Below are 55,722 nucleotides of genomic sequence, written 5' to 3'. Positions count from 1 at the left end.
GACGAGATCAAACGTCTGGAAGCCGTCGATCTCGCCGTCGCCGACGACCCCATGGCACGTCAGTGGGCGGTCGAGAAGGCGTCCGAAGACGCGGTGAAGTCGCGCGGACGTTCAACGGCGGGTAGGCCGGGGCAACGAGGTGGGAATGTGAAGCGGCGGAAGCGTTAAACTGTTAACAACGCAACTCAAAGTCGCAGCACTTGGCGTTGCTTGTTTCAACCGCCTTGCCTAACCGCAGTCTGTGGCTAGGTTCAAGGTATGCGAGCCATTCTGATATCACTGATCCTTAGCACGCCTGCCTATGCGTGGGATGCAACAGTTGGTCCAATTTGCACGCTTTCGCACGAGACCGGCGCGGCGAAAATATTTCTCACATACGATCCATCGAAACCACTTTATTCAATCACCGTGACCCAAACGAACTCTGTTTGGAAACAGGCCCCTTGGTTTGCAATGCGTTTTGAAGGCTCGTCCCCGATCGAGATTGCTACATCGCGCCATGTTCTATCCGACGGCGCAACTTCTTTGACCGTCACGAATACGGGTTTCGGAAACGTGCTTGATGGGTTGGAGTACAACCGCATAGCCTACGCATTCACGCAGGATCATGTGGCCACATTCTCGCTGGACGGCGCTGCTGACCCCGTGCGGGTTTTTCGTGAATGTGCTGGAGCGAACCTATCTTAAAGCATCCGGAACGCAACCATTCCTGACATAGTTCTCATTGCGTTTTCACAGCAATATGAATTAAGTGAGTAAGCCTCGAACGGTCTGAACCCGAGCGAGTGTTCCTCGCTCAGGTCAGTGTTCAGCCCTTATCCCAATGGGCAATCACATCATACCCAACCGGCGTCGGCGGGCCTTCCATGAATTCGGCGAAATGGCCCCACAGCTCTGCCACTTTCGGGGCATTCGCGTTCGAGGTCGCCTCGCTCTCGACCACGGAGATCACATAGCCCGAGCCGTCTTCATTCATCACATTCGTAAAGCTATGCATGCCGGGCATGCCCATGATTTCTGACTTCAACGCGTTCATTTTCGCCGTCGCGGCCTCGCGTGTGCCTGGCTTCATTTTGAATTGAGTAATACGTGCAAACATGACTTTCCTCCCTCGTCTGGCGAAATTGCCGTAGGGCGCGACCAAAACGATCCCGCCGCGCGCAAGGTAGCATGGCGGCGTCAAATCCCGTATTGATACTTGTAGATTCAGAGTGTTTTCAACCGCGCGCCGTACCCGAGTATGCAGCCTAACACTCCAAGGTTGCAGCCCAGCGCGTAGAGCCGACATGTTGCAGGACTGCCGCGCAGCTTAAACCCCCAACTCCGCCCGCGCCTTCTTAGTCAGTTTCGTCACCACAAGTTCATAAGACGTCACGATATGCTCGCACAGGGAGGCATCGCTCATCCCGCGTGCCTCGTAGACCTGAAGCCACTTCATCCCGCGCGAGGCCAAATAGGGCGCGGGACGGATGCCGGGTTGATCACTTAGCACCTCAAAGGCCAGATCGGTGGCTTTGAAAGTAAAGGCCTCGCGCCCCTCGTTCCAGCCACAGATCGCAAACACCTTGCCGCCCACTTTCCACACATCCGCATTGCCCCATTGCACAACATGGGTGGTCGCCGTGAGGCCCGCGCAAAAAGCGTTGAAGTCGTCTCGTGTCATATCAGAACCTTAGGGCCGAAGGAATTTTGCATTTCCAACCGCGCGACCAGCTGGTTCCGGTTGTGCTGTCTGCACGTCCTGGGGCGGTGCCGCCTGCAATTGCGGGTCACATGCAATTCCGTCGCCATCGGGGTCATTGCGCCGGTGATAGCCCGGCAACCCTTCAAAGAACGGTCCGGGTATGATGGCTTCAGCCGCTGGACAACCAGCCATAGCGATGAGGTGAAAAAGGGCTTCCTCCCGGCCGAATTCAGAGGTCCGTGTATAAACGGTTACCGCGATAGCCGCAGTCGTCACCGGCAGCATCAAAATCATGATCGCAATGCGCACGGGCGACAACGCGCGTCGTCGCACGGTATCGGCGCGCATGCGACGGGCCGGTGTATTCGGGTCTGTAAACAACTGTCGCGGGTGGGGGTCACGGGGCGGCATAGCTTATGATACATCGAATTTACGGCGAATCCGAGGCCCCCTCGCCGATACTTCAAATTAGGTGGATTCGTTCTGTGGCACGTCATACCAAGTTCCCGCGGCCATAGATGTCGCAAAACCTGACGCACCCTGCCAAAGGCGCAAGAATTGACATGTCGAACACCGATCCATTCCGCCCTGTTGACGAAACGGCCAGTCAGTTGGCCCGCGATCTTATTGCCAGTGCAACCTATGGCGCTCTGGCGGTTTTGCGGCCAGATATGCCGGCTCCGTCAGTGTCGCGTATCGCCATTGCCGCAGACGAAAATGGAACGCCGTTTACCCTGATCTCGACACTGGCAGATCATACCCGTGCGTTGCAGGCCAACCCCGTTTGCGCAGTTTTACTGGGTGCACCGGGACCAACCGGAGACCCTTTGACCCATCCGCGGCTTACGCTGCACGCAAATGCGGTATTTGTTGCGCGTGGTACGGATGAACATGATCGCCTGCGCGCGCATTACCTAAAGCTGCGGCCCAAGTCGAAGCTCTCTGTTGATTTTACCGATTTCGGCTTTGTGCGGTTTCGCATTTCAGACGGTCTGCTGAACGGCGGGTTCGGCAAGGCTTGGCGCCTTGCCCCATCGGACATATTGCCCGATCACCGCACCACGTGAACCGCGCAGGCCGCGTGGCGTACAACGTGGTTCGCCGTTGAACCAAGTAGCAAGTCCTGCATTCCTGGTCGGTGGGAGGCCATGATTATCAGATCGGGCTTATGCTCTTCGGCCCAGTCAAGAATGGTCCGCCCTGAATGCCCTTCGACCAATACACCATTGGCATTTGGCAGCTTCGCGGCCAGATCGTCCAATTCCGACTGCAGGGCCTTTCGTGCCTCGGCCAAATATTCGGGCGGCATGTATGAGATCGCATAACTGGGAATATGCTCGACCACATGCAGCAGGGTCACCTGCGCATCCGGCGTCGCCAGCACCTCGGCCAGTTTCAGGGGGCCGGATATATCCCGTTCTGCATCAAACGAAATCGGGACAAGAATATTGTGATACATGGTGCGCACCTCCGTTCAATTTACGATAAAGATGCGTCGCAACAGAACGTGCTGCTTTGATTTAAGTCACGATCCGCCAAATGTTTCGGCGACATCATACATAACCGGCTCAAAGCTTCTGCACAATTCGTTGATCTTCCGGTTGCGCTCCCGCATTTCCGGGGTGCGCAGCATGGCCAGAAAATCCTCGCGACGCGCCCATTGCGAGTAATTGGCGATTCTGGTCTGCGCGTCATTCACATGCAAACCCGCAGCAACAAAACCAGGTTGTTTCGAGATGAAATCCGCATAGGCGTCGGTCAAAGCCTCCAGCAGATCGTGACAGGTACCCGGGGTCATTTCAAAAGTGGTAATGACAGTCTGGACGCTTGCGTTCTTTGCAATCTTCGGCATCTGGATTCTCCCTTTTCCAATTGAACTTAACATAGGTTTCGGAAAGATCGCGGGTTTCCTTTGGCTTTTGCCCAAAGCTGCAATCATTGAAAATCAATACATCCTAACGATCCGTTAACTATGCTAACGGATGCTGCGCGAATGTGGCGGTTTGTTTACCTTCTTCTGCTTATGTTGTCGGCTTCCCCCGCGTTGCCCGGCCCGTGGCTTCGCAAGAGGGACAGTGCCTTTACCGCCGCATCTGTCACGACTTTCAAAGATGGGGACTATGGTTATGACTATAAGTCCGCGCTGTACGCTGAGTGGGGGTACAAAGATAACCTCACCCTTGGATTCGACTTTGAGGAAAACCGAGACCTTTACGGCCACGCAACCGTATTTGCGCGCCTGCCCTTGGCCACCTTGGGCGAAAAGGGAAGGTTCGCGGCGGAATTTGGCGTGGGCGTGCACCACCGCCATAAAGGAGCTTGGGCATTGTACAAGGCAACTTTGTCCTACGGCAAAGGCTTTCAGACCGGCTGGGGCAATGGGTGGGTCGCGGTCGATACCACGTTGGAATACCGAACCCACAATGCCCTGATCCGAAAACTAGATCTGACTGCAGGCCTTAAATCGCGACGCTGGGTTGACCCCTTGCTGCAGGTCGAAACCGCATATCGTTCCGGCGACGACCTATATTGGCGGGTGCGTCCGTCGGTCATGGTCCGCAATCCTGACAGTTCCACAACGTGGGTGCTGGGATTTGAACGCAATGATGCCCGTGATAACACAGGCATCAAGGTTGCGATCTGGGGAGAGTTCTGAGTGCACCGCGAACCACATGTGGAATTGCGGTTCAGTACTCCATGCGCACTATTGCCGACACTTGGCCTCGGACACCTTGCGCCCATCGCAGTTGGATTTGGTCCCCGTCAGAGCCCTGCTCCAAGTTGACATACGGTGTCGTGTAGACCGTCGACCCGAACGTGTTCTTCAGTTGCCCAATAATTGTAACGGCATCGCACCCGCGCGCCCGGCCACCAAAAGGCAGACGCCCTTGGGTTCCAATCGTCCAGACCTGCGAGGTCGAGCTTTTTGAGTATCGAAGCCGCAAAGGGTTTTCGACTTTTGCCGAAACGCCGTGGAACGTGTTGTCCTGAAACTTGACGTTAAGATGGGCATTTCGGTTCAGATCGGCAAAGGTCGTGTCCACTTGCTCCGCCCGGTTGATATTGCCGTTGGTCGAGCGGAACTTGTTGCCCGTCACCACGACACCGTTCAAAAAATGACCCGAACCATGGGGGCGAATAACGATTGGACTAAACCACGGGGCGACGTGTCTGGAATAAAAGATATTGTTCGTGATGGTCATGGCGCTGAAAGAGAACCCACCACTGTAGACCGGATTGGCGTCCCTTTCATTCGTCCATTGGACAAAGCAGTTGTCGACGTAATTCTCGGAAATTGTCGAGCTGTTATAAGTGCCGATCATCACGAGGCCAGCCGTGCGGACGCCCTGCGGAATACTGTCGCCCTGAAAGAAATGGTTTCCCAGAACAAGGTTGTTCGTACCCGCAAGAACTGCAAAGTGCAAAAAACGTACCGCCCGATTGTGGCGCAGCTTGATGTCGTTTGCTGTCGCGTTCAACGCGATGGATTTGCGGTCCGAAACATTGAAGGATTCCTCGGATGACAGGAATTGGCAATTGTCGATCAGCATGCCCTGACACCCGGTTCCGATAGACGTGATCCCACGGTCCTTTGGACGGCTGATAAAGCAATTGGTGATGGCGAATGTGCTGCCAGACGGCGCAAGGCGAATTGCACTGCAACGACCGTTGCACTGGAATTCAATCTCTTCCACTCCAAACTTGCGCAATGTGCTGAAGCCACTGAAATCGAGAAGGTACTTAAAGTCGACAAAGGTGAATGTCTGCGTGCCTGAGGCGTCATAAATCGGAGCGTTCAGCGTGATCTCGCCCGCGCCGACGTTTTTGGATCGCACGTAGATTTCGCGCCCGACACCGCTGCCCTGAACCAGCGCGCCCACCGGGATATTGGCCACATTGGCGACATTTCTCAGGCGTGTCGGATCCGATGGATTGTAGGTCGCCACTGACGTGAAAGTCTCGGTATCCCAGGCAGAGCTGTTTCTGACATCAAATTGGCCATTGCGGATCACCCGGCGCGTTGAAAACCCGGCTTGTTTGTTTGGAACTGCCGCCGCCATATCAATTGGCCCGGTGATCGCGACTTTTCTGCCGCCAAGATCAAGGGACTCATGGTCGGAATTGTTCAACAAGGCTTGAAACGCCTTTTTGAAAGCAAGCTCTTCATCACCAAACGCCGAGATGTAGGCGGGCAGATTGTAGTTCTTGGTCAAAAGCAACATCTTGTCGTCAGGCATGGTGACGGTGCCCTCGAATTCCACCTCTGACGACAGGGTCACGCTCTGCGCCAAAAAGTACGTACCTTCGGAGACAAAAACACGTCGCCCGTTGGCAGCCTGATCTGCCGCCTCGAATGCGTCAGTGTCGTCAGTAACACCATCACCTACGGCGCCAAAATCCCGCACATCGACTAGGCTGATCATGTCGCGCAGGAATACACCCGTGACATCCTCGATCTCGATATCGTCGACTCGGGTAACCGAACCGTTCGCGCCTTCGATATCCAGCCCGAAATGCCCGTAGATCGCCTGAATACCCCAAGGCATGTCCACACCGGCGCGCTGGCCAGTGCCCACAATGGCCGTAACCTCGTGCACCGTGCCGTAGCCCGAAAGCTGCGTTGCCGAACCTTGTTCGACCACTCTGGCGACATGGGCATCCCCAGCACCACCTGCCCAGGCTGCGATACGGACTTCGGGCAAAGGACCACTGATTGCTTTGACCCGCGCCTTGATCTGCAAGTAACAGCCCGGCAGCAGCGGTGTTTGCCCCATATATCGCAGCTTTTGCCTCGGGCTTACCTTCAGGATTTCAAGACAGCCGCCAAAATCTGCATCGGCGGGGACAAACGCGCCCGTGCCTGAACCGTCATATGTCGGCGATCCGGGCGTTCCGTCGCCGCTGGACCAAACATTGAGGCCATTTGCGAAAGCAGGCGGCATGAATACGATGCCGTCGGTGATTGCCTTGTTCATAGAAATCCCTTTCCCACTAGCGCTACGGCAGGTCACCGTGCGCATAAACCCAGTGCCCGAGAGCCATGCCCAAGCGCGAAATCCTGAGTATCGGAAAGGAATTAATCGCCCATCACGCCTCCGTAACGGAGGCGTTGCATCAGGCGGACGGGTCGGAATTTCCAAGCAATTGGACGCCGTTGATCTTCCACCCGCTTTCAAGCTGGATCATTTGATAATCAAGGATATGGGCACGCCCATCCCCATCGACGATCATCACCTTCTGCCACAAAGCTCCGGCCACTTCGCGCAGCTCCAAAAACCTTACTTCGGACGGTCGCCAGACCATCGGATAGCCATTTCGCACCATCGCCCCGAAATTCTCGGGCGTGCGAAATATGTTCTGAATATTCGGGCTGGCAAAGGTAAAGGCGGTGACGAAATCATCCGCTTTGAACGCCTGAATCTGGGCTGCGATATTGGCCTCGATCTCGGCATCCTGAGCGGCACCGCTCGTGACCAGCCCAACACTGAAGGCTACGGCAAGAATAATACGGCGCATGGGGCCACCTCCTGATCCAAGAGTAGCCCCATGCGGTATTAGGTCAAATCAGACCAGTTCTCCGGCCAGCGCCTTGTCGATCAAGGCAATCGTTTCCGGCACGCCATACAGCGCAATAAATCCACCAAAACGCGGCCCTTGAGAGGCCCCCAAGAGGACTTCGTACAGGGCGGTAAACCATCCCCGCAGAGGGTCGAACCGATCCCGCCCGATGGCATAGACCACGGATTGCAACGCCTCATCTTCGATCGGACCGTCATAGTCTGCAAGCGCGGCTTTAAGCGCTTCCAACGCCTCGCGCTCTTGATCTGTAGGTGCACGATGTTGGCGGGTTGGCTTGACGAAATCGTTGAAATAGCGAACCGCAAAACCTGCCGCCTGATCAAGGTCAGGATGCGTTTCGGCCGTGGCTTCTGGCGCGTAGCGACGGATAAAGCCCCACAACGCCTCTTTGTCCTCGGCGCCGGACACAGACGCAAGATTCAACAACATCGCAAACGATACCATCAGCGTTGATTCAGGAACGTCGCCGCCGTGGATATGCCAAACGGGGTTGTTCAACTGCGCCTTCAATTCTTGCCCCGGATAGGCCCGCAACTGCTGGTGATACTCATCCACCGCTTTGGGAATGACATCAAAGTACAGACGCTTGGCCGTCTTGGGCTTTTGGTACATGAAATACGACAGGCTTTCGGGCGCGGCGTAGGTCAGCCACTCCTCCATCGACAAGCCGTTGCCTTTCGATTTCGAGATCTTCTGCCCCTGCTCATCATTGAACAACTCATAGCTCAGCGACTCGGGCGGCTGTTTGCCCAGCGCCCGGCAGATTTTCGACGACTGCGTGACCGAGTCGATCAGGTCCTTGCCCGACATCTCATAGTCCACGCCCAACGCGGCCCACCGCATCGCCCAATCCGGCTTCCACTGCATCTTGACGTTGCCACCAGTGACCGGGATTTCGACCTTTTCACCGTCGGGTTCCTGATAGACGATCGTCCCCTTGGCCACGTTACGCTCTAGCGTGGGAACCTGCAGAACGTGGCCGGTTTTCGGGCTGATCGGCAGGAAGCAGGAATAGGTCTCGCGCCGCTCGACCCCAAGGGTCGGCAGCATGATTTCCTGAATCTTCTCGAACCGGTCCAAGGCCGTCAGAAGCATCTCATCAAACTTGCCGCTGGTATAGTAATCGGTGGCCGAAGCGAATTCATACTGGAACCCGAAGCTATCCAGAAAGTCACACAGCATCGCGTTGTTGTGTTGCGCGAACCCTTCATGCGTCCCAAACGGATCGCGCACTTTGGTCAGCGGCAAGTGCAGGTCTTCTTTCAACTCTTCCTGCATTGGTACGTTGGTCGGCACTTTGCGGAAACCATCCATATCGTCCGAGAAACAAATCAGCTTGGTGGGAATATCGCTGATCTGCTCAAACGCGTGACGCACCATCGAAGTCCGGGCAACCTCGCCAAATGTTCCGATATGCGGCAGGCCCGACGGTCCATACCCTGTCTGGAACAGTACATACCCCTTTTCCGGAGCGCCCTTCTGATAGCGTTTGAGCACCCGGCGCGCCTCTTCGAAAGGCCAGGCCTTGGACGACATCGCGGTTTCACGCAGTTCAGACATTATTCGACAAGCTCCATCGGGAAAAACAGTACCGGTCACCGCACGCAACCGACCGGCCCCTCCTATTGTGCCGGTGCAGCATGAGTCAATAAAGGCTGGGGTTTTTCCTGACGGGAAAGCCTGGAAACGCGGGATCACTCGGTCAGTTGATCCAGTTTAGCCGCCCAAATGAAATCATTCTCGCTGAGCCCGCCAATTTCGTGCGTCGTCAATTTGACATCTACATACCCCCAGCCAAACGCGATATCCGGATGGTGGCCCTGTTGATCCGCAAGCCACGCACAAAGATTGGCCAAATACGTTGCCTTGGCAAACCCCTTGAACGCATAGTGGCGGCTCAGCGTTTTTGCGTCTGCGCCCAGTTTCCAGTCAGAGGCAAGCTCAGCCATATGCGTATTGGCCTCATCAGCCGTCAAAGGTGGGATTCCTCCAGAACAGGGCACACAGGTCCGGCCTGATAGCCTGCACGTCTCTCAAGATAGGGTCATTTTCACTCACTCCGCTGCAGTTACTTTTTCCGGAAATTTGTTCGGCAGCAGCCCAAGGGTCTGCGCTTGCCGTACATCAGCCAACAGGTCTCGGTCGGCGGCCTCAAACAGGTTTTCGGGCGAGTTTAGCACGAAATAGCCCATTTGATGCATGTCGATCCGATAAGGGGTACGCAGGATCGTAAGAACGTCGAACGGATCCCGGTCAGGTATGTCGCTTTCCACGGCATAGACCAACTCTGTCGGCGACGAGGCAAGACCCGATCCAAGCGCCTTGATCTGGCCGTTTTGACGGCGCAAACCAAATTCGATCGAGAACCAGTAAAGGCGGATCAGCCACGAATAGTCCTTTGCACCGGCCTGAACACCGGCCTTGCCAATCGCATGGCTAAAGGCGGCGAAGCGCGGATCACTCAGCAAGGGAGTATGGCCAAAGATCTCATGAAAAATATCGGGCTCTTCGATGTAATCAAAATCCACGCGCGAGCGGATAAAGGATGCGGCTGGGAAAACGCGGTCGGCCAACATACCAAAAAAGGTTTTGAACCCGATCAGGGCAGGCACCGGCTGCACCCGCCAACCGGTAAGGTCCAAAAGCCGCTCTGAGATTGCGGCGCAAGAAGGTACGGACGTTTTCGGCATATCCAGACGAGCCAACCCGTCCAGGTAATCCTGAGCCATATAACGTTGAACATTTGCCTCTTGAGCTGCGTAGAGATCGGCCCAAACGGCGTCCTCTTCTGGCGTATAGGCAATATGTCCGCGCGCATCGGCGACTTTGGCGACGTATTTGGTCGACTTCGGCATCACGTTTCCTCCTCAAGAGAATTTTAGCTACGTCGACAGAGGGAATTGGTTTTGATTCATCCGAAAATTTCGATATTTTGGCAGATACATGTCGAAAAAATGAAAAATATGACACGAAATCTTCAAACCGCCGATATCGCCATTCTGCAAGAGCTTCAGGCCGATGGTCGCTTGTCCATGCAGGAGCTTTCTGATCGAACAGGATTATCCGCGTCACAATGCTGGCGGCGCGTGCGAGATCTAGAGGCCGTCGGTATTATCGCAGGCTATACGGCTCAGATACGCGCCAAGTCCGTTGGGCTGAACGCAATCGCCTATGTCCATGTAGCCCTGCGCGAACATCAGGAAGACAGCATCAACGCCTTCCTGCGCCTGATCGAAACCGAACCGCAAATTGTCGAGTGCGCCTCAATTACCGGGGATCACGACTTTATCCTCAAGGTCTATGCCAAAACCCCCGAAGAGCTTGAGCATTTCATCATGCAACGCCTTTTAAAATCCGGTTTGGTTCGCGACACGCGCAGCAATTTTGTGCTGCGCCAGACAAAAACACGCGGGCCTTTGCCCATTCTCTAACAGCGGCAAAGCAAAATCCGTTGAACCTGCCTGCCAGCCCTCCTATCGTGCGGATGCAGAAAGCCTAATCAGGACGACACCATGACCGATCAAGTACCTCATCCTATGTCCCCCCAAGATTGCCTTGTCGCGATCATGGTTGCGATCTCTGCCTCTGACGAAACCATACGCACTGCGGAACTGGTCAAAATCGAAGGCGCGGTGAACATGCTGCCGGTCTTTGCCGAATACGACATCGACCGGACACGGCGTGTTTCGCAAATCGTATTTGACCTGTTCGAACAAGAAGACGGGCTGGATGCGCTTTTCGGTCTGATCCGGGACAACTTGCCCGAACGCCTGCACGAAACGGCCTATGCTCTGGCTTGCGATGTTGCCGCGGCTGATGGATCTCTTGCGGAAACCGAGCTACGCCTGTTGGAAGAAATCCGGTACGAACTGAACATCGACAGGCTGCACGCCGCCGCAATCGAACGGGGCGCACGGGCGCGTCACACCACCTGATTTCAACTGCCGTTCAGGGTTCCCCAACGCTCGATCAAGGCGCGCTGTAATCTGCGAGAACGACTGTTCCAACTGCGCGCGCCCTGCGGACGCTCGCGCTGGGCCCGTGGGATCGTGGCCCGATGATCAACATCAGCCGTGAAGATGGCGAACGCCAGTTCGGACCCATCCGGCGTCGTAATGAATCCGCCCAACCCGGACACAAAATTCAACGTCCCGGTTTTGGCGTCCACCTTGATCGGGTGGTCCTTGACTGGGCGCCCCTGGCTGTCTGCCAAAGTGAACTTTTTTAACAAGGGCCGAAGGGCACCGGTTTTTTGGGCTTCGATCAGCGCCTTGACCAAATCTTCCGGAGCGACACGGGACGCATCACCAAGGCCCGAGTGATCGACCATGGCGATCCCGTTTACACCATATGTCTCGGCAGCCCAGCGGTTCATCTCTGCTGCTGAGTCCGGTAAGGTCTGAAGGTCTGCGCCCCGTGCTTTCGACGCTGTCATTCCAACCAATTCAGCGGTCAAGTTGGTCGAATACTTCAGCATCCCACGAAGAATACTGTCAAGCGGATCACTTAGATGAACAACCAGGTCCGTACCCTGAGGCATCTCGCGCGTGACCTGAACGCGGTCCAGTACGATCCCATTAGACCGGGCCAGTGTTCGGAAGACATCACCCGCGTAAAGGGCGGGCTTGCGAACAGGTAACCAACGCGCGCCCCCATTGCCCAATGCGGCCTTGGCGACAGTCCAACGATCCTGCCGCGCGCTTGGCTCATAGGTATAGATCGGAGTCTTGCGCCCCTCGACCCGCATAGTCGCCATATCGACCGCTGGATTATACCGCGCGCTTCGTGCGTCCATCGCAATGTCGTAGTCCGTCCCCTCGCGCTTCCATTCAAAATGTACCCGGTTGAAGTTAAGAGATATTCCACTGATGGCCGGGCTATAACCCAAGTGATCCGGCTGACCGGGGTCAATGCTGAACACGTAGGGCAAGGCTCCGTCATACACCTTGAACGCGCCGCGCACTTCGATGACACCCGCCTCACGCAGATTAGCCGCCATCGTCGCCAGCGCATCAGTGTCCAACAGCGGATCACCACCGCCAACAAGAACCAAATCGCCTTTCAGGACACCATTTTCAACCGGCCCGTCCGCAACCAGTTTTGTTTCGAACCGATAGTCAGGACCCAAAACATCCAATGCATAAAGGGCCGTCAAAGCTTTGCCCACGCTGGCCGGGGGCAAACCCAGATTACCGCCAACCGCTTCCAGCTTGGCCCCGGTTTCCACATCGGCAACGGCAAAGGCAACTTCACCTTTCAGACCGGCTGCTTTGATCAGGCGCTCCGCCCCGTTGGGCTGCGCTCCGCGAAGCTGCGGTCTCAGCGATACTTCGGGCGGATAACCGAAGGCCGCAACGGGGACAAAGGCGGCGCCAAGCCCTCCTAAAAACTTACGACGTGAAAAACGATCAGCCATGGGTCAATTAAAATCCCAGAGATCACAGGCGCACAACCGGTCACAGATCATTATGCGCCCTCTGGGGCTATTCGGGCAACACCTCATTCGCCCAAGCGCCCCGAGACCGCAGATCGGTTGAACTGACATGGACCATCGGCACGTTCACGAAACACCACGCCGGGGCCTCAGCCCGCCCAAGCAAATGCCGCGCCTGCCCGTCGATCCGATGCTTGGAATAAATCCGCGCCGCAGGCGACATTCGGGCAGATATCCGGTCACCCGGGCGCGCGACAACGCCAACGGGCACACTGTCCATGATCAACCGCCAATCTTTCCACCGATGGAACTGAGCCAGATTATCAGCCCCCATCAACCATACGAACCGGACCCCAGGATAAAGCTTCTGCAATTCCATCAGGGTATCTGATGTCGCCCGCGTACCAGTAAGGGTCTCGATACCCGTAACCGCAACGCGAGGGTGCTGCATAACTTCACCCGCAGCCGCAAGCCGGCGCTCCAACGGTGCGGGCCCTTGATCTTTCAACGGGTTTCCCGGCGTCACCAGCCACCAGACCTGATCCAAACCAAAGGCTTTCATCGCTTCAAGCGTCACATGCACGTGTCCCTGATGTGGTGGATCAAATGACCCGCCAAACAGCCCAACGACCTGCCCCGGCCGCGCAAATGGAATATCGTGTCGAAACATCCCTTGCTGTTGTTCAGAACTGTGGCAGCTTGTCAATCAACAGGTTTCACTGCATCCCCCAGCTTGACCCGCCCGGGCCGGACCGCTTCTGCACACCAACCGCCGTGTCCACGCACGGCAGAGTATCCGCCCTTGCCCAGCGCCTCTTCCATCCGGCTGCACGGCGCACAGATCACGGTAAAGCGCAAGATGGCCTCGCCCACCTGCACCTCACGCCCCTTGAGCGCGACCAGATTGATCCCCGAAACCACCAGATTGCGCCGCAGGATTTTCGGCGTAACCGGCCCGCGCCCCAAATACGAGCCAATCGCGGCCAGATGTTCCTGCTGAATTAGCGTGACCGCCCGCTTGCCCGCGCGACTGCGATCACCTGAAAGCCCTTCGTCAGAAATAAAGACTTCATTTTTCTGAATCATTTCTGAACGGCGATCCGGGCGCAATCCGATCCATTCGATCCGGCCGGGAATTGCCCAACCCGCAATTAATTCCGCCAATTCGCTCAATACACAGCCCTCGGTCGCTCCTGTTCGTTTACCCCGCGATATTTCCAAATGAAATTCACAAAGTCACCAGCTTGCCCCGCCCGCCTTGCTTGGATATCTAGCGGTTTAACCTGATTTCCCCGACCCAGAGGACGCGACATGGCCGCCTATCAATATGTCTACCACATGCAGGGTGTCTCCAAGACCTATCCCGGTGGCAAGAAGTGCTTTGAAAACATCCACCTCAGCTTTCTGCCCGGCGTAAAAATCGGTGTCGTCGGCGTCAACGGCGCGGGTAAATCGACGCTGATGAAAATCATGGCCGGCCTCGATACGGACTTTACTGGCGAGGCTTGGGCCGCCGAGGGTGCAAAGGTCGGTTACCTGCCGCAGGAGCCACAGCTCGATGAATCGCTGTCCGTGCGTGAAAACGTCATGCTGGGTGTAGCCGCGAAAAAGGCCAAGGTTGACCGGTTTAACGAAATCGCCATGGAGATCGCCGAGAATTACTCGGACGAGCTGATGGAGGAAATGACCACCCTGCAGGACGCGATCGACGCGGAAAACCTCTGGGACCTCGACAGCCAGATCGACGTCTCGATGGAGGCGCTGCGCTGCCCGCCGGACGATGCCAATATTACCAACCTCTCGGGCGGTGAGAAGCGCCGCGTGGCGCTCTGCAAACTGCTGCTGGAAGCACCCGACATGCTGCTGCTGGACGAACCGACCAACCACCTGGACGCCGAGACCATCGCCTGGCTGCAACAGCACCTGATCGACTACAAAGGCACCATCCTGATCGTCACCCACGACCGCTATTTTCTGGATGACATCACCGGCTGGATTCTGGAGCTCGACCGTGGCCGCGGCATTCCCTACGAGGGCAACTACTCCGCTTGGCTGGAACAAAAAGCCAAACGGCTGGAGCAGGAAGCCCGCGAGGACAAGTCCAAGCAGAAGACCCTGCAACGCGAACTGGAGTGGATGCGCCAGGGTCAGAAGGCCCGCCAAGCCAAATCCAAGGCCCGGATCAACGCCTATAACGAGCTCGCCGAGCAGTCCGAACGCGAAAAGCTGACCCGTGCCCAGATCGTCATCCCCAACGGCCAGCGCCTTGGCGGCAAGGTGATTGAGGTCGAAGGTCTGTCGAAACACATGGGCGACAAGCAACTGATCGAAGGGCTGGACTTCGCCCTGCCTCCCGGCGGCATTGTCGGCGTCATCGGCCCCAACGGTGCCGGTAAATCGACCCTTTTCAAGATGCTGACCGGTCAGGAACAGCCCGACAGCGGCACTATCACGCTGGGCGACACGGTCGAGCTGTCCTATGTCGACCAATCCCGCGACGACCTTGCCGACAACGACACCGTGTGGGAGGCGATCACCGGCGGAGCCGAGATCATCCAACTGGGCGACGCGCAGGTCAATTCCCGCGCCTATTGCTCGTCCTTCAACTTCAAGGGTGGCGACCAGCAGAAGAAGGTCTCATTGCTATCCGGCGGTGAGCGCAACCGCGTCCACATGGCCCGTCTGCTGAAAGAGGGCGGCAACGTCCTGTTGCTCGACGAACCCACCAACGACCTCGACGTCGAAACCCTGCGCGCGCTGGAAGACGCCCTGGTCGATTTTGCCGGTTGCGCCGTGGTCATCAGCCACGACCGCTTTTTCCTCGACCGGATTTGCACGCATATTCTGGCGTTTGAAGGCGACGCGCATGTTGAGTGGTTCGAGGGCAACTTCGAGGATTACGAAGAGGACAAAAAGCGCCGCCTGGGACCGGACGCGCTGGAGCCCAAGCGGTTGAAGCATAAGAAGTTTGCTAGATAATCGGGCACTCCATTAAAACCCAACCACAAAAAAGGGTCGACCAATCTTGGTCGACCCTTTTTTAGTCAAATGAGAATGTAGTTATGATTTTCGCGGGTTGAGTGGATTTATCAAAGCGATCTGCGGGCAGTAACTTACGGTCGATTAATCCGGGTAAAGCCTTGTCAATTTGGCCAAGATGTTTTGGCTTTATACGATTTTTCTTACAGGCGCCTTTTTCATTCCAGAGGCGGTAGGAAATGCCACTGGAAATCGCCGCAGCGATGACTCTTGGTGCTATAGGATTGGCGGTGACCGTTCCTTTGTCCTCCAGGCCTTTTATTGCTTCAACCGCAATCCGCACACTTTCTTTGAATGTCACGCTCTCCATCTTTTGCTCTTCTGCGGTCGCGTCATTGTCATTCAAGCATTTACGAGCGACAAAAAGCCAATCATGGAGCATATAAGCCGGCGCGTAACCCCACGGCGAAAACCCTTTCAGCGCTTGGGCGGCTTTGGGAATTGATCCGCCATCGGTGTACATGATTTGCGGCCGAATCTCGGGAACCGTAGCACGGGGATCATGGCGTTCCATACGCAAAGGGTCTTTGTTCGGCACGAAAACGAAGGTACCGTCGCCTGATCCTCTTTGGGTTTCATCGACCCACAGAAGAGTTAGGGAACCTTTAATTTCACCTGCCGCGATGTCATCGTAGTTCACATGCGTGCAAGCTGACGTAACAAATAGAATTGTCGACAAATACCTAAACAACCTGCTCTCCAATCACGTTTTGATTTCCACCTAGCAAACAGTGAGGCCGCTAATTTTGTCAGGAAAAATACTGTGGAATGTTAATACCAGAGCTCCGACCATCATTAAGCTTTTTCTGAACAAACCAAACTCGACGAGTTTTTCGACGTACTCAGAAATCATACACCCTTGCCACACGCCCACCCCAATGCCATATCCAAAGGGCTTACGTTTTTCTATTTCGACCTACTGTCTCCTTCTACGGCGCTCAGTCACTCGATCCAGACCGACGACGCCAGGCTGCCGCATCCACGTGGGCAGCACTAAACAGGAGACACGGATATGCCTGCAGGCACCGTTAAATGGTTCAACACCACCAAAGGCTACGGCTTTATCGCACCCGAAGATGGCGGCAAAGACATCTTTGTGCACATCTCGGCCGTCGAACGCTCGGGCCTCACCGGTCTGGCCGACAACCAAAAAGTCACGTACGAACTGCGCTCGGGTCGTGACGGCCGCGAAAGCGCTGACAATATCGAACTGGCGTAAGCCGTTCCAAGGGCAGGGATAATCCCCTGCCCTTTTTCTTTTTCGACTTGTTTTTTCGACCGGCGGCACCACGGCGATACTGTGTCCGCAGGAATACATCACTTTTCGGTTACTCTGTCCCGGTGATTGACCGGATCGGATATCATTCAACATTATCGTTATGATTTCCGTGTTAATTTGAAGAGAACCACCATGTTCACACGTCGCACATTCGTTACCACAGCCGCAGCCACCTGCTTGATCCCCGGAATGGCCACGGCAAAGAAAAAAGCCGTCGAATACGATCCCACGCCGCAATATGTGCGGATCAAGAAAGAATTTCTGCCGGGCCAGTTGTTGGTGGTTCCGCGCTCATTCTACCTCTACTACGTCACCGAACCGCGCAAGGCCATTCGCTATGGCTGCGGTGTCGGCAAGGCCGGGCTGGAATTCACCGGAACCGCTACGATCGACGTCAAGAAAGAATGGCCCACCTGGCGGCCGACCGAAGAGATGATTGAACGGGAACCAAGGACATATGCCCGCTTCAAGGACAACGACTATGTCCAACCGGGTGGGGGCGACAATCCATTGGGTGCCCGCGCTCTTTATCTGTTCCAGAACGGAGTCGACACCTATTTCCGAATTCACGGAACGACACAGCCGCAGACGATCGGAACAGCGGCCTCGAACGGGTGCATCAGAATGCTGAACGCGCACGTCATCGACCTGTACGAGCGTGTTCCGGTCGGAACCGTTGTGACGGTGGTCTGATCAGTCGTTGATCTGGTTCACCAGGTCCAGAACACTTGGGCCGATCGCCTCGACAATCAGAGAAACACCCTTGGCGTTCGGGTGGATGCCGTCGGGCTGGAGGTACGCGCGGACGGCATTCGGATCGCCCTCTGCCACCAATCCCGCAAAAAAATCTGGAGCGTATCCGGTCTGAAACTGTGCGGCCAGATCGGGGTAAATTGCGTCAAATTCTGACTTATATGCCGCGCCGTAATTTCCCGGCGCTTGCATGCCGACCAGCAGGACCTCGACCATTGCGGCATCCGTGGCCTGCAAGATCGCTTCGAGGTTAGAGCGTGACACGGCCGGGGCGATCCCCCGCAACAGGTCATTCCCACCCAATGCGACGATCATTCCGTCCACCTCGGGCGTCAGGGTCCAACCGACACGCGACGCCCCACCCGCAGTGGTATCGCCGGACACTCCGGCGTTAATCAGCCGCACGTCGGCCCCTTTGTCCCGAAGCCAGCTTGAAAGCTGCGGAACAAATCCCTCCTGTTCGGGTAACCCATAGCCTTGGGTCAACGAGTCGCCCAAAGCCGCGATCACAACGGTTTCGGCTGTGACCGCAAAGCCGCAGCACGCAAACGCGCCCGACATCAAAGCCTTGCGCAAAATCCCAACCGCTCCATATCCCAATTGACCGCCTCCGATTGGATTGACCTATGACATCACCAGTACTCTCGCTTCAAAATGCTGCTTTGTCGCTGGATGGCAATGCCGGTCGGGTGGATATTCTGCACGACATCAATTTATCGGTAAACAAGGGGGAAACGCTGGGTCTGGTTGGCCCGTCCGGGTCGGGCAAGTCGTCATTGCTGATGCTGATGGGCGGGTTGGAGCAGGCAACAGGCGGCAGGATTACCGTGCTGGATCACGATCTGACCGACATGGATGAAGACGCACTGGCCCGTTTCAGGCGCAGCGCGATGGGTGTTGTTTTCCAGAACTTCCACCTCATCCCCTCGATGACGGCCTTAGAGAACGTCGCCACGCCGTTGGAACTGGCCGGACATCGCGATGCCTTCTCGCGGGCAGAAACGGAACTAGAGGCCGTCGGGCTGGCGCATCGTCGGGATCACTACCCCGCGCAACTATCGGGCGGTGAGCAACAGCGCGTCGCCCTTGCACGCGCCGTCGCGCCGCGCCCTCAGATATTGCTGGCCGACGAACCCACCGGAAATCTGGATGAAGCAAACGGTACTGCGATTGTTGACTTGCTGCTCGACCTACGGGATCGACATGGCGCCACCCTCATACTGGTCACACACAGCCACAGCTTGGCCCAGAAATGTGACCGGGTGATCCGGTTGCGCGACGGGCGCATAACCGAAGACACGCAGCAAGAGGCCGCAGAATGAGCCTGCGCCTTGCCGCGCGTTTGGCGCGTCGCGAACTGCGCGGTGGGCTGCGGGGGTTTCAAGTATTCCTCGCTTGTCTGGCGTTAGGGGTCGCGGCAATCGCCGCAGTCGGATCCGTTCGCCACGCCATCCAGACTGGACTGTCCAAAGAAGGCGCGTCCCTTTTGGGTGGCGATGCCCAGTTGGAGTTCACCTACCGCTTTGCCAATGACGACGAACGCGCCTGGATGCAGAAAACGGCAGAAGCCCTGTCCGAGGTCGTAGATTTCCGCTCAATGGCCGTTGTCCAGTTGAACGGCGAAACGCAACGCGCCCTGACACAGGTGAAATCTATTGATGACGCCTATCCGCTTTTGGGGTCGCCCGTGTTGGAGCCCGAGATGCCGCTCTCGGTCGCGATGGATGGGCAAGGGGTACTGCCTGGTGCCGTCATGGATCGAATTCTGATCGACAGGTTAGGTTTGTCGACAGGCGACCGAGTTACGCTTGGAACTCAGGACTTTGTATTGATGGCAGCCCTGCTGCATGAGCCGGACGGGGCCGCAGACGGGTTTGGGTTGGGGCCGCGAACGATGGTCCGCACAAAGGATCTTCAGTCGTCTGGACTGCTGGCACCGGGAACGCTGTTTTCAACAAAATACCGGTTGGAGCTGCCGCAAGACGCTGATCTCGGAACGCTATCGGCAAGTGCACAGACGTTCTTTGACGGAACTGGCATGCGCTGGACCGACGCACGAAACGGAGCACCGGGAATTTCCGAATTCGTCGCCCGACTAAGCGCCTTTCTGGTTTTGGTCGGGTTGTCCGGTCTGGCAGTCGGCGGCATCGGTGTTTCCGCCGCAGTGCGCGCTTATCTCGCCCAGAAAACCGAAACAATCGCAACCCTACGGACATTGGGCGCAGATAAAGCAACCATCTTTCAAACCTATATGATCCAGATCGGTATCCTGTCCGGCATTGGCATCGTGATGGGCCTGATATTGGGCGGAGTTGCGCCTCTGGTCTTGGCGCCTTTGATCGAAGCCCGCCTGCCTGTACCCGCTGTTTTTTCACTCTACCCGCAGCCCTTGGCAGAGGCCTCGCTCTACGGGCTTTTGACTGCCTTTTTATTCACACTTTGGCCACTGGCCCGAACAGAAGAAGTCCGCGCCGCAACCTTGTTTCGCGATGCCCTGACCTCGGCAAGGGTTCTGCCCCGCCCAGTGTATGTGATTGCGACTGGCATTGGTCTGGTGCTGCTGATTTCAGCCGCAGCGTGGTTCAGCGGGTCCGCGCGCCTGACGCTGTGGACCAGCGGAGGGTTGATTGCCGCGCTACTTCTTTTGTCGCTTTCTGCACTGGGTGTCCGTAGGCTTTCACGCCTCGCGGCGAAACCGGCCCGTGGTCGCCCCGCCCTACGCTGGGCGCTGGCCGCGATTTCCAACCCCCGCGAAGGCGCAGCTTCGGTCGTGTTGTCCTTGGGATTGGGTCTTTCTGTATTGGCGGCAGTCGGACAAATCGACGGGACATTGCGCAATGCAATCTCAGGAAACCTGCCGGACGTGGCACCATCCTACTTTTTCGTCGACATTCAGAAAGACCAGATGCCCGGCTTTTCTGACCGATTGTCAAAAGATTCAGCCGTCACCCGCGTAGAGAGCGCACCGATGCTGCGGGGCATCATCACCCAGATCAACGGACGCCCGGCGCGGGACACAGCTGGTGATCATTGGGTTCTGGATGGCGATCGCGGCGTGACGTATTCGGCGCTGCCCTCAAAAAACACACGGATTACCGCAGGCCAATGGTGGCCAGAAGATTACTCGGGCGGCCCCCAAGTCAGCTTTGCAGCCGAAGAAGCCGAGGAAATGGGCCTAAAGCTCGGTGATGAACTGACGGTCAACATTCTGGGGCGTGATATTACGGCCAAATTAACCTCACTGCGTGAAGTAGATTTCTCGACCGCAGGAATAGGTTTCATCATGTCCATGAACCCGTCAGCCCTTGCCGGTGCACCGCATAGTTTCATCGCCACCGTCTATGCCGAAGAACAGGCCGAAGCCGCCATTCTGCGCGATCTGGCCGGGCAGTTTCCAAATATCACCGCGATCCGCGTGCGCGATGCGATCGACCGAGTGTCGGGCCTCTTGGCAGGTCTGGCGGCGGCAACGTCTTACGGGGCAGGTGTTTCGCTACTGACAGGCTTTTTGGTGTTGATCGGCGCAGCCGCCGCAGGCGAACCCGCCCGCAGGTATGAGGCCGCAATCCTTAAGACACTGGGCGCCGACAGACGCCGCATTTTGCTGAGCTTTGCCCTGCGCGCAGTACTTCTGGGGGCTGCGGCAGGCTCCGTCGCATTGCTGGCCGGTGTTCTGGGGGGATGGGCCGTGGCGACATTCATCTTTGACGCGGATTTTACCGTTATTTGGCCTTCGGCCATCGGCATCGTACTGGCCGGTATCTTCGTGACCCTGGGCGCGGGCCTTGTCTTTGCCCTGCGCCCCCTTGCGGTGCGCCCGGCCCGCATACTGCGAGCCAGCGATTAAACTTACCTTGCACAGGCCACCGGTTGCAGAATTTTCAACAACTGGTCGTTGTCACACACCAGCGCGTCCAAAGTGATCTCATCCAGCGAGGCATAGAATACTTCGGCCGCATCCTGCAGCGCCAGTCGCAACCGGCAGGCATCTGTCAACGGACAGGTATTATCGGCATCCGCAAAACACTCTGCCAGCGGCAGGTTGCCCTCCACATGGCGGAAAACCGACCCGATACGGATCTGATCGGCCGGACGCGCAAGCGCCAGACCACCGTTCCGCCCGCGTTGCGTGCTGAGGTAATTCAGTTGACTAAGTTGATTGATCACCTGCGCTAGATGGTTTTCCGAGATATTGCAGGCTTCGGCGATCTCGGACTTGGTCACCAACCTGTCTTGATGCGCCGCACAATACATCAACAGGCGCACTGCTATGTTCGTCCTTTTGGTGATGCGCATGATGGCCTCCCAAATTTCAAGATGGGATCTTATTGCATGTCTGGCAAAAAGGCGGTTTGACATACATCAATTGCCCCAGCAGAACACAGGAAGACATGGCAGATCCCTATTTCTTTGGCTACGGCAGCCTCGTGAACCTCGCCACCCACGACTTTCCCGATCCCCGCCCCGCCCGGCTAAAGGGGTGGCGACGCGCATGGAAACATACAGACCTGCGCCCTGTCGCTTTTCTGACTGCGGTTCCGGACACAGACTCTGAAATCGACGGCATGATCGCCCATGTTCCCAAAAACGATTGGGCCGCGCTGGATGAACGGGAATGGGCCTACGACCGCGTACCCGCGACGCATTCCATCTCGCATCCCCTGACCCACGATGTTGAGATCGCCGTATATGCCGTTCCGCATGAACGGCACGGCGAGCCGACGGACCAACACCCGCTATTGCTCAGCTATATTGACGTCGTCGTTCAGGGGTATCTGCGCGCCTTTGGCGAAGAAGGGGCCGAACGTTTCTTTACCACCACTGGCGGGTGGGACGCGTCGATCCTGAACGATCGGGCCGAGCCACGTTACCCACGCCACCAACAGCTCAAACCCGACGAAACGCGCTTTGTCGACGACCGCCTACAGCATCTCTCTGCAACCATCGTCAACGCCCAATAAAAAAGCCGAGGTCAAACCCCGGCCCTTCTTCTGTTAAAAAATACTTCCGTCGGAGACACGCGCCACAAGGCGCGTTCATCACCCCCGCGCGCGGATCACTTGCAGTAATGGCAACAAGGCGGCCATCTCGGGACCCCGTTCCATACCCGTCAGCGCCTTGCGCAAGGGCATGAACAGACCTTTGCCTTTGCGGCCTGTGGCCTCCTTCACGGCGCTCGTCCATTGGCCCCAGGTTTCCCCATCGAACGGACCTTCGGGCAGCAGCGCAACAGCCTCGGCGATGAACTCACGGTCTTCGTCAGCGATCAATGGCTCGGCCCCATCGCGGCACAGCTCCCACCAGCCTTTCAGATCGGCCAGCGTGGTGATGTTCTCGCGCGCCATGGCCCAGAAGGGTTCAGCCAGTTCCGTCGGTACACCAGCGTCCGCCACGGCGTCGGCAACATCCGCCAGCGGCAAAGACTGTAGGTGCTTTGCAGTCAGAGGGAACAGGTCCTGCACGTCGAACTTGGTCGGGGCCGCACCGAAACGGCCAATATCAAACCCGTCAATCAGCTCGGCCATGTCCGAGCGCAATTCGACCGGATCGGACGAGCCCAGACGCGCCATCAGGCTCAACAGAGCCATCGGCTGCACACCCTGTTCGCGCAGATCGCGCAGCGCCAGCGTGCCCAGACGTTTCGACAGCGCCTCACCCTGAGGGCCGGTCAACAGCGAATGGTGCGCAAAGCGCGGGCATGTGCCGCCCAGCGCCTCAATGATCTGAATCTGCGTCGCGGTGTTGGTCACGTGATCCGAGCCACGCACCACGTCCGTCACACCCATCTCAGTGTCATCAACAACCGACGCAATTGTGTAAAGAACCTGCCCGTCGCCGCGGATCAGCACTGGGTCAGAAACCGATGCCGCATCAATCGAGATGTCGCCCAGAATGCCGTCATTCCACTCGATCCGCTCGTGATCAAGCTTGAAGCGCCAGACGCCGTTGCCACGCTCGGCGCGCAGGGCCTCTTTTTCAGCATCGCTAAGGTTCAACGCCGCGCGGTCATAGACCGGAGGCTTGCCCATATTCAGTTGTTTCTTGCGCTTCAGATCCAGCTCGGTCGGGGTCTCGAACGCCTCATAGAACCGGCCCATCTCACGCAGCTTGTCGGCAGCCTCGGCATAGCGGTCCAGCCTGTCAGACTGACGCTCAACCCGGTCCCAATGCAGGCCCAGCCACTCCAGATCCTGTTTGATCGCGTCGACATATTCTTCCTTCGAACGCTCGGGGTCGGTGTCGTCGATGCGCAGGATGAACGTGCCGCCAGCCTTGCGGGCGATCAGATAGTTCATCAGGGCGGTGCGCAGGTTGCCCACATGGATGTAACCGGTGGGCGACGGGGCGAAACGGGTGGTTGTCATAGGTGTCTCCTGTTGGCGCGGCTCTTGTCACAGGATGGGCGTTTTGTCCAGCCGCAGCCCCGTTCACGGTAACTTCAAGTGGCAAGTTGATATCGACGACCTATCTTTCACCTGCTGGGATACACAGGGAGATCAAAAATGACCGTTAAACTTACCCGCCGGGCCGCTCTGGGCGCTGCGGCGGCTTTGCCGTTTGCATCAGCGGCAACCCCGCTTCTGGCTGCGGGAACTGAAACCAAGGCCAACTCGACCATCGCCAAATCCTTTCAACTAGGTGATTTTACCGTCACAACCCTGCTGGATGGCAGTCTGCCCCGCGATGGCGCCAAGGAAATCTTTGGCGGAGGCGCCTCGGATGAGGATTTCGCCAAGGTCTCGGCCGATAATTTCATCTCACCCGACGTAGCACAGTTCTTCTTCACCCCGACGCTTGTCAATACAGGGTCCGAGCTGGTTCTGTTCGACACAGGGCTGGGCCAAGGCGGCATTCAGGCCGCGCTGGCGGATGCGGGGGTGTCTACAGATCAGATCGACGTCGTTGTGATCACCCATATGCACCCCGACCATATCGGCGGCATGACCACAAACGATGCGCCCACCTTTGCAAATGCGCGCTTCGTGACCGCATCGCCGGAATATGATTTCTGGGCCGCGCAAGACGCCGGGAACCGCGTTGGCGATCTGGTGGCCGCCAAAGTCACCCCGCAGGCCGAGAAAATGTCGTTCCTCGAGGACGGCGGCGAGGTCACCTCGGGCATTACCGCCGTGGCTGCATATGGACATACACCGGGCCACACGGTCTATCATCTGGAAAGCAACGGCCAGCGTCTGGTGCTGACCGCTGATCTGGCCAACCATTATGTCTGGTCTTTCGCGCATCCGGAATGGGAGGTCCGTTTTGACATGGACAAAGCCGCAGCGACGCAGTCACGGCGCAACGTGCTGGGAATGCTGGCCGCAGACAAAGTACCGATGATCGGGTATCACATGCCCTTCCCGTCAGCAGGGTTTGTCGAAACCCGCGGCGACGGATTCCGCTTTGTCCCGGTCAGCTATCAGATGATGGGCTAACCCCTAATATCCAGGATCCGGCCGCACCTTCGAGCCGTCTGTAAACCGAGACAGACGAAACGCGGCCGGGTCCACGCATGGGGCGGCTCCGGTCACAAGATCGGCCATCAACCGCCCTGCCCCGGGCCCGATACCGAACCCGTGGCCCGAAAATCCCGTGGCGATGAACATTCCGGGCATCTCGTCGACGCTCGACATGACCGGAATTGCATCTGGGGTCACATCAATCAAGCCCGCCCAGCTTTGAACAATCTCTGCCTGCTTCAATGCAGGTACGCTTTTGCTGGCCCGTGACCAAACCTGTCTCAGAACTTTGCGTGACGGTTCCGGGTCCAGAACGCGGCAATGTTCAAACGGCGTGACATCCGTGGGCAGCCACCTCCGGTCCTGTTGTGCCTCAGCCGCCCATCGTTTGGAAAAGCGGAACCGCAGCGACCGCCACTCTTGCCTGTAGGCCGGCAGAAATCGCCGCGCCAACCTAATACTGTCAGGAACGATATCGACCGTGTTTTCGTGCCCCGAGGCAATGGAATAGCCCCCGTCCGCGCGTTTTCTTATGGCAAAGTCATCAGACCACAATGCCGTTTCAGGTCCGTCAGCGGGCGAAGTGCGCAGCACCGTGTTCAACACCTTGAGTTGCGGCAAGTCGATCCCCGCATTTTCAGCAAAAAGACGCGACCAGGCACCGCCGGCCAGCACGACCTGTGTGCAGGCCACGCGCCCCCTTTCGGTGAAGACACCTGCGACGCGACCGCCTTGCGCATCCACGCTGCGTACCGCGCAGTTGGTCATCACCGAAGCACCTCGGTCGCGCGCAGCTTCGGCCATGGCAGGCGCGGCCCATTGCGGCTCGGCACGGCCGTCCTGCGGCATATGCAAGGCCCAGTCCAAATCTGTGGAACACCCCGGCAAAAGCTCTTTCAGGTCTGCCCCGGACACCATTCTTGCACCTGTCTGCAGCCCGTCTACATGGGTCAGCCAGCGCTCTAGGTTGTTGCGGTCGCGGGGGCCCGATGCACCAAACAAAATTCCCGAGCGGACAAAACCTGTTCTTCGACCGGTCCTACGGTCCAGATCATCCCACAAGCGCTGAGATTCGATCATCAATGGAATTTCCCGAGGATCCCTCAACCCCAATCGAACCCACCCCCAATTACGAGAACTCTGTTCGCCAGCGATATGACCCTTTTCGCAAAGCAACACCGACAGGCCGCGTTCTGACAGCTCTAAAGCGGTAGCACAGCCGATGATTCCACCCCCGATGACAACGACGTCCACGGCTTTGGGTAAGCTCAGATCAGGTTCGACAGGAATAGGTTTTGGGCCGGGCATTTACCGCTCATTATTCATTGCTCCGACAGCAATGAATGCCCTTCAATCGTGCCGAAGCAATACGACCGAAGTCGAGTTTGACACTATTTTGATGATATGTGGCCGCTGCGCACGCTTCGCTTCTAGTCGCGACCGAAACGTTCAGGCAGCGCCGACCAATTCAGCCCATTTCTGGCGCAGGGCAGACGTGAAACCGATGACCGTTTCCGAAGGATCGTCAACCTTTTCGTCTTCGGCGTCCAACTCTGCGGTTTCAGTGGGCCGCGCGAATTCGGGTTGGACCGCCCGAAAAGAGGTCTCCTCGCTCAGGAGGTCGGCTATGACAGTGTCAATCTTCGCCTCGTCCAGCGTTTGCCCTTCGGATTCCATCGACTTCCACGGCAAAGGCGAGTGGAGAGGTTTATCGTATTCCTCACGCATAATCGTACCAGACCATTACAACCAAAACCCATATCAGTGTTCCGCATTTGGCCAGATAGCTGTCAAAGGCTCGTGGCCCAGTGCAATGCGTCACACCCGCCCCACATGAGGCGATAATTCAACAAAACTATGGCGAAAAGATGTCAGATCATCAAGCAGCCACCCCTGCTCCCAAGGGAAGCGGCCACAAACCCATGGGATTTGGAAACAGTTCGATGAATGGGGGTAGTTTGTATCCGAAAATAGACGTTTTGCGGCCCGCGATACCTTTAGGATCGGTCGCGCCAGCGGTTCACAATTGGGTATCTGCGATCCAACCAAAAGGCACGGCTGGTCAAACGTGTCCCCGGCGCGGACTGAAAGCGTTTGTATTCGCTGACATAGATCAGATGCTCGACCCGGCGCGCCACGTCGCCATCGAAACCAGCCGCGACGCAATCCGCAATAGACCCCTCCTGATCCACCAGAATATCCAAAATCGCGTCCAAAACAGGATAATCCGGCAAACTATCGCTATCTTTCTGATCCTCGCGCAGTTCCGCACTTGGGGGTTTGTCAATCACGGAAGGCCGGATCACCTCGCCCGATGGACCGGACATCCAGTCACGATGATTGGCGTTGCGCCAGCGACATGTCTCGAACACACGCGTTTTGTACAGGTCCTTGATGGGGTTATAGCCCCCATTCATGTCGCCATAGATCGTGGCATACCCAACGGCAACTTCGGACTTGTTGCCAGTGGTCAGCAGCATCTCGCCAAATTTGTTCGAGATCGCCATCAACAGCAACCCGCGCAACCGGGATTGGATGTTCTCTTCCGTCAGGTCCGCATCTCGACCAGCAAATAGCGGCGTCAGCGTTTCTGTCACCGCAGCCCGGCTGTCCGAGATAGGGACAAAGTCATAGTGAACACCCAGCGCCTTGGCGACGGCCTCGGCATCATCCAATGACTCCTGGCTGGTATATTCCGACGGCAACATCACACAGCGGACATTCTCGGCTCCAATCGCGTCCACGGCGATTGCCGCAACAAGGGCCGAGTCGACGCCCCCCGACAATCCCAACAGCGCTTTCGGGAAGCCTGTTTTTCTCATATAGTCACGCAACGATTGAACCATCGCGCGATAGTCCTGCTCCCATTCATCAGGCTGCGGCGCAACGTCAGCGGGCGCGATCCGCCACCCCTCATCACCACGCTCAAGATCAACATGGCGCAGGGCTTCGTCAAAGACCGGCATTCTGAAGGCAAGTGTGCCGTCAGGGTTCAGGCCAAATGTGCCACCGTCAAAAACCTGATCATCCTGTCCACCGACCATATTGAGGTAGATCAGCGGCAAGCCCGTTTCGACAACCCGCGCAACCATATGATTCAGGCGCACATCGTACTTGTTGCGAAAATATGGGGAACCATTGGGAACAAGCAGAAATTCGGCACCTGTTTCCTCGAGCGTTTCGGCAACATCCGGGTGCCAACTGTCTTCACAGATAGGGCTGCCTATTCGCGTATTGCCGACAGAATAAGGGCCGCCTAGCGGGCCTGAGTCATACAACCGGACTTCGTCAAATACTGTCTCGTTGGGCAGGTGGTGCTTCAGCACCTTGCTGCCAATCTTGCCATTCTTGAGGATCAGGTAGGCGTTATGAAGGTTTTCATCCTCGACCCAAGGCCCACCGATGGCCATTGCCGGTCCGTCAGCGCATTTGGCAGCCAGTTCTTCGATTGCAGCCATGGCAGCCCGATGAAACGCAGGCTTCATCACCAGATCCTGCGTATTGTAGCCGGTAATGAACATCTCAGGCAGCGCAACCATGTCGGCCCCGGCCTCGCGCGCGTCTTCCCATGCGGCGATAGCCTTGGCGGCGTTGCCGTTAATATCCCCCACAATAGGGTTGAGTTGCGCCAGAGTGATGCGGAATCGGTCGGCCATGCTGCCCTCTTGCCCTCGTCTGTTCTAATGCCATTTAACAGATCGCACCGCGAGGAAAAGACAAATGCGGCAAAAGCCGTTGCCCTGCCCCCATCGGTATCTTAGTTTTGCGCAAAAGGACGATAACCGGGCAGGCTGAACAACCATGAACGCATTCCGCACTTCGATTGCCGCAACTGCGATGGCCTTGATGACACTGTCCGCCTCCGCGCAGGATGGTCAGGTGATTGTCGCGGATGACGAAGTTGGCGGTGTTTACGAAGGCACTTTCCTGAATGGTTTGCGCCACGGCACCGGAACCTATCGCCTGCCAAACGGATTCGAATATTCCGGCGAATGGGCCGAGGGCGAGATTCAGGGCAAAGGTGTTGCGCGATATGTGAATGGCTCGGTCTATGAAGGCATGTTTGCGAAAGGCCAGCCGGAAGGTCAGGGAAAGATTATCTATCCCGACGGCGGCAGCTATGTGGGCGCGTGGGCCAACGGATCAATCAACGGCGACGGCATTGCGACTTATGCAAATGGTGTGATCTACGAGGGCGCATTCAAAGACGCGCGTTATCACGGCAAGGGTGTTCTGACTGACCCAAGCGGTTACGTATATGACGGCGATTGGGTGGACGGAACCAAACAGGGCAAGGCAAAGATCACGTCGGCACACGGCAGCGTGTATGAGGGGGACGTCCAGAACGGCCAACGCCACGGTCAGGGCACGCTGACCATTCCCGATGGCATGACATATACAGGCGCATGGACCGAAGATCGCATGACCGGTAAGGGGCGTTTGCTTCAGGCGAACGGCGACCTCTACGAGGGTGATCTTGTGGATGGCCAGCGTCAGGGCAAGGGCAAGGCAACCTATGCCAATGGCGCGACGTACGACGGCGATTACCTTGACGACCGGCGCCACGGAAAAGGGCGTTTTCTGGGAACAGACGGGTTCGAATACAACGGTGACTGGGCGGACGGGCAGATCCAAGGGTTTGGCGAACTGACCTACCCCGACGGCTCGACCTACGTGGGTGACTTCAGCGCGGACCTGCCGCATGGCAAAGGGATGCATACGTATTCCGATGGAATCATCTACGAAGGCGACTGGATTGCCGGTGTGTTTGAAGGAACCGGCAAGGCAACCTATCCAAATGGCGCTGTCTATTCCGGACAGTTCAAAAATGGTCTCAGTCACGGGACGGGTGTTCTGACATTTGCCAACGGATACTGGTACGAGGGCGACTGGGCAGAAGGCGCGCGGCAGGGAAAAGGAAAAGCCAGCTTTCCTGACGGAACCGTGTATGACGGCGAGTTTTCTGACGGAAAACGCCACGGACAGGGCACCATCACAACACCGCGCGGCTTCACCTATACCGGTGGATGGGTCGATGGCAAAATAAGCGGCACCGGGGTTGCAACCTATGCCACCGGGGATGTTTACGAAGGTGGGTTTCTGGACAACAAACGCCATGGTGACGGCACCATACGCTACGCCAATGGTCAGGAAGAATCCGGTGTCTGGGAAAACGGAGTGCTTCCAGAAGAAAACGTGGCAGAGCCTGCAGAAACACCTTCGACAGAGACCCCCGAAGAGGACACGCCCACGGCTGACTGAGCATCGCTCACCACGGCACGGTCTCACCTTTCCAATCAAAAAATCCGCCTGTCTGGGCCGGAGTAAGACGGTCTATAACGCCCAGCAAATTCTTGGCGGCCTCTTCTGGCGCGACAGTTGGATGGCGTCCGGAATATTTTTGGGTAAAGCTGGTGCGAACTGTCCCTGGATGCAAGGCGACGCAAATGGATTGCGGATGCGTGCGCGCCAATTCTATCGCCGATGTGCGCACGATCTGGTTCAAGGCAGCCTTGGCTGCGCGATAGCTGATCCACCCACCCAGACGGTTATCGCCGATCGACCCGACGCGGGCAGACAGGATCGCGACGACGCATTGCCTGTCGCGCGGCAACAACTTATGTGCGTGCCCAAGTACCAGCGCCGGCCCGACCGCGTTGAGTGCAAATTGATCCGTCATGACAGGTGCCGAGATTGACTTGATCGTCTTTTCTGGCTCGGCCCCGTTCACCTCCAGCGCGCCAGAGGCGATCAAGATCATGTCAAACGGGCCATTCTGCTTATCCAACCCCCGATCCACGCTTTCAGGGTCTGTCACGTCAAAACCATCAGACGACCGGGACAAGCCCGTCGCCAATACACCGCGCTGTCGCAATCCTTGGCACAAAGCGCTACCAATTCCGCCTGATGCACCGATGACAAGAGCTGACTTCATCATCAGTGACCTAGCTGCCAGGTCGCATGAATCAACCGGGTCGAAAATGAAAACCTTCTGACGGCTATACGCAAATTCCTTCTTTTCATTCCTGGCATGGGTTGTATAACCTCAATCCTATGATCAACCGCGCAGATATCCTTGTTGCCGACACCGCCACCCGCGGTGCGTCACTGCGTGGCCTACTGATCCTAATCCGCCTCTGAGCGTGCCATCCGGCGCGCCCGCTCAGAGGAGGACGCCCGCGCGCCATAGGCTTTAGGACAGAAGAAGAAAGAGATTCCCATGACCAACGTGACCGACCAAGACCGCGTCTTGATCTTTGACACCACTTTGCGCGACGGCGAACAAAGCCCCGGCGCGACCATGACCCACAACGAAAAGCTGGAGATTGCCGAGCTGTTGGACGAAATGGGTGTCGACATCATCGAGGCCGGTTTTCCGATCGCCTCCGAAGGTGACTTCAAAGCAGTCAGCGAGATCGCCGAGCGGTCGAAAAACAGCCGCATCTGCGGTCTGGCCCGCGCCAATTTCGCAGACATTGACCGCTGCTGGGAGGCGGTGAAACACGCCGAGAAGAACCGGATTCACACCTTCATCGGCACCTCGCCCCTGCATCGCGCCATACCGAACCTGACCATGGACGAGATGGCCGACAAGATCCACGAAACGGTTAGCCATGCCCGCAACCTGTGCGAAAATGTGCAATGGTCGCCGATGGACGCGACGCGGACGGAATGGGATTACCTCTGCCGCGTGATTGAAATTGCGATCAAGGCCGGGGCCACCACGATCAACATCCCCGATACCGTGGGCTATACTGCTCCGGTCGAAAGCGCGGATCTGATCAAGCGCCTGATTGATACGGTTCCGGGCGCGGACGAGGTAGTTTTTGCCACCCACTGCCACAATGACCTTGGTATGGCGACCGCGAACTCGCTGGCTGCTGTCGCAGGCGGGGCGCGTCAGATCGAATGTACCATCAACGGTTTGGGTGAACGCGCGGGCAACACCGCGCTTGAAGAGGTCGTGATGGCCCTGCGGACCCGCAATGACATCATGCCTTGGACCACGGGCATCGACACCACCAAGATCATGCATATCTCGCGCCGGGTGGCGACTGTGGCGGGCTTCCCGGTGCAGTTTAACAAAGCCATCGTCGGCAAGAATGCCTTTGCCCATGAAAGTGGCATCCATCAGGACGGGATGCTGAAGAACCGCGAAAACTTCGAAATCATGCGCCCCGAAGATATCGGCCTGTCCGGAACATCCCTGCCGTTGGGCAAGCATTCAGGCCGCGCCGCATTGCGCGACAAGCTGGAAACGCTGGGCTATGAGGTTGGCGACAACCAGTTGCGCGACATTTTCGTGCGTTTCAAAGATTTGGCCGACCGCAAGAAAGAGGTGTTCGACGACGACCTCATTGCCCTGATGACGCTGGACGATGCCGACGACTACCTCCAACTGGTGTCCATGAAAGTCACATGTGGCACCGGGGGTCAGGCGGAATCGACGGTCGAGCTGGAAATGGACGGCAAGGACATCATCGCGACGGAACATGGGGACGGACCGGTGGACGCGACCTTCAAGGCGATCCGGTCGATCTATCCCAACAAGGCGCATTTGCAACTGTACCAGGTTCACGCGGTAACCGAAGGCACCGACGCGCAGGCCACTGTGTCCGTGCGGCTGGAAGAAGACGGCATGATCGCAACGGGGCAATCGGCGAATACCGACACAGTCGTTGCATCTGCCAAGGCGTATATCCACGCACTGAACCGGTTGATCATGCGACGTGAAAAGGCAGGCCCCGGCGCGGACGCCCGCGAGATCAGCTACAAGGATCTGACATAAACCGGACGGCCCGCACAAGCGGGCCGTTTTTCGTTTGGCGCGTCAGTCCAAACCGGCTTTTTCCAAGCCCCGAACGAAATGGTGCAGATCGTCTTCCTTGGAATAGTGCAGGGTTGCGACGATATCCTCGATGCTGATGTCTGGTTGGGCGGCCTCGACTGCCTCGGCATGTTCGCGCGCTTCGGCGTCATTTCCAAGCCAGGCATGACAAGCCGCAACATAGGCGTTTTGGACCATGTCCAAAGACGGCAAACGTCCGAAATCATCTAGCGCCTGATGATAGTTTTTGGCGCAGAACCGCGCCTTTCCCAGATGGCTCCAGAACCGGGCGGGGTGATGCGGGTTCAGGCGCATGGCTTTCTGTATCCATTCCGCCCCCTCGTCGGGTCGGCCTGACCAGGTCAACAACTCTCCCATCTGGACAACGACAAGATCGTAATTGGGATTCAGAGACAACGCTCTTTCCTGATGGTACCGCGCGCGCCCAAGATTGTTTCGCAAGATCTCGACCGCCGCCATCAGGCGATGCACGTCAGCGTCGTTGTCATCCAGCGATGCTGCCTTAAGTATGGCCTCTTCGCATTCGGCCAGCATCGCTTCGCGGTCGTCACACCAGCCGTACCCCCAGGCCTGTCCACGGATACAACCGCTCCAGGCATGGGCATGCGCATAATCCGGATCCAGTTTGATTGCCCGGTCGATCATTTCGGTCGCTTCGACATTCGCTTGGCGCGTGCTGCGATGGTGCAGCACCTTGGCCGCCAAGACGCATTCATACGCTGCGAAACTGGAGGGTGTCTTGCGCGTCAGACCCTCTTGCTGCGATGCTTCGATCCGCCCCGGCAAGGTGGCGACCACAGCGGAAATCACTTCGTCCTGAATCGCAAATATGTCGTCCAGATCGCGGTCGTATTTCTCGGCCCAGACGTGCCCGTCATTATCGCTGTCGATAAGCTGAACGGTGACCCGCACCCGGTTTCCGGCCTTTCGCACACTGCCCTCGACAATGTACTGCGCCCCCAGTTTTTCACCGACCTCCCGCACATTCACGGCCTGTCCCTTATAGACAAAACTGGAATTTCGAGAGATTACGAACAACTCGTGCCTTCGGCTAAGTTCGGTCAGAAGGTCCTCGGTCAGACCATCTGCAAAGAACTCCTGCTCGGTGTCGCCGCTCATGTTGGCGAAAGGCAAAACCGCAATCGAAGGCTTTACGACCTTGGTGTCCGCTTCTTCTATCGGCTCGACGTCGTCAGAAGGTCTATCCAACTCGACGCGATAAGCATGGACGGGTTGAGACAGGTTCTTTAGTTCGAGATTGCCCAAGTCCTGATATTGAAATTCAAGTCGACCAGACACCTGATCATGCACTGTGCCTGAAATCACCACACCTCCGGCATGGGCTGACTGCTCCAACCGGGCGGCAATGTTTACGCCGCTGCCAAAGATATCGCCGTCTTCGAAAATGATCTCATCAAGATTGATGCCAATCCGGAACTGTATGCGTTGATCCCTTGGGACATCTGCATTCCGCCGCAGCATCCGGTTCTGAACCTCGACCGCGCAGGTAACCGCATCGCTGGCGCTGGAAAACTCGACCAGCATCCCGTCGCCGGTGGTCTTGATGATCGTGCCCCTGTTCTTGTCGATGGCCGGATCAATCAGTTCTATTCGGTGCGTGCGCAACCGCGCCAGCGTGCCTTGTTCATCGTTCTCCATCAAACGGCTGTACCCGACCATGTCGGCAGCCAGAACCGTAGCAAGTCGGCGATCCATGGCACCCCTCCTCGCCCGAATTCTAGGGCCGAAAACCCCATTGTCATAAGGAATTTTCAAAAAACACCCTGTGCGTGTATAGGGTGGAGGTCAATGCGACCGACGCATGTATTCAGGCGTCTTAAAGCCCGGCAAAGAGTGAATCCAGCCGACGGGTTTCCTCATTGAACCCAAACGGGGCGTTCACAACGAACATTCCGGAACCGATCATGCGGTGCCCTTCGCGCGCGGCCGGAAACCGGACTTCATGACATTCGGCTTTCGGCAGGTTCTGTTTTACCAGCGCCTCAACCATCGCTTTGTGCCGCCCGTCGGACAGGATCGGATACCACAACGCAATCACCCCAACGTTCCACTTGCGGTGCAGCTTGGAAATGATCCCAGGCAAGCGATCGTACTCCGATTTCACCTCATAGCTTGGGTCGATCAACAGCAGCCCTCGGCGTGGTGTCGGTGGCAGCAACGACTGCGCCAGTTCGTAGCCATCCTGCTGGTAGATCTTTGCCCCGTAGGCAGACATCGTCATCGACAGTGCCGCGTATTCCTGCGGGTGCAACTCGGCAAAGTGCAAACTGTCCTGTTCGCGCAGCAGGCTGGCAGCGATCAGGGGCGAACCGGCATAGCTGTTCTCACCATGACGCGCCCGAACAATACTTAGCGCCTTTGACAAGGGATGATCCGCGCTGAACCACCCTTCGCGCCGCGCCCGTTCGATTCCAGCGGCGGCCTCGCCCGTCCGCACGGCCTCGGCTGCATCCAACTGATACAAGCCACGGCCCGAATGCGTCTCGAGATAGGTCAGAGGCTTGTCCTTGCGGGTCAGATATTTCAGCATCCATGCCAACAAAGCGTGCTTTTGCACATCAGCCAGATTTCCAGCGTGGTAAATATGTTGATATGAGAGCATGTTGCCTTCTAAAGTCCCTCTCAATAAGGCGGAAAGGTGCTGATTGACGCGGAATCAGCCCTTTTACCGGGCGAGATGGCACCCTATAAGACATCCGTCCCGGAACCGTCGAGTCGCGGGCAGTAGAAATTCTGACGAACGGGATCAGTGAACACATGGGAATCTTTGGCAATCTGGGCGGCTTGTTCACAGCGGACATGGCCATTGACCTTGGGACAGCGAACACGCTGGTTTATGTCAAAGGGCGCGGTGTGATCCTGTCGGAACCCTCAGTGGTTGCCTATCACGTCAAGGACGGTGTCAAAAAGGTTCTGGCCGTGGGTGAGGACGCCAAGCTGATGCTGGGCCGGACACCGGGGTCCATCGAAGCGATCCGCCCGATGCGCGAAGGTGTCATCGCGGATTTCGACACCGCCGAAGAGATGATCAAGCACTTCATCCGCAAAGTGCACAAACGCTCGACCTTCTCTAAGCCCAAGATCATTGTCTGCGTGCCCCATGGTGCGACACCCGTTGAAAAACGCGCGATCCGACAGTCGGTTCTGTCCGCAGGCGCGCGCCGCGCAGGCCTGATTGCCGAACCGATTGCAGCCGCCATTGGTGCCGGGATGCCGATCACTGACCCAACCGGCAACATGGTCGTCGACATCGGCGGCGGTACTACAGAGGTTGCGGTCCTGTCGCTGGGCGACATCGTCTACGCGCGATCGGTCCGCGTGGGTGGCGACCGCATGGATGAGGCGATCATCTCGTACCTGCGCCGCCAGCAGAACCTGTTGGTCGGTGAATCCACCGCTGAGCGGATCAAGACCACCATCGGCACCGCCCGCATGCCCGACGATGGCCGCGGCCAGTCGATGCATATCCGGGGCCGCGACTTGTTGAACGGCGTGCCGAAAGAAATCGAGATCAGTCAGGCGCAGGTTGCCGAAGCGCTGTCAGAACCCGTCCAGCAGATTTGCGAGGCGGTGATGACCGCGCTGGAAACCACGCCGCCCGATCTGGCCGCGGATATCGTGGACCGGGGTGTCATGCTGACCGGCGGCGGCGCGCTACTGGGCGATCTGGACCTTGCGCTGCGCGAACAGACCGGTTTGGCCGTGTCGATTGCCGATGAAAGCCTGAACTGTGTGGCTTTGGGCACCGGCAAGGCGCTGGAATATGAAAAACAACTGCGCCACGCGATTGACTACGAAAGCTAAGGCGCGCACCCTTTTGGGGTGAAAACTCGGGCAAGAGCAGCACGGGAAGGTAACCTGTGGCAAAGGACCGATCACAGCGCGACGAATACACAACCCCCTTACGCCGCCTGCTGTTGGGGATCGTGGTTCTGTGTCTGCTGGGCATCTTTCTGGTCTGGCGCATTGACAGCCCGCGGGTGGAGCGGTTCCGCGCACAGGTCGTAGACACCGTCGTACCCTCGATGGATTGGGCAATGGTTCCGGTCACGGCCGTCGTAAACCTTGTACGTGATTTTCAAAGCTATCAGCGCCTGAGCGAGCAAAATCAGGAATTGCGCAGCGAACTGCGCCTGATGCGCGCGTGGAAAGAAGCGGCCCTTCAGCTTGAACAGGAAAACGCGCGCCTTCTTGACCTCAACAATGTGCGGCTTGATCCGCGCCTGACCTATATCACGGGCGTCGTAATGGCGGATAGCGGCTCGCCCTTCCGTCAGTCTGTTCTGCTGAATGTGGGCGAGCGTGACGGGATTATGGACGGCTGGGCCACGATGGATGGGATCGGCGTGGTGGGGCGCATCTCGGGCGTTGGCCCGGACACGGCGCGGGTGATCCTGATGACCGATGCCTCCAGCGCGATACCCGCAACGATTCAACCTTCTGGCCAGACCGCACTGATCGCGGGGGATAACACGCCTTCTCCGGCGGTCGAGTTTCTTGAAAACCGCGAACTGGTACGTCCCGGTGACCGGGTTGTCACATCGGGCGATGGCGGCGTTTTCCCGGGTGGTTTGTTGATAGGCCAGATCACGGCTGACCCCGGTGGGCGCCTGCGGGTCCGTTTGTCTGCTGATTTCGAAAGGCTCGAGTTTCTGCGGGTCCTACGGTTCCATTCTGCGCCTCCGATTGAGGATTCCGGCGATATCGTCGGGCCAAGACGACCCGAAACTGCCATAGCACCTGCAGAGGCCGGCGATGGATAGGCAGGTCTCGCAGCTTTGGACCAAGCGGGCGCTGTATCTGTTTCTGGCCTTTCTGATCATGTTTCTGCATCTATTGCCGCTGAACACACAACCGGGGCGCTTGCCGTTTCCCGACCTGCTGATGGCCTTGACCTTCGCTTGGGTCTTACGGCGGCCTGAATACGTTCCAATCCCTTTGATCGCGATCGTGATGCTGCTGGCGGACCTGTTGTTGCAACGTCCTCCGGGATTGCTGGCTGCGCTTGTTGTTCTGGGGTCAGCCTATTTGCGCGGGGCCGCGCCCGGTATGCGCGACGCCGGATTTTTTGCCGAATGGACAACCGCAGCCGTCGCGATCACGGCTGTTTTTGTACTGAACCGCATAATTCTTGCTATTCTAACCGTGCAACAAGCGGCATTGGGGCCGATGGTGATACAAGTGGTTCTGACAATTGCAGTTTATCCGCTGATCGTTCTGCTCAGCCAAAGCGGATTCGGCGTTCGACGCGCCTCGGCGGTGGATTCTGCTGCAGCGGGGCTTCGGTCATGAAACAGCGCAAGACCAAATCGCAGGGGCTTGCCTATAAACGCCTGCCGCGCCGCGCGGTGGTATTGGGCGGCTTGCAGGCGGCCTTCATCGGCGGGTTGGCGGCCCGAATGCGGTTCATGCAGGTGGATCAGGCTGACGAGTACCGCCTGCTGGCGGAAGAGAACCGCATCAATATCCGACTTATCCCCCCAACACGCGGACGGATCTACGACCGTAACGGACAAATTATTGGCCAGAACTCTCCTTCCTACCGGATCGTAATGGTCCGCGAGGACGCAGGCGATGTCGATGCCGTCATCTCCAAACTGTCCGATCTGATCCCGTTGACCGAGGACGAGATCGAACGCGCCAAGACTGAAATGCGCCGGTCGGCCCCGTTCCTGCCGGTGACGCTGGCGGATCAGGTGACGTGGGAAGATATCTCAAAAGTCGCCGTCAACGCCCCTGCCCTGCCCGGTGTCACCCCCGAAGTTGGCATGACCCGCCAATACCCAAGATACGAAGACTTTGCGCATGTCGTTGGGTATGTAGGCCCTGTCAGCGACTATGACCTCAGCCAGATCGAGGACCCCGAGCCGGTTCTTCGCATTCCCCGTTTCCAAATCGGAAAGGTCGGTCTGGAAGCCAAGCAGGAAGGCACCTTGCGCGGCAAAGCGGGCGCCAAACGGGTCGAGGTCAACGCCACAGGCCGTGTGATGCGCGAATTGGACAGACAAGTGGGTGAGGCCGGTGCCGATCTTCAGCTATCCGTGGACGCAGACCTGCAGCAATACGCACAGGCACGTTTGGCAGGGGAAAGTGCCGCAGCCGTTGTAATTGATTGCGAAACCGGGGACATACGCGCCATCAGCTCTGCCCCCAGTTTCGATCCAAACCTGTTCGTGCGCGGCATTTCAGTCGCGGATTATCGGACGCTGACTCAGGACAACTACCGCCCGCTGGCCAACAAGACGGTGCAGGGCACTTACCCTCCCGGCTCGACTTTCAAGATGATCACCGCAATGGCCGCGCTTGAGGCCGGGGTGATCGGCCCGTCCAACACCGTGTATTGTCCCGGCCACCTGAAAGTCGGCAGCCGCAGGTTCCACTGCTGGAAGCGCGGCGGCCATGGCACCGTCGATCTGGAAACATCGCTCAAACGCAGTTGCGATGTTTACTACTATGACGTGGCTTTGCGCACCGGTATCGACCGGATCTCGGACATGGCGCGCATATTCGGACTGGGCGTGAAACACGACATACCGATGTCCGCTGTTGCCGCAGGGCTTGCACCGAACCAGGAATGGAAACAGCGCGTGCATGGTCAGGACTGGCTGGTGGGCGACACGGCGAATGCCTCGATCGGTCAGGGGTTTATGCTGGCGTCACCGTTGCAACTGGCGGTCATGACGGCGCGGATCGCCACAGGGCGTGCTGTCTCGCCGCGTTTGGTACGGTCAGTGAACGGTGTCGAAGAACCCTCGGGCGCGGGTGAACCTTTGGCGGTGAACCCAAACAACCTTGAACAGGTGCGCAAGGCGATGTTCTCGGTCTCGAACGATCGGCGTGGAACGGCCTACCGCAGCCGGATTATCGCTGATGAGTTCCGAATGGCGGGCAAAACCGGAACCAGTCAGGTGCGCAACATCACCAAGGCTGAGCGAGCTGCTGGTGTTATCCGCAACGAAGACTTGCCATGGGAACGCCGTGACCACGCGCTGTTCGTCAGCTTTGCGCCGTATGACAACCCAAAATATGCCGTCGCTGTTGTCGTGGAACACGGCGGCGGGGGCTCCAAGGCGGCGGCGCCGGTTGCGCGGGATATCATGCTGCAGGCCCTTTACAACGGCACACCGCCACTGGAAGCCTACCCGGTCGCCGACCGCGACCGCATCAAGGAACAGCAAAAACGGCTTGAGGGCGATCGCCGCCCCAAAGCGCGTCCGCCCGAAAAGGACCGCGCATGAGCTATCTTGAATACGCCGTCAAATCCACTCCGTCAGGGTTTCGCAAGTTTCTGTTTATGAACTGGCCCCTCACCCTGTTGCTGATCAGCACGGCCAGCGCCGGGTTCCTGATGCTGTATTCGGTGGCCGGGGGGTCTTGGACCCCCTGGGCAGAACCTCAGATGGAGCGGTTCGGCCTTGGCCTAGCGGTCATGTTCATCGTGGCGCTTGTGCCGATCTGGTTCTGGCGCAACATGTCAGTGGTGGCTTATCTGGGCTCGATCGCTTTGCTGGTATTCGTGGAGCTGTTCGGAACTGTCGGTATGGGCGCACAGCGTTGGATTGATCTTGGGTTCATGCGGCTGCAACCATCCGAAGTCATGAAAGTGACGTTGGTGATGCTACTGGCGTCGTACTATGACTGGTTGCCATCGCACAAAACATCGCGTCCGATCTGGGTGATCATCCCCGTCATCCTGATCTTGATTCCCACATTCATGGTGCTACGCCAACCGGATCTTGGCACCTCGATCCTGCTGCTCGCAGCCGGGGGTGGCCTGATGTTTCTGGCGGGCGTCCACTGGGCCTATTTCGCTGCAGTGATTGCGGCGGGCGTCGGTCTGATTGCCACCGTGTTCAACAGCCGTGGAACAGAATGGCAGCTTCTGAAAGACTATCAGTTCCGCCGCATCGACACGTTTCTGGACCCGTCTACCGACCCGCTGGGTGCGGGGTACCATATCACGCAGTCGAAAATCGCCTTGGGGTCTGGGGGGTGGAACGGGCGCGGATTCATGCAGGGCACACAATCGCGGCTGAACTTTCTGCCTGAAAAACACACCGACTTCATCTTTACCACGCTGGCCGAAGAGTTCGGCTTTGTTGGCGGCATCACACTGCTGACCCTGTACGGACTGATCCTAATCTTCTGCATGGTCACGGCGCTGTCGACGAAGGACAGGTTTTCTTCGCTGGTGACACTCGGGATTGCGTTGAACTTCTTCCTGTTTTTTGCCGTGAACATGTCGATGGTCATGGGCCTTGCCCCGGTCGTGGGTGTGCCCCTGCCAATGGTCAGCTATGGCGGATCGGCTATGCTGGTTCTGATGGCAGCCTTTGGCATTGTCCAAAGCGCCCATATCCACCGTCCCCGGTGATCGGAAAGGCCCCCAATGTCCGTGAACGTCCTGTTTTCCGCCCGCCCCGAGCTTTGGCCGGTATATCAGCCGCTGTTGTCAAAGTACCTGACTGAAGCCGGATTGAACTTCCGTCTGTCAACTAACATCGAGCCGGATCAGGTGGACTATATCGTCTACGCCCCAGATGGCGGGCTTCTGGACTTCGCGCCATATACACGCCTGAAGGCCGTGCTGAGCCTTTGGGCCGGGGTCGAAAAGATCGCGGGCAACGAAACCCTGACCGTTCCTCTGGCGCGGATGGTAGATCACGGCCTGACGCAGGGCATGACAGAATGGGTGGTGGGGCATGTTCTGCGCTATCACCTTGGGATGGATCAGCACATTTCTGTTCAGGATGGCGTATGGGCACCGGACGCCCCGCCATTGGCGCCTGAGCGACGGGTTTGCATCCTGGGTCTTGGAGCATTGGGTGATGCCGCCGCGCGCGCCCTGGCCACGCTTGGTTTCGAAGTCACGGGCTGGAGCCGCACCGCCAAGGATATTCCGGGGGTAAGGTGTCTGCATGGTGACGCGGGGCTGCGTACCGCCCTGTCACAAGCTGAAATTGTCGTGCTGCTCTTGCCGGATACGCCTGTGACCGCAAATACACTGAACGCCGAAACGCTGGCCCTGCTGCCGAAAGGCGCATGCGTTATCAATCCCGGCCGGGGGCCATTGATTGACGATGACGCGATGTTGTCAGCCCTGAACTCCGGCCAGATCGGGCACGCGACGCTGGATGTATTTCGGGTGGAACCCCTGCCCGGCGATCATCCCTATTGGGCGCACCCCAAAGTGACGGTCACGCCCCACATCGCATCGGAAACCCGCCCTGCCACGGCCGCGCAGGTCATTTGCGACAACATCGTCCGAGGTGAAACCGGGCAACCCCTGCTGCACGTCGTGAACCGCAATCTGGGATACTGATCAGGCCGAGATCAGGCCACGGCCTTTCAACAACGCCTCTACCCCCGGCAACCGGCCCCGGAAGGCCAGATACAGGTCTTCGGCCTCGCGCGAGCCACCGGTGGACAGGATATTTTCCTCCAGCGCCTTGGCGCGGTCGGGATCGAAGGCTCCTCCGGCTTCTTCAAAGGCGGCGAAGGCGTCGGCATCCATGACCTCGGACCACATATAGCTGTAATAGCCCGCGCTATAGCCATCGCCCGCAAACACATGGGCGAAATGCGGGGTGGCGTGGCGCATCCCGATGGCCGGGGGCATCCCCAGACCCTCTAGCACCTGCGCCTGTGTCGCGATCGGATCGGCGGGGGCCGCGCCGTCGTGGAATTCCAGATCGACCAGCGCCGAGGCGACATATTCGACCGTCTGAAACCCCTGATCGAAATTGGCGGCCTTCAGCACCTTGTCCAGCATGTCCTGCGGCATCGGCGCGCCGGTATTAGCATGGGTGGCAAACTCGGCCAGAACCTCGGGGACTTCCAGCCAGTGTTCATAAAGCTGGCTGGGCAGTTCCACGAAATCGCGCGCCACAGATGTACCCGAGATACTTTCATAGGTCACATCCGACAGCATCTGGTGCAGCGCATGACCGAATTCATGAAACAGTGTCCGCGCATCATCATAGGACAGCAACGCCGGATCGCCTTTGGCGAAGTTGCAGACGTTGATCACGACCGGAGCCTGCACCGTGGGGAATTTGGCCTGAGACCGCATCGCGCTGCACCGCGCGCCGGATCGCTTCGACCCGCGCGCGAAGTAATCCCCGATGAACACCGCGACATGCTGGCCGTTGCGCGTGACCTCCCACGCGCGGCAATCGGGGTGGTACAAAGGCACATCCAGCGGCGCGAATTCCAACCCGAACAGACGGTTGGCGCAGGCAAAAGCGGCCTCGATCATCCGGTCCAATTGCAGGTAAGGCTTCAACGCGGCCTCATCCAGATCATGCTCGGCCTTGCGACGTTTCTCGGCATAGTAGCGCCAGTCCCACGCGGCCAGAGGGCCATTTACACCATCTGCCTGCATCATCTGCGTCAGAATCTCGGCATCCGCATCCGCGCGGGCCTTGGCCGGTTCCCAGACCTGCATCAACAGATCACGCACCTTGTCTGGTGTGCGGGCCATCTCGGTTTCCAACTTGTAGGCGGCGAAATTGGCATAGCCCAGCAACTTGGCGCGTTCTTCGCGCAGGGCGAGGATTTCGGCGGCGATCTCGCGATTGTCCGTCTCTCCCCCATTGGCGCCGCGCGCGGTCCAGGCCTTATAAGCCTTCTCTCGCAGATCGCGGCGGGGCGAGAATTGCAGGAACGGCACGATGATTGAGCGCGACAGGGTCACGACCGGACCGTCTGCGCCCTTTTCCTGCCCGGCGGCGCGGGTCGCATCCACGACGAAATCGGGCAGACCTTCCAGATCATCCTCGGACAGAGGCATGAACCACTCACGCTCATCCGCCAGCAGGTTCTGGGTAAAGGATGTACCCAGCGAGGCCAGTCGCGCCTTGATCTCCTGCATCCGCGCGTCTGCATCCCCAGTCAGCGCCGCACCCGCGCGCACGAACCCGCGATGGGTCAGCATCAGCACCCGAGACTGTTCGTCCGTCAGGCTCAGATCGTCCTTCCGCGCCCACAGGTCGGCCAACCGCTGAAACAGCGCCTTGTTCGACGAAATGCCCGAGAAATGCGCCGCCAGTTTGGGCGAGAAGTCTCGCTGCAACTCTTCACGCATCGGGTTGCTATCGGCCCCGGCCACGGTGAAGAACACCGACAGGACCTTGTCCAACTGCTCACCTGCGGCCTCAAGCGCTTCGACCGTGTTGGCGAAGGTGGGCGCGTCTGGGTTGCCAGCAATCGCGTCGATCTGCGCGTTGTGGGCCTTTAGGGCGGTGTCCAGCGCGGGGGAAAAATCGCTATCGGCAATCGTGTCAAACGGTGCGATTTCAAACGGTGTGGTCCAGTCGGACAGGATCGGGTTGGTCATGAAACTCTCCTTTGATCGCAACCTAGGAACGCGGGGCAGGATGATCCAGCGCGCGCGCTCACTTACCGCAAATCGGACAATCGGCGCGGCGTGACAGGGTGATCTTGCGGCTTTCCCCATAAAGCGCGTCATAGATCAGCATCTCGCCGCGCAGGGCCTGCCCCGCCCCGGTGATCACCTTGATCGCCTCGACCGCCATCATCGAGCCGACAACGCCAGGCAGAGGGCCGATCACGCCGGCCTCAGCACAAGAAGGGGCCAGACCGGGGGCCGGGGCCTCGGGGAAAATGCACTGATAGCAAGGCGCGCCGTGGGCAGGGTCAAAGACACTCAGTTGTCCTTCCCATTGCGACAACGCGCCCGAGATCAGCGGTTTTCCCAACGCAACGGCGGTGCGGTTGGCCAGATAGCGGGTGTCGAAATTATCCGTTCCGTCGAGGATCAGATCAAAATCGGCGAACAGATCTGCGGCGATCTCGTCAGTCAGGCGGCGGTGGTAGGGCAGCACGATCACATTGGGGTTTTGCTCCTGCATGGCCTGCTGGGCCGAGAACACCTTGGGCATCCCGATATCCGCATCCCGATGGATCACTTGCCGTTGCAGGTTGGCATTTTCGACCTCATCATCGTCGATCACGCCGATGGTCCCCACCCCGGCAGCAGCCAGATATTGCAGCGCGGGTGCGCCCAGACCACCGGCACCAATCACCAGCACGCGGGCCTGTTTCATCTTTTTCTGACCCGGGCCACCCAGTTCCCGCAACACGATATGGCGGGCATAACGTTCCAGTTCGGTTTCAGAGAATTGGTCGGATGGCATGGCGGGCTCCTGCGTGGCGGGCGTCGCGCGGTTGCGTAACGCTTTCAGCACCCTTCCATAAACCAGAACCAGAACCGCGAAACCACCCAGTATAAGCCACATGGCAGCGGACCCGCCAGTTGCCGCACGCAGGGGGTGGCCGTCGGGCAGCACCAATTGGGCTGTTATTACGCCCAACAGCAACACCGCGACCGAAGCCAGACGCGCCGTACGGGACACTCCGGCAAGATAGCCGATACCCCACAACCCAGCGGCCAGAATGAGGACCAACAGCATCAGCCGCGCCCGGTTGACCCGAAACCGCCAGCCCCGCGCGCGGTGTCGCTGAGTGTATCGGCGGCCTCAAAAGTGGCCTGCACAACGGGGGCCACGATCAGTTGGGCGATGCGTTCCCCATGCGTGATCTCGAACGCCTCCTGTCCGGCATTGAGAACGATCACCCCCAACGGACCGCGATAGTCGCTGTCGATTGTGCCCGGCGTGTTTGGGAGCGTAATGCCATGTTTCAGCGCAAGCCCGGACCGCGGGCGCACCTGCACTTCGAAACCCTGAGGGATTTCGATCCGCAACCCGGTTGGAATTAGCGCCCGTTCGCCGGGCTGCAAGGTGACTGACGCAACGTCCGGCATATTAGCCCGAACATCCGCACCGGCCGCACCGGCGGTTTCATAAGAGGGCAAGGGCACCGAGGGGTCCGCTCCGTCCTCGCGGATCACACGAATTGCAACCATCTGAGTTCCTTTTGCCTAGCCGTTCAAGGCATCCGCGATTTTTTCGGCCAGCCGCTTGGCCACGGCGTCCTTGCCCATACGGGGCCATTCTTCCGAACCCTGATCCGAGATCAGGACGACCGCATTTTCCGAGCCCCCCATGATCCCCGTCGCCGGGCTGACGTCATTGGCAACGATCCAATCACACCCCTTGCGTTTGCGTTTGGCCGTCGCGTGTTCAACCACGTTGTCCGTTTCGGCGGCAAAACCAACAACCAACGGGGGGCGTCCGTCGTTCATCTGCGCGACCCTTTTCAGAATGTCCGGGTTCTCGGCAAACTCCAGTGCAGGAAGACCGTCACGGGTTTTCTTCAGCTTCCGGTCCGAGGCGCTGGCCACGCGCCAATCCGCCACAGCAGCAGCAAAAACTCCGGCGTCCACAGGCAGCGCGGCGTCCACCGCGTCAAACATCTGCTGGGCAGTCTCCACAGGCACTACGTGCACCCCGTCCGGGGCTGACACATCGGCGGGTCCGGTCACAAAGATCACCTCTGCACCCAAAGCAGCCAGCGCACGCGCCACCGCAGCGCCCTGCGCACCCGAAGACCGGTTGGCAATATACCGAACCGGATCAATCGGCTCATGCGTTGGGCCAGAAGTTACAAGAATGCGTTTCCCCAAAAGCGGGCCATCACCAAGCTGGGCCTCGATCGCGGCAACGATTTCCAAAGGCTCGGACATACGGCCGGGGCCATATTCACCACACGCCATGTCGCCTTCATTCGGACCGACAAAGCCGACCCCATCAGATTTCAACGTCCGCAGATTGCGCTGCGTCGCGGGGTGATCCCACATGCGCACGTTCATGGCAGGAGCGCACAAAACCGGTGTGTCTGTCGCCATCAATAGGGTCGAGGCCAGATCATTGGCCAGCCCGCCCGCCATTTTCCCCACCAAATCCGCCGTGGCTGGCGCAACAACAAGCAGATCCGCCGACCGGGACAATTGGATATGCCCCATCTCGGCCTCATCCGTCAGATCAAACAGATCGCGATACACCTTTTCCCCGGCAAGCGCGGAAACAGACAGGGGTGTCACGAATTCTTCAGCCGCGCGCGTCAGAACAGGCGTTACAGACGCGCCGCGTTCCTTCAACCGTCGGATCAGGTCCAACGATTTATAGGCCGCGATCCCTCCGCCGATGATCAGCAGAATGCGTTTCGATGCCAGCATGTCGTGCCCTTCCCATTCCGGTCGGCCCCGACATTAGGCAAGGCCGCCGAACAGTTCCAGCGGTTAATTCTGTGTCTCGAACGCAAGGCAGGGGTCTTCCCGTTCGACCGAAGGGCTGTCAATCACCGCGTCGAATTCACCTTCGATGCTGCCGTCCTCGGACTGTCCCAGAACGAATACCTTCAACCCCGGGCGCAACCGAGACAAAAAGGTCGGGACGCCCCAATCCTTGCGCGCATGGCCATTTCCCGTGATCACAGCAACCGGGCCACCCGTTTCATCCGTTGCACGCAGAATTGACCGTGTAAGAACGGCATCGCGTAGCCGCTGAATGGCAACCATTTGCGGCAATGCGCTTTCGGGAATGGCATCGCAATGCGCGGCAAGCTGATCGGCTTCGCGCGCCATCTGCTCGGCGGTCGACAAGGGGATCGTCAGACCATATCGCGCCGCATCCGCGCCCAATGCGGTCGCGGCCCCCCGCTCCATCGCGGCGCGGGCAGCGGCGCGTGGAACCATCGCGCCATAGATCGGCGCATCTGTTGCCTGAAAAACGGGGTAATACATGCTCAATGGTGGCCAGCCGGACTCGGCCCACCGCAATATTCGCGACAATTCCTCGGGGTTGGAGGCCGCTTTCTGGGCAAGTCGCTGCGCCCCCTCCTCGGTCACCATTTCCCATACCACGGCCGAGGGCGACACGATCTTCAATGCCTCGGTCTGCACCATGTGGTGTTGGGGATTGTCATGGATTTCACCCAGAATAACCACGTCCGCCGACTGCATCGCGGCCGCAACGTCGTCTGGAATATGTTGATCAGCCCGGCCCTGACTGACCGTAACCATCAATGCACACAGCAGAATCGCAATCTGTTTCATGCGATGAAGTGTTGCACCTCGCGGGATTGCGCTTCAAGGTTCTTGCGCATTTTCACGAATGCCGCCGCTTCCAACTGGCGCACGCGTTCCTTGGACAGGCCAAGCTCCTGACCCAAACTTTCAAGCGTCCGCGCAGGTTCGCGCAGCTTGCGTTCGCGAACAATGAACCGCTCTCGCTCGTTGAGCGCCTTCATCGCGGTCACAAGCCATTCCCGCAACTGTTCGGTGTCGTGAGTGTTTTCGACTGTCTCAGCGGCCTGTTCGCGCTCGTCTTCCAACGCATCAATCCACTCGCGCCCGTCTTCATCGGCAGACTGCACAGCGTTCAACGAGAAATCGGAACCGGACAGCCGCCCCTCCATCATCTCGACGTCGCGCAGCGGCACGCCAATCTCGGCGGCAATCATCTGATGCAACTGGTGGCGATCCAATTGCATTCCCTCTGTCGCGGCTTCCCGCTCCAGCCGTGCCTGGACACGGCGCATATTGAAGAACAGCGATTTTTGAGAAGAGGTCGAGCCCGTCCGAACCATCGACCAGTTCCGCATCACATAGTCCTGAATGCTGGCCTTGATCCACCATACTGCATAGGTGGAAAAGCGCACGCCGCGATCCGGGTCGAACTTGTCGGCGGCCTTCATAAGACCAAGCCCCGCCTCCTGGATCAGGTCATTCATGGGCGCACCGTATCGTTTAAACTTGGCCGCCATCGAAATCGCCAGCCGCATATAGGCCGTGATCAACCGATGCAGAGCTTGCTCGTCACGTTGGTCGCGCCATGCATACGCAAGTTTCAATTCAGTTTCCGCGTCCAGCAATTCCGCCTTCATTGCCTGTCGCGACATTGAAAAATCGTTTGAATTGTCCAGTGCCATGGAAATCTCCCCTTTTCACAGGCGCAGCACGGCCTTGCTTTGCCGACTTATGGTCGATACGCAGAACAAAACCGGGTGGATCACATGGAAGGTAAGAATAGTGTATCCGGATTTAACCTTTGTGATAGGGGGCGCGGCCTCAGGCAAATCTGGCTTTGCCGAACAACTTGTTGTTTCATCAGGTAAAAACCGCACTTACCTTGCCACATCACAAGTGTTTGATGATGAGATGCGCCTAAAGATTGATCGCCATATCGCGCAACGCGGCCCGGATTGGTCAACGATCGAGGCATCGCTGGACCTTGAACCAGCCTTATCAGCTCTGACACCGGACGATGTGTGCCTGATCGACTGCGCGACCATGTGGCTGACCAACCATATGCTGGCCGAAAACGACCTGATGCAAGCCCAGACTGCCCTGTTGAAGGCCCTCGCAGACTGCAAGGCCCCGGTCGTTATTGTTTCCAACGAAGTGGGTCAGGGCATCGTACCCGAAAACGCCCTGTCCCGCCGCTTTCGCGAGGCGCAGGGGCGGTTGAATATTGCGCTGGCGGCTCAGGCAGAACTGGTAGTTCAGGTTCAGGTCGGTCTGCCGCTGGTTCTGAAAGGACAGCTACCATGACTCGCCTGCATCTTGTCCGCCATGGCCCCACTCATGCCAAAACCATGGTCGGTTGGTCCGACTTGCCTGCTGACCTCAGCGATACGGCCGCTGTGACGCGGCTGCATGACCATTTACCGCCCGAGTCACTGGTGATTTCCTCGGACCTGTCCCGCGCGGTCGATACGGCATCGGCCATACAAGGCGCGCGCGCGCGCTTGCCCCATCACCCCGACCTGCGGGAAATCAATTTCGGCACGTGGGAGTTGCGCGGATTCAAGGATATCGAGGCCGACGACCCCGAGCTGGCCTTTGCCTACTGGGACAACCCAGGCGACGTGCGCCCGCCCGAAGGTGAAAGCTGGAATGAGGTCCGGGCGCGCGTGGATACCGTTGTTGATGCGTTGATCACACAGCACACCGGGCAAGACCTGGTCGTTGTTGCGCATTTCGGGGTCATTCTAACCCAGGTACAACGCGCATTGGATGTCACCGCTCGAGAGGCGTTTAGCCACAAGATCGACAATCTGTCAGTCACAGAGCTGACCCATCACGGCGACGGGTGGTCTGTTGGGCGGATCAATCACCTTCCGTGATCTATACCCGCACAAATCACTGATTTACGGATAGGTTTTCACGCGCCATCCTGCGGTCATGACCTATGATCTGTTTATTGGGGACCGCCTGTTTTCCAGTTGGTCCATGCGTGGCTGGTTGATGCTGGAAAAGTTCGACCTGCCGTATCGAACGCATATGATCGGCCTTTATTCAGGCACAATGGCCGAAGATATGAAGCCACTTGCGCCAGCGCGCCTTGTACCTGCCCTGCGCCTGCCGGAAGGTACTGTTGTGGGAGAAAGCCTCGCCATGGCCGAAACGCTGGCCGAGCGGCACCCCGCGGCCGGACTGTGGCCCAAAGACCCGTCAGCCCGTGCAACGGCGCGGTGGTTGTGCGCCGAAATGGTAGCCGGGTTCTCGGCGTTGCGCGGGGATTGCCCGATGCAGCTCAAACAGTGTTGGCAGGGGTTCAAGCCTTCGTCAGGAACTCTGAACGATCTGGAACGGATCGAAACGCTCTGGCATCACGCGCGCGACGTGTCCGGTTCGACGAGCGGTCCGTTGTTCGGCACCTATTCTTTGGCGGATGTATTCTATACGCCGGTTGCAGCGCGCATCGTCGGGTACGGGCTGCCCGTGTCCGATGCCAATCGGCAGTATTGTCTGGACCTTCTTTCTGACCCAACCGTCCGGCAATGGCGCGTGATGGGGCTGACCGTGAATTATGCGCCATTTCCCTATCCACAGGATCTTTCATCACGGCCTTGGCCTGTTGGTGGGCGCACCGATGCAAGCGCCGTTTCCGGAACCAATTCGATCAACAGCGCCTGCCCTTACTCTGGCAAACCGGTCACTCATGTTCTTGAATTGAACGAACGGCTTTGGGGTTTCTGTAATGCGTTCTGCCGCGACAAAACCGTTGCAGACCCTGAAGCTTGGCCAAAATTCACCGCGATGGTAGCCGACGTTAACGATTCCTAAACTGCCCGCGTGCCAGCAACGACCTGTTAACCAAAAAGGTCGTTCATGGTCGCCCGCTCACATACCGTCGCTTTCCAAGGGGTCGAGGCCCGCCCCGTCGAGGTGCAATGCGCTGTCTCGCCGGGCCTGCCCGCTTTTTCCATCGTTGGCCTGCCCGACAAGGCCGTGTCCGAGGCCCGCGACCGCGTCCGTAGCGCGCTCAGTTCCATGGCGATCGCGCTACCGTCGAAACGCATCACCATCAATCTGTCACCTGCCGACCTGCCGAAAGAGGGCAGCCATTTCGACCTGCCCATCGCCGTCGCGCTGCTGTCTGCGCTCGAGATCATCCCCCCCGACGCCGCCGAAGGCGCGGTGTCACTGGGTGAACTGTCGCTGGACGGGTCGCTGGTTCCCGTGGTTGGCGCCCTGCCTGCGGCGATGACTGCCGCCGCCGAAGACCGAGCACTGCTCTGCCCCAAAGCCTCCAGCGCAGAGGCCGCATGGGTCGACGCCACGCAGGTAATAGGGGCCGGATCGTTGGGGGATGTGGTGCGACATTTCTCAGGCCAGGCCCCGTTATCCGCCGCCCAACCCGGCGAGGTCAGCCTTGCACCGAGCGCCCGCGACCTGCGGGATGTGAAAGGACAGGAACGGGCCAAACGCGCGCTCGAGATCGCCGCCGCCGGGCGACATCACCTGATCATGATCGGCACGCCGGGGTCGGGGAAATCCATGCTGGCCGCACGTTTGCCCGGAATTCTGCCGCCGCTGACCCCGGCCGAGGCGCTGGAAACCTCGATGATCCAATCGCTTTGCGGCTTGCTGGACGAAGGCGGCATCAGCCGCACCCGTCCGTTTCGGGAACCGCACCACACCGCTTCGATGGCTGCAATCGTTGGCGGTGGAAAAGGCGCGAAACCGGGGGAAATTTCTCTGGCCCACAACGGTGTGCTGTTCATGGACGAATTCCCGGAATTCCCGCGCACAGTTCTGGAAACCCTGCGCCAACCGATCGAGACGGGCGAGGTCATGGTCGCCCGGGCCAATGCGCATGTGAAGTATCCCTGTCGTTTTATGTTGGTGGCCGCCGCCAACCCTTGCAAATGCGGTTATCTGACGGACCCCGCCCGCGCCTGTTCCCGCGCACCGGTCTGTGGCGAGGATTATTTGGGCCGCATTTCGGGCCCACTGATGGACAGGTTTGATCTGCGCCTCGAAGTGCCGCCAGTCGGTTTTACCGATCTTGATCTGCCCCCATCCGGCGACAGTTCGGCCACTGTTGCCGCGCGCGTGGAACAGGCACGTGCTGTTCAGGCGCAGAGGTTCGAGGGCACATCGACCCGACAGAACGCGGATGTGGAAGGTGCCGTTCTGGAAGAAATCGCAGCGCCAGACGCCGAAGGCAAAGAATTGCTGTTGAAGGCCGCTGAACGGTTTGGCCTATCCGCGCGCGCCTTTCACCGTATTTTGCGGGTGGCGCGCACGATTGCCGATCTGGACGGGGCACCGGATGTAAAACGGCCCCATGTGGCTGAGGCGCTGAGCTTTCGCGTCAGCGCACAAGCCGCGTCTTAGACCTTGGCCTCAATTGCCTGCCAGATTTTTTCAGCGATGTTGACGCCGTCAAACCGCTCTAGCTCCTGAATGCCGGTGGGTGAGGTCACGTTGATCTCGGTCAGGTAATCGCCGATTACGTCGATCCCAACAAAAATCTGGCCTTTCTCCTTCAGCAACGGCCCAATCGCGGCGCAAATTTCAAGATCGCGCTCGGACAGGCCGATCTTTTCAGGACGCCCGCCGACATGCATGTTTGACCGGGTTTCGCCTGCCGCCGGAACACGGTTGATCGCGCCAACCGGCTCTCCATCCACCAAAATGACACGCTTGTCGCCATTGCTGACGTCAGGCAGGAACTTCTGAACGATCAGCGGTTCGCGCGAGAACCCGGTGAACAGTTCATGCAGCGACGTCAGATTGCGATCATTTGCATCCAACCGGAACACGCCCGCGCCACCGTTGCCGTAAAGTGGTTTTAGGATGATATCATCGTGCTTTTCCTTGAACGCCTTAATCGTCTGCAAATCCCGAGCGATGGTTGTGGGCGGGGTCAGTTCCGGGAATTCCAGCACCAGCAGCTTTTCGGGATAGTTTCGCACCCAAAACGGATCATTGACCACCAGCGTTTGCCCTTTGAGGCGATCCAGCAAATGCGTCGACGTGATGTAATGCATGTCGAACGGAGGGTCTTGCCGCAGCCAGACAACATCAAACTCGGCCAGATCAACCTCACGCTCGGAGCCCAGCTCGGCCGGGTTCCCGGCAATCCGCTGCACCGTCATGTCCTGACCGCGCGCCGTTATGCGACCTTCCTGATAGGCCAGTTGATCCGGCCCATAGAAAAACAGGGAATGGCCGCGCTTCTGTGCTTCTTCCGCAAGGCGGAAGGAACTGTCGGCATTGATATCCACGGCCCCGATCGGGTCCATCTGAAAGGCGATTTTCATGGCGTGTCCCTCAGTTTCACGCCAGATACATGGCCCAGCGCGCCCAAGGGTTCAATGGGTGTCAGTCCTGACCAAAGGCGTTTTCAATAATTTGAACAGCGCCCGAGGCATCCACCAGCGCCGCGTCGAACCGAACATTAGTGAGTTGACCACCCGGTTCATTCTCCAGAAATTGCGCGGCAGAGGCGCAAATGCGGCTCATCTGTCGGCGATTGATCCGAGCGGCAGCCATTTCAAAGCTTTGGCTTTTCTTGACCTCGACGAAAACCAGCCCTTTGGCGTCTCGGGCGATCAGGTCGATTTCCCCGCCCGCGCCACGCCAACGACGATGCAGGATGGTGAATCCGCGACGCTCGTAATCTGTCGCCACTCGCAATTCCGCAGTCTGCCCCGCGTGAAAAGACACAGAGCTTTGCACGGATCGCCTAGACATTTCACCCCTTTCCCAGCTTCAATGCCTTCTGGTAGATCGGTCGGCGCGGCAACTTGTACATTTCAGATACAAGGTCAGCAGCATCGCGCACTGAATGCGTCTCCAAGGCACGTTTCAATGCCTCTTCTACGTCAGATTCGTTAACGGTTTCCGAATGCCCGCGATCCACCAGCAGAACAATTTCGCCTTTGACGGTTTGCCCCGCGATCTCGGTTGCAAGCGTGCCCAGCGTGCCGCGCCGAACCTCTTCGAATTTCTTAGTCAACTCGCGGCACATTGCGGCCTGCCTATCCCCTCCCAGAACATGTGCCAGATCCGCCAAAGATGCGGCCACACGTTTTGGCGATTCGTAGAACACCAGCGTTCCGGGCACATCCCTTAACGCTTCGATCCGTGTTCGGCGTGCACCCGACGCGTTCGGCAGAAACCCTGCGAAAAAGAACGCGTCTGTCGGCAGGCCTGCAAGGGTCAGGGCCATCAACGCAGCAGAAGGACCCGGTGCACAAGTCACCATATGGCCGGCCTCAGCCGCCTGTTTTCCCAGATCATAACCCGGATCGGCGATCAGCGGCATCCCGGCCTCGGACGCATAGACCACCGACTGACCGGCCTGCAGCGCGTCCAGTATCTTACCCCGCGCACCTACGCCGCTGTGATCGTGGTAGGCCAGTATCCGACGCCCGTCCAACGGAACTCCGTGGATCTCCATTAGCCGCCGCAGACTGCGCGTGTCCTCGGCCGCGATCATGTCTGCCGAAGCCAGCAGATCCAACGCCCTGAGCGTAATATCGCGCGCCGTTCCGATCGGAGTGGCAACAAAATACAGGCCCGCGCCCAATCTGACTTTTTGGTGATTCAAAGCTGGACCCTCACAGCGTGACGTTTATTATTGCGGCATAACAGACTTGCGGTACTCCAAGCCGCCGGGACAGGGAGTTTTCATTTAGATGTTTATCCATTGCAAGCCCGTTCGCAAACTGGCGAAAACCGCCGCCGTGCTGGCAACTGCCGCATTTCTGGCTGCCTGTGAGACAGGTAATCTGGGTGGTGGACCATCAATCAATACCTCCGCGCCTGTTCCTGTTGCCCTTCTGGTGCCCGCAGGTTCACCCCAGTCTGGTGACGCAGCATTGGCACGCAGCCTTGAAAACGCCGCGCGCCTTGCAATGGCCGACCTGCAAAACGTGACGATTGATCTGCGGGTCTACGATACACAAGGCAGTTCCAACACCGCCGCCGAGGTCGCACAGCGCGCTGTGGCAGACGGGGCGAAAATCATCCTTGGCCCCGTTTACGCGCAGGCGGCAAACTCTGCCGGGCTTGCTGTCCTGAACAATAACGTCAACGTGCTGTCTTTCTCGAACAATACCAGCATCGCGGGTGGAAATGTCTTTGTTCTGGGCCCGACGTTCCAGAATACGGCCAATCGCCTTGTGAACTTCGCCGGTACGCAGGGAAAAACCGGTGCCGTGATCGTCCACAGCAATGACGCCGCAGGTCAGCTTGGCCAGTCGGCGATCGCCAATGCGCTAAGCAGCAGCCGGGTTAACAACGCCGGTACGGTCGCATATGACCGCTCACAGCAAGGTGTCATCAACTCGGTACCCACGATCAAGGCCACGGTCGATGCGTCAGGCGCCGATTCCATCTTTTTGACCGCAACCACAGCGGGGGCATTGCCGCTGTATTCGCAATTGCTGCCCGAAGCT

At 58.2% G+C, this 55,722-nt stretch carries 58 protein-coding genes (2 of these 58 cut by a window edge); 26 read left to right on the top strand and 32 right to left on the bottom strand.

Annotated elements, in window-relative coordinates:
* Positions 1-168: the 3' end of an excinuclease ABC subunit UvrB gene (uvrB, locus tag GOV87_RS11405; protein ID WP_171211827.1), read on the top strand. It extends 2,019 nt beyond the left edge of the window; only the last 168 of its 2,187 coding nucleotides appear in the window; its start codon lies beyond the left edge, outside the window; the stop codon is at positions 166-168.
* Between the two features lie 90 nt (positions 169-258).
* Entirely contained in the window at positions 259-687 is a 429-nt protein-coding gene (locus tag GOV87_RS11400) for a hypothetical protein (protein WP_171211826.1), read from the top strand.
* A gap of 121 nt (positions 688-808) precedes the next feature.
* Here GOV87_RS11400 and GOV87_RS11395 read toward each other — a convergent pair whose 3' ends face one another.
* From GOV87_RS11395 to GOV87_RS11385, 3 genes are all read right to left on the bottom strand, one after another.
* Positions 809-1,099 carry an antibiotic biosynthesis monooxygenase gene (locus GOV87_RS11395; protein WP_170772381.1) on the bottom strand — a complete coding sequence of 97 codons (291 nt, stop codon included), beginning with the start codon at positions 1,097-1,099 and terminating at the stop codon, positions 809-811.
* A 210-nt stretch (positions 1,100-1,309) separates the two neighbouring features.
* Complete coding sequence (locus GOV87_RS11390; protein ID WP_171211825.1) at positions 1,310-1,663, bottom strand: MmcQ/YjbR family DNA-binding protein; 354 nt, start codon at positions 1,661-1,663, stop codon at positions 1,310-1,312.
* A gap of 9 nt (positions 1,664-1,672) precedes the next feature.
* Positions 1,673-1,969: an excalibur calcium-binding domain-containing protein gene (locus GOV87_RS11385; RefSeq protein ID WP_371813497.1), complete on the bottom strand. Its 297-nt coding sequence runs from the start codon at positions 1,967-1,969 to the stop codon at positions 1,673-1,675.
* A gap of 278 nt (positions 1,970-2,247) precedes the next feature.
* Between GOV87_RS11385 and GOV87_RS11380 the strand changes: the two genes are divergently transcribed.
* Positions 2,248-2,751 (top strand): HugZ family protein, encoded by a 504-nt coding sequence (locus GOV87_RS11380; RefSeq protein ID WP_171211823.1) that lies wholly within the window; start codon positions 2,248-2,250, stop codon positions 2,749-2,751.
* On the opposite strand, the gene GOV87_RS11375 is transcribed toward GOV87_RS11380, so the two are convergent.
* Positions 2,736-3,143: a universal stress protein gene (locus tag GOV87_RS11375; RefSeq protein WP_171122417.1), complete on the bottom strand. Its 408-nt coding sequence runs from the start codon at positions 3,141-3,143 to the stop codon at positions 2,736-2,738. The two genes, GOV87_RS11380 and GOV87_RS11375, sit on opposite strands and share 16 nt — an antisense overlap.
* Positions 3,144-3,209: 66 nt before the next feature.
* Positions 3,210-3,536: an antibiotic biosynthesis monooxygenase gene (locus GOV87_RS11370; protein ID WP_171122419.1), complete on the bottom strand. Its 327-nt coding sequence runs from the start codon at positions 3,534-3,536 to the stop codon at positions 3,210-3,212.
* Between the two features lie 141 nt (positions 3,537-3,677).
* Here GOV87_RS11370 and GOV87_RS11365 point away from each other — a divergent pair, with 141 nt between their 5' ends.
* Positions 3,678-4,340 (top strand): hypothetical protein, encoded by a 663-nt coding sequence (locus GOV87_RS11365; protein WP_171211822.1) that lies wholly within the window; start codon positions 3,678-3,680, stop codon positions 4,338-4,340.
* A gap of 31 nt (positions 4,341-4,371) precedes the next feature.
* Here GOV87_RS11365 and GOV87_RS11360 read toward each other — a convergent pair whose 3' ends face one another.
* The 5 genes from GOV87_RS11360 to GOV87_RS11340 all read right to left on the bottom strand — a co-directional run bounded on the left by GOV87_RS11360 (position 4,372) and on the right by GOV87_RS11340 (position 10,119).
* Positions 4,372-6,660: a glycosyl hydrolase family 28-related protein gene (locus GOV87_RS11360; RefSeq protein ID WP_171211821.1), complete on the bottom strand. Its 2,289-nt coding sequence runs from the start codon at positions 6,658-6,660 to the stop codon at positions 4,372-4,374.
* Positions 6,661-6,799: 139 nt separating this feature from the next.
* Positions 6,800-7,201 carry a DUF4864 domain-containing protein gene (locus tag GOV87_RS11355; RefSeq protein ID WP_171122423.1) on the bottom strand — a complete coding sequence of 134 codons (402 nt, stop codon included), beginning with the start codon at positions 7,199-7,201 and terminating at the stop codon, positions 6,800-6,802.
* A gap of 48 nt (positions 7,202-7,249) precedes the next feature.
* Positions 7,250-8,824: a lysine--tRNA ligase gene (locus tag GOV87_RS11350; protein ID WP_171211820.1), complete on the bottom strand. Its 1,575-nt coding sequence runs from the start codon at positions 8,822-8,824 to the stop codon at positions 7,250-7,252.
* 134 nt (positions 8,825-8,958) lie between these two features.
* Positions 8,959-9,240, bottom strand: coding sequence for a 4a-hydroxytetrahydrobiopterin dehydratase (locus GOV87_RS11345; RefSeq protein ID WP_254447355.1), 282 nt, complete (start codon positions 9,238-9,240; stop codon positions 8,959-8,961).
* A gap of 78 nt (positions 9,241-9,318) precedes the next feature.
* Positions 9,319-10,119 carry a phenylalanine 4-monooxygenase gene (locus GOV87_RS11340; protein ID WP_171124563.1) on the bottom strand — a complete coding sequence of 267 codons (801 nt, stop codon included), beginning with the start codon at positions 10,117-10,119 and terminating at the stop codon, positions 9,319-9,321.
* Between the two features lie 108 nt (positions 10,120-10,227).
* Here GOV87_RS11340 and GOV87_RS11335 point away from each other — a divergent pair, with 108 nt between their 5' ends.
* Together GOV87_RS11335 and GOV87_RS11330 are read left to right on the top strand one after the other, a co-directional pair.
* The gene (locus GOV87_RS11335; protein WP_171211819.1) at positions 10,228-10,695 is read left to right on the top strand and encodes an Lrp/AsnC family transcriptional regulator; all 468 of its coding nucleotides are present in this window, start codon (positions 10,228-10,230) and stop codon (positions 10,693-10,695) included.
* Between the two features lie 81 nt (positions 10,696-10,776).
* Complete coding sequence (locus tag GOV87_RS11330) at positions 10,777-11,199, top strand: tellurite resistance TerB family protein (RefSeq protein ID WP_170427104.1); 423 nt, start codon at positions 10,777-10,779, stop codon at positions 11,197-11,199.
* A gap of 2 nt (positions 11,200-11,201) precedes the next feature.
* On the opposite strand, the gene dacB is transcribed toward GOV87_RS11330, so the two are convergent.
* The 3 genes from dacB to GOV87_RS11315 form a co-directional block, all read right to left on the bottom strand.
* Positions 11,202-12,680: a D-alanyl-D-alanine carboxypeptidase/D-alanyl-D-alanine-endopeptidase gene (gene dacB, locus GOV87_RS11325; protein WP_171211818.1), complete on the bottom strand. Its 1,479-nt coding sequence runs from the start codon at positions 12,678-12,680 to the stop codon at positions 11,202-11,204.
* 67 nt (positions 12,681-12,747) lie between these two features.
* A complete protein-coding gene (locus tag GOV87_RS11320; protein WP_171211817.1) occupies positions 12,748-13,368 on the bottom strand; it encodes a nicotinate-nucleotide adenylyltransferase in 621 nt (206 codons plus the stop codon).
* 32 nt (positions 13,369-13,400) lie between these two features.
* A complete protein-coding gene (locus GOV87_RS11315) occupies positions 13,401-13,871 on the bottom strand; it encodes an MOSC domain-containing protein (protein WP_171211816.1) in 471 nt (156 codons plus the stop codon).
* Positions 13,872-14,009: 138 nt separating this feature from the next.
* Here GOV87_RS11315 and ettA point away from each other — a divergent pair, with 138 nt between their 5' ends.
* On the top strand, positions 14,010-15,677 hold the full coding sequence (gene ettA, locus GOV87_RS11310; protein ID WP_171211815.1) for an energy-dependent translational throttle protein EttA: 1,668 nt from the start codon (positions 14,010-14,012) through the stop codon (positions 15,675-15,677).
* 61 nt (positions 15,678-15,738) lie between these two features.
* On the opposite strand, the gene GOV87_RS11305 is transcribed toward ettA, so the two are convergent.
* The gene (locus GOV87_RS11305) at positions 15,739-16,377 is read right to left on the bottom strand and encodes a hypothetical protein (protein ID WP_171211814.1); all 639 of its coding nucleotides are present in this window, start codon (positions 16,375-16,377) and stop codon (positions 15,739-15,741) included.
* Between the two features lie 372 nt (positions 16,378-16,749).
* Between GOV87_RS11305 and GOV87_RS11300 the strand changes: the two genes are divergently transcribed.
* A complete protein-coding gene (locus GOV87_RS11300) occupies positions 16,750-16,956 on the top strand; it encodes a cold-shock protein (RefSeq protein WP_170378838.1) in 207 nt (68 codons plus the stop codon).
* A 192-nt stretch (positions 16,957-17,148) separates the two neighbouring features.
* Positions 17,149-17,709, top strand: coding sequence for a L,D-transpeptidase (locus GOV87_RS11295; protein WP_171122443.1), 561 nt, complete (start codon positions 17,149-17,151; stop codon positions 17,707-17,709).
* On the opposite strand, the gene GOV87_RS11290 is transcribed toward GOV87_RS11295, so the two are convergent.
* Complete coding sequence (locus GOV87_RS11290; RefSeq protein ID WP_171211863.1) at positions 17,710-18,330, bottom strand: arylesterase; 621 nt, start codon at positions 18,328-18,330, stop codon at positions 17,710-17,712.
* Positions 18,331-18,395: 65 nt separating this feature from the next.
* Between GOV87_RS11290 and GOV87_RS11285 the strand changes: the two genes are divergently transcribed.
* Together GOV87_RS11285 and GOV87_RS11280 are read left to right on the top strand one after the other, a co-directional pair.
* Positions 18,396-19,091, top strand: coding sequence for an ABC transporter ATP-binding protein (locus tag GOV87_RS11285; protein WP_171124545.1), 696 nt, complete (start codon positions 18,396-18,398; stop codon positions 19,089-19,091).
* The gene (locus GOV87_RS11280) at positions 19,088-21,616 is read left to right on the top strand and encodes an ABC transporter permease (RefSeq protein ID WP_171211813.1); all 2,529 of its coding nucleotides are present in this window, start codon (positions 19,088-19,090) and stop codon (positions 21,614-21,616) included. Before GOV87_RS11285 ends, GOV87_RS11280 begins: the two co-directional genes overlap by 4 nt.
* 2 nt (positions 21,617-21,618) lie before the next feature.
* Here the strand turns inward: GOV87_RS11280 and GOV87_RS11275 are convergent, their stop codons facing one another.
* On the bottom strand, positions 21,619-22,065 hold the full coding sequence (locus GOV87_RS11275) for an Rrf2 family transcriptional regulator (protein ID WP_171122449.1): 447 nt from the start codon (positions 22,063-22,065) through the stop codon (positions 21,619-21,621).
* A 95-nt stretch (positions 22,066-22,160) separates the two neighbouring features.
* Between GOV87_RS11275 and GOV87_RS11270 the strand changes: the two genes are divergently transcribed.
* Positions 22,161-22,730, top strand: a complete 570-nt coding sequence (locus tag GOV87_RS11270; protein ID WP_171211812.1) for a gamma-glutamylcyclotransferase family protein — start codon at positions 22,161-22,163, stop codon at positions 22,728-22,730.
* A 78-nt stretch (positions 22,731-22,808) separates the two neighbouring features.
* Here GOV87_RS11270 and gltX read toward each other — a convergent pair whose 3' ends face one another.
* Positions 22,809-24,134: a glutamate--tRNA ligase gene (gene gltX / locus GOV87_RS11265; RefSeq protein WP_171211811.1), complete on the bottom strand. Its 1,326-nt coding sequence runs from the start codon at positions 24,132-24,134 to the stop codon at positions 22,809-22,811.
* A gap of 138 nt (positions 24,135-24,272) precedes the next feature.
* Here gltX and GOV87_RS11260 point away from each other — a divergent pair, with 138 nt between their 5' ends.
* Positions 24,273-25,205 (top strand): MBL fold metallo-hydrolase, encoded by a 933-nt coding sequence (locus tag GOV87_RS11260; protein WP_171211810.1) that lies wholly within the window; start codon positions 24,273-24,275, stop codon positions 25,203-25,205.
* Between the two features lie 3 nt (positions 25,206-25,208).
* Here GOV87_RS11260 and GOV87_RS11255 read toward each other — a convergent pair whose 3' ends face one another.
* The 3 genes from GOV87_RS11255 to GOV87_RS11245 form a co-directional block, all read right to left on the bottom strand.
* Positions 25,209-26,537, bottom strand: coding sequence for an FAD-binding oxidoreductase (locus tag GOV87_RS11255; RefSeq protein WP_171211809.1), 1,329 nt, complete (start codon positions 26,535-26,537; stop codon positions 25,209-25,211).
* Positions 26,538-26,678: 141 nt separating this feature from the next.
* On the bottom strand, positions 26,679-26,957 hold the full coding sequence (locus tag GOV87_RS11250) for a hypothetical protein (RefSeq protein ID WP_171122459.1): 279 nt from the start codon (positions 26,955-26,957) through the stop codon (positions 26,679-26,681).
* Positions 26,958-27,226: 269 nt separating this feature from the next.
* Positions 27,227-28,885 carry an NAD+ synthase gene (locus tag GOV87_RS11245; RefSeq protein ID WP_171211808.1) on the bottom strand — a complete coding sequence of 553 codons (1,659 nt, stop codon included), beginning with the start codon at positions 28,883-28,885 and terminating at the stop codon, positions 27,227-27,229.
* 145 nt (positions 28,886-29,030) lie between these two features.
* On the opposite strand from GOV87_RS11245, the gene GOV87_RS11240 reads away from it, so the two are divergent.
* A complete protein-coding gene (locus GOV87_RS11240; RefSeq protein ID WP_171211807.1) occupies positions 29,031-30,491 on the top strand; it encodes an MORN repeat-containing protein in 1,461 nt (486 codons plus the stop codon).
* 7 nt (positions 30,492-30,498) lie between these two features.
* On the opposite strand, the gene GOV87_RS11235 is transcribed toward GOV87_RS11240, so the two are convergent.
* The gene (locus tag GOV87_RS11235) at positions 30,499-31,164 is read right to left on the bottom strand and encodes an SDR family NAD(P)-dependent oxidoreductase (protein ID WP_171211806.1); all 666 of its coding nucleotides are present in this window, start codon (positions 31,162-31,164) and stop codon (positions 30,499-30,501) included.
* A 285-nt stretch (positions 31,165-31,449) separates the two neighbouring features.
* On the opposite strand from GOV87_RS11235, the gene GOV87_RS11230 reads away from it, so the two are divergent.
* Complete coding sequence (locus GOV87_RS11230) at positions 31,450-33,018, top strand: 2-isopropylmalate synthase (protein WP_171122468.1); 1,569 nt, start codon at positions 31,450-31,452, stop codon at positions 33,016-33,018.
* 42 nt (positions 33,019-33,060) lie between these two features.
* On the opposite strand, the gene GOV87_RS11225 is transcribed toward GOV87_RS11230, so the two are convergent.
* The gene (locus GOV87_RS11225) at positions 33,061-34,794 is read right to left on the bottom strand and encodes an adenylate/guanylate cyclase domain-containing protein (RefSeq protein ID WP_171211805.1); all 1,734 of its coding nucleotides are present in this window, start codon (positions 34,792-34,794) and stop codon (positions 33,061-33,063) included.
* A 121-nt stretch (positions 34,795-34,915) separates the two neighbouring features.
* Positions 34,916-35,701 carry a 23S rRNA (adenine(2030)-N(6))-methyltransferase RlmJ gene (locus tag GOV87_RS11220; RefSeq protein WP_171211804.1) on the bottom strand — a complete coding sequence of 262 codons (786 nt, stop codon included), beginning with the start codon at positions 35,699-35,701 and terminating at the stop codon, positions 34,916-34,918.
* A 155-nt stretch (positions 35,702-35,856) separates the two neighbouring features.
* Here GOV87_RS11220 and GOV87_RS11215 point away from each other — a divergent pair, with 155 nt between their 5' ends.
* The 6 genes from GOV87_RS11215 to GOV87_RS11190 are packed head-to-tail and all read left to right on the top strand — an operon-like array spanning position 35,857 to position 42,421.
* Positions 35,857-36,903 carry a rod shape-determining protein gene (locus GOV87_RS11215; RefSeq protein ID WP_039523195.1) on the top strand — a complete coding sequence of 349 codons (1,047 nt, stop codon included), beginning with the start codon at positions 35,857-35,859 and terminating at the stop codon, positions 36,901-36,903.
* A 56-nt stretch (positions 36,904-36,959) separates the two neighbouring features.
* A complete protein-coding gene (gene mreC / locus GOV87_RS11210) occupies positions 36,960-37,862 on the top strand; it encodes a rod shape-determining protein MreC (RefSeq protein ID WP_171124521.1) in 903 nt (300 codons plus the stop codon).
* Positions 37,855-38,391: a rod shape-determining protein MreD gene (locus GOV87_RS11205; protein WP_171211803.1), complete on the top strand. Its 537-nt coding sequence runs from the start codon at positions 37,855-37,857 to the stop codon at positions 38,389-38,391. The genes mreC and GOV87_RS11205 overlap by 8 nt, the downstream gene beginning before the upstream one ends.
* The gene (gene mrdA, locus GOV87_RS11200; RefSeq protein WP_171211802.1) at positions 38,388-40,337 is read left to right on the top strand and encodes a penicillin-binding protein 2; all 1,950 of its coding nucleotides are present in this window, start codon (positions 38,388-38,390) and stop codon (positions 40,335-40,337) included. Before GOV87_RS11205 ends, mrdA begins: the two co-directional genes overlap by 4 nt.
* Complete coding sequence (gene rodA, locus GOV87_RS11195; protein WP_171122480.1) at positions 40,334-41,473, top strand: rod shape-determining protein RodA; 1,140 nt, start codon at positions 40,334-40,336, stop codon at positions 41,471-41,473. Before mrdA ends, rodA begins: the two co-directional genes overlap by 4 nt.
* Positions 41,474-41,488: 15 nt before the next feature.
* Positions 41,489-42,421: a glyoxylate/hydroxypyruvate reductase A gene (locus GOV87_RS11190; protein ID WP_171211801.1), complete on the top strand. Its 933-nt coding sequence runs from the start codon at positions 41,489-41,491 to the stop codon at positions 42,419-42,421.
* On the opposite strand, the gene GOV87_RS11185 is transcribed toward GOV87_RS11190, so the two are convergent.
* From GOV87_RS11185 to GOV87_RS11160, 6 genes are all read right to left on the bottom strand, one after another.
* Positions 42,422-44,437 carry a M3 family metallopeptidase gene (locus GOV87_RS11185; protein WP_171211800.1) on the bottom strand — a complete coding sequence of 672 codons (2,016 nt, stop codon included), beginning with the start codon at positions 44,435-44,437 and terminating at the stop codon, positions 42,422-42,424.
* A gap of 58 nt (positions 44,438-44,495) precedes the next feature.
* Positions 44,496-45,533 (bottom strand): molybdopterin-synthase adenylyltransferase MoeB, encoded by a 1,038-nt coding sequence (locus tag GOV87_RS11180; protein ID WP_171211799.1) that lies wholly within the window; start codon positions 45,531-45,533, stop codon positions 44,496-44,498.
* Positions 45,533-45,988 carry a dUTP diphosphatase gene (gene dut, locus GOV87_RS11175; RefSeq protein ID WP_171211798.1) on the bottom strand — a complete coding sequence of 152 codons (456 nt, stop codon included), beginning with the start codon at positions 45,986-45,988 and terminating at the stop codon, positions 45,533-45,535. The genes GOV87_RS11180 and dut overlap by 1 nt, the downstream gene beginning before the upstream one ends.
* Before the next feature lie 15 nt (positions 45,989-46,003).
* Positions 46,004-47,200, bottom strand: coding sequence for a bifunctional phosphopantothenoylcysteine decarboxylase/phosphopantothenate--cysteine ligase CoaBC (gene coaBC, locus GOV87_RS11170; RefSeq protein WP_171211797.1), 1,197 nt, complete (start codon positions 47,198-47,200; stop codon positions 46,004-46,006).
* A gap of 63 nt (positions 47,201-47,263) precedes the next feature.
* Positions 47,264-48,079, bottom strand: coding sequence for a ChaN family lipoprotein (locus GOV87_RS11165; RefSeq protein ID WP_171211796.1), 816 nt, complete (start codon positions 48,077-48,079; stop codon positions 47,264-47,266).
* Positions 48,076-48,954 carry an RNA polymerase factor sigma-32 gene (locus GOV87_RS11160; protein ID WP_171211795.1) on the bottom strand — a complete coding sequence of 293 codons (879 nt, stop codon included), beginning with the start codon at positions 48,952-48,954 and terminating at the stop codon, positions 48,076-48,078. Before GOV87_RS11160 ends, GOV87_RS11165 begins: the two co-directional genes overlap by 4 nt.
* A 100-nt stretch (positions 48,955-49,054) precedes the next feature.
* Here GOV87_RS11160 and cobU point away from each other — a divergent pair, with 100 nt between their 5' ends.
* Genes cobU through GOV87_RS11140 form a run of 4 tightly spaced genes read left to right on the top strand, consistent with a single transcriptional unit; the run spans position 49,055 to position 52,651 of the window.
* Positions 49,055-49,576, top strand: a complete 522-nt coding sequence (gene cobU / locus GOV87_RS11155; protein WP_371813492.1) for a bifunctional adenosylcobinamide kinase/adenosylcobinamide-phosphate guanylyltransferase — start codon at positions 49,055-49,057, stop codon at positions 49,574-49,576.
* Positions 49,573-50,151: a histidine phosphatase family protein gene (locus GOV87_RS11150; protein ID WP_171211794.1), complete on the top strand. Its 579-nt coding sequence runs from the start codon at positions 49,573-49,575 to the stop codon at positions 50,149-50,151. The genes cobU and GOV87_RS11150 overlap by 4 nt, the downstream gene beginning before the upstream one ends.
* A gap of 58 nt (positions 50,152-50,209) precedes the next feature.
* Entirely contained in the window at positions 50,210-51,094 is an 885-nt protein-coding gene (locus GOV87_RS11145) for a glutathione S-transferase (RefSeq protein WP_171211793.1), read from the top strand.
* Between the two features lie 45 nt (positions 51,095-51,139).
* Positions 51,140-52,651 (top strand): YifB family Mg chelatase-like AAA ATPase, encoded by a 1,512-nt coding sequence (locus tag GOV87_RS11140; RefSeq protein WP_171211792.1) that lies wholly within the window; start codon positions 51,140-51,142, stop codon positions 52,649-52,651.
* Here GOV87_RS11140 and gshB read toward each other — a convergent pair.
* From gshB to rsmI, 3 genes are all read right to left on the bottom strand, one after another.
* On the bottom strand, positions 52,648-53,580 hold the full coding sequence (gene gshB / locus GOV87_RS11135) for a glutathione synthase (protein ID WP_171211791.1): 933 nt from the start codon (positions 53,578-53,580) through the stop codon (positions 52,648-52,650). The genes GOV87_RS11140 and gshB overlap by 4 nt on opposite strands.
* Before the next feature lie 61 nt (positions 53,581-53,641).
* Positions 53,642-53,998, bottom strand: a complete 357-nt coding sequence (locus GOV87_RS11130) for a YraN family protein (RefSeq protein WP_171211861.1) — start codon at positions 53,996-53,998, stop codon at positions 53,642-53,644.
* 16 nt (positions 53,999-54,014) lie between these two features.
* Positions 54,015-54,872 (bottom strand): 16S rRNA (cytidine(1402)-2'-O)-methyltransferase, encoded by an 858-nt coding sequence (rsmI, locus tag GOV87_RS11125; protein WP_171211790.1) that lies wholly within the window; start codon positions 54,870-54,872, stop codon positions 54,015-54,017.
* Between the two features lie 88 nt (positions 54,873-54,960).
* On the opposite strand from rsmI, the gene GOV87_RS11120 reads away from it, so the two are divergent.
* On the top strand, positions 54,961-55,722 hold the 5' portion of the coding sequence (locus tag GOV87_RS11120; protein ID WP_171211789.1) for a penicillin-binding protein activator. It continues 411 nt past the right edge of the window; 762 of the gene's 1,173 nt are visible here — the first part of the coding sequence; it begins with the start codon at positions 54,961-54,963; its stop codon lies beyond the right edge, outside the window.

This window comes from Ruegeria sp. HKCCA5426, from assembly GCF_013034585.1.
Lineage (GTDB): Bacteria > Pseudomonadota > Alphaproteobacteria > Rhodobacterales > Rhodobacteraceae > Ruegeria.
Note: the sequence above shows the minus strand (reverse complement) of the source record. Positions and strands in the feature narration are given on the sequence as shown.

What these genes read in the sequence shown, in the direction of transcription:
- GOV87_RS11400 (WP_171211826.1), top strand. Translation starts at nt 259, where the DNA reads ATGCGAGCCATTCTGATATCACTGATCCTTAGCACGCCTGCCTATGCG.
- GOV87_RS11395 (WP_170772381.1), bottom strand. Translation starts at nt 1,099, where the DNA reads ATGTTTGCACGTATTACTCAATTCAAAATGAAGCCAGGCACACGCGAG.
- GOV87_RS11390 (WP_171211825.1), bottom strand. Translation starts at nt 1,663, where the DNA reads ATGACACGAGACGACTTCAACGCTTTTTGCGCGGGCCTCACGGCGACC.
- GOV87_RS11385 (WP_371813497.1), bottom strand. Translation starts at nt 1,969, where the DNA reads ATGCTGCCGGTGACGACTGCGGCTATCGCGGTAACCGTTTATACACGG.
- GOV87_RS11380 (WP_171211823.1), top strand. Translation starts at nt 2,248, where the DNA reads ATGTCGAACACCGATCCATTCCGCCCTGTTGACGAAACGGCCAGTCAG.
- GOV87_RS11375 (WP_171122417.1), bottom strand. Translation starts at nt 3,143, where the DNA reads ATGTATCACAATATTCTTGTCCCGATTTCGTTTGATGCAGAACGGGAT.
- GOV87_RS11370 (WP_171122419.1), bottom strand. Translation starts at nt 3,536, where the DNA reads ATGCCGAAGATTGCAAAGAACGCAAGCGTCCAGACTGTCATTACCACT.
- GOV87_RS11365 (WP_171211822.1), top strand. Translation starts at nt 3,678, where the DNA reads ATGTGGCGGTTTGTTTACCTTCTTCTGCTTATGTTGTCGGCTTCCCCC.
- GOV87_RS11360 (WP_171211821.1), bottom strand. Translation starts at nt 6,660, where the DNA reads ATGAACAAGGCAATCACCGACGGCATCGTATTCATGCCGCCTGCTTTC.
- GOV87_RS11355 (WP_171122423.1), bottom strand. Translation starts at nt 7,201, where the DNA reads ATGCGCCGTATTATTCTTGCCGTAGCCTTCAGTGTTGGGCTGGTCACG.
- GOV87_RS11350 (WP_171211820.1), bottom strand. Translation starts at nt 8,824, where the DNA reads ATGTCTGAACTGCGTGAAACCGCGATGTCGTCCAAGGCCTGGCCTTTC.
- GOV87_RS11340 (WP_171124563.1), bottom strand. Translation starts at nt 10,119, where the DNA reads ATGCCGAAGTCGACCAAATACGTCGCCAAAGTCGCCGATGCGCGCGGA.
- GOV87_RS11335 (WP_171211819.1), top strand. Translation starts at nt 10,228, where the DNA reads ATGACACGAAATCTTCAAACCGCCGATATCGCCATTCTGCAAGAGCTT.
- GOV87_RS11330 (WP_170427104.1), top strand. Translation starts at nt 10,777, where the DNA reads ATGACCGATCAAGTACCTCATCCTATGTCCCCCCAAGATTGCCTTGTC.
- dacB (WP_171211818.1), bottom strand. Translation starts at nt 12,680, where the DNA reads ATGGCTGATCGTTTTTCACGTCGTAAGTTTTTAGGAGGGCTTGGCGCC.
- GOV87_RS11320 (WP_171211817.1), bottom strand. Translation starts at nt 13,368, where the DNA reads ATGTTTCGACACGATATTCCATTTGCGCGGCCGGGGCAGGTCGTTGGG.
- ettA (WP_171211815.1), top strand. Translation starts at nt 14,010, where the DNA reads ATGGCCGCCTATCAATATGTCTACCACATGCAGGGTGTCTCCAAGACC.
- GOV87_RS11300 (WP_170378838.1), top strand. Translation starts at nt 16,750, where the DNA reads ATGCCTGCAGGCACCGTTAAATGGTTCAACACCACCAAAGGCTACGGC.
- GOV87_RS11295 (WP_171122443.1), top strand. Translation starts at nt 17,149, where the DNA reads ATGTTCACACGTCGCACATTCGTTACCACAGCCGCAGCCACCTGCTTG.
- GOV87_RS11290 (WP_171211863.1), bottom strand. Translation starts at nt 18,330, where the DNA reads ATGTCGGGCGCGTTTGCGTGCTGCGGCTTTGCGGTCACAGCCGAAACC.
- GOV87_RS11285 (WP_171124545.1), top strand. Translation starts at nt 18,396, where the DNA reads ATGACATCACCAGTACTCTCGCTTCAAAATGCTGCTTTGTCGCTGGAT.
- GOV87_RS11280 (WP_171211813.1), top strand. Translation starts at nt 19,088, where the DNA reads ATGAGCCTGCGCCTTGCCGCGCGTTTGGCGCGTCGCGAACTGCGCGGT.
- GOV87_RS11275 (WP_171122449.1), bottom strand. Translation starts at nt 22,065, where the DNA reads ATGCGCATCACCAAAAGGACGAACATAGCAGTGCGCCTGTTGATGTAT.
- GOV87_RS11270 (WP_171211812.1), top strand. Translation starts at nt 22,161, where the DNA reads ATGGCAGATCCCTATTTCTTTGGCTACGGCAGCCTCGTGAACCTCGCC.
- gltX (WP_171211811.1), bottom strand. Translation starts at nt 24,134, where the DNA reads ATGACAACCACCCGTTTCGCCCCGTCGCCCACCGGTTACATCCATGTG.
- GOV87_RS11260 (WP_171211810.1), top strand. Translation starts at nt 24,273, where the DNA reads ATGACCGTTAAACTTACCCGCCGGGCCGCTCTGGGCGCTGCGGCGGCT.
- GOV87_RS11255 (WP_171211809.1), bottom strand. Translation starts at nt 26,537, where the DNA reads ATGCCCGGCCCAAAACCTATTCCTGTCGAACCTGATCTGAGCTTACCC.
- GOV87_RS11250 (WP_171122459.1), bottom strand. Translation starts at nt 26,957, where the DNA reads ATGCGTGAGGAATACGATAAACCTCTCCACTCGCCTTTGCCGTGGAAG.
- GOV87_RS11245 (WP_171211808.1), bottom strand. Translation starts at nt 28,885, where the DNA reads ATGGCCGACCGATTCCGCATCACTCTGGCGCAACTCAACCCTATTGTG.
- GOV87_RS11240 (WP_171211807.1), top strand. Translation starts at nt 29,031, where the DNA reads ATGAACGCATTCCGCACTTCGATTGCCGCAACTGCGATGGCCTTGATG.
- GOV87_RS11235 (WP_171211806.1), bottom strand. Translation starts at nt 31,164, where the DNA reads ATGAAGTCAGCTCTTGTCATCGGTGCATCAGGCGGAATTGGTAGCGCT.
- GOV87_RS11230 (WP_171122468.1), top strand. Translation starts at nt 31,450, where the DNA reads ATGACCAACGTGACCGACCAAGACCGCGTCTTGATCTTTGACACCACT.
- GOV87_RS11225 (WP_171211805.1), bottom strand. Translation starts at nt 34,794, where the DNA reads ATGGATCGCCGACTTGCTACGGTTCTGGCTGCCGACATGGTCGGGTAC.
- GOV87_RS11220 (WP_171211804.1), bottom strand. Translation starts at nt 35,701, where the DNA reads ATGCTCTCATATCAACATATTTACCACGCTGGAAATCTGGCTGATGTG.
- GOV87_RS11215 (WP_039523195.1), top strand. Translation starts at nt 35,857, where the DNA reads ATGGGAATCTTTGGCAATCTGGGCGGCTTGTTCACAGCGGACATGGCC.
- GOV87_RS11205 (WP_171211803.1), top strand. Translation starts at nt 37,855, where the DNA reads ATGGATAGGCAGGTCTCGCAGCTTTGGACCAAGCGGGCGCTGTATCTG.
- mrdA (WP_171211802.1), top strand. Translation starts at nt 38,388, where the DNA reads ATGAAACAGCGCAAGACCAAATCGCAGGGGCTTGCCTATAAACGCCTG.
- rodA (WP_171122480.1), top strand. Translation starts at nt 40,334, where the DNA reads ATGAGCTATCTTGAATACGCCGTCAAATCCACTCCGTCAGGGTTTCGC.
- GOV87_RS11190 (WP_171211801.1), top strand. Translation starts at nt 41,489, where the DNA reads ATGTCCGTGAACGTCCTGTTTTCCGCCCGCCCCGAGCTTTGGCCGGTA.
- GOV87_RS11185 (WP_171211800.1), bottom strand. Translation starts at nt 44,437, where the DNA reads ATGACCAACCCGATCCTGTCCGACTGGACCACACCGTTTGAAATCGCA.
- GOV87_RS11180 (WP_171211799.1), bottom strand. Translation starts at nt 45,533, where the DNA reads ATGCTGTTGGTCCTCATTCTGGCCGCTGGGTTGTGGGGTATCGGCTAT.
- dut (WP_171211798.1), bottom strand. Translation starts at nt 45,988, where the DNA reads ATGGTTGCAATTCGTGTGATCCGCGAGGACGGAGCGGACCCCTCGGTG.
- coaBC (WP_171211797.1), bottom strand. Translation starts at nt 47,200, where the DNA reads ATGCTGGCATCGAAACGCATTCTGCTGATCATCGGCGGAGGGATCGCG.
- GOV87_RS11165 (WP_171211796.1), bottom strand. Translation starts at nt 48,079, where the DNA reads ATGAAACAGATTGCGATTCTGCTGTGTGCATTGATGGTTACGGTCAGT.
- GOV87_RS11160 (WP_171211795.1), bottom strand. Translation starts at nt 48,954, where the DNA reads ATGGCACTGGACAATTCAAACGATTTTTCAATGTCGCGACAGGCAATG.
- GOV87_RS11150 (WP_171211794.1), top strand. Translation starts at nt 49,573, where the DNA reads ATGACTCGCCTGCATCTTGTCCGCCATGGCCCCACTCATGCCAAAACC.
- GOV87_RS11145 (WP_171211793.1), top strand. Translation starts at nt 50,210, where the DNA reads ATGACCTATGATCTGTTTATTGGGGACCGCCTGTTTTCCAGTTGGTCC.
- GOV87_RS11140 (WP_171211792.1), top strand. Translation starts at nt 51,140, where the DNA reads ATGGTCGCCCGCTCACATACCGTCGCTTTCCAAGGGGTCGAGGCCCGC.
- gshB (WP_171211791.1), bottom strand. Translation starts at nt 53,580, where the DNA reads ATGAAAATCGCCTTTCAGATGGACCCGATCGGGGCCGTGGATATCAAT.